The organism is Saccharopolyspora aridisoli, assembly GCF_004348445.1.
Classification (GTDB): domain Bacteria; phylum Actinomycetota; class Actinomycetes; order Mycobacteriales; family Pseudonocardiaceae; genus Saccharopolyspora; species Saccharopolyspora aridisoli.
This window is the reverse complement of the sequence record NZ_SMKV01000007.1, coordinates 1-57,007: the sequence shown is the minus strand read 5'-3', so window position 1 is coordinate 57,007 and position 57,007 is coordinate 1. Positions and strand designations below refer to the sequence as shown.

The window sequence follows — 57,007 nt, the reverse complement described above, 5'->3', positions numbered from 1 at the left end:
GAAGAGCCTATCGCGACCGGTTAAGCTGGGGCACGCAAGGTCACCAACGGACCGCGGCAACCCCGCGAGACCAGGTGGAACCGGCACGCGGGCGTAGCTCAATGGTAGAGCCCCAGTCTTCCAAACTGGCTACGCGGGTTCGATTCCCGTCGCCCGCTCCGAACAGGGCGGAGACCCCGGTGAGCCCACCGGGATCTCCGCCCTTCGTCTTTCCGGGCCCGCGTCTTGTCCGGGCCCGCACGCGTGAGGCGGTTGTGGGCCCTGATACCGCTGTGACCAGCAGGAAGAACACCTTGGGCGTTGGCCGCCGGGTGGGGGATGCTGGAAGCGATTCCGGATTCGAGCAGGGGGCCACGTGCGGCGGCTGGAGTACAAGTGGCTGGTCGGCACCACCTTCGTACTGGCGCTGATCATGCAGATCCTGGACGTCACGATCCTCAACGTGGCGCTGGCCACGCTGGGGCGTGAGTTCCAGGCCGAGCCTGCCCAGCTCCAGTGGGTGCTGACCGGTTACATGATCAGCCTCGCGGTCTTCATCCCCTCCTCCGGCTGGATCGCCGACCGCTTCGGCAGCAAGAAGACCTTCCAGGCCGCGGTGATCACCTTCACCCTCGCCTCGATGCTGTGCGGGATGGCGATCTCGATGCCGATGCTGGTCGGCTCCCGCATCCTCCAGGGCGTCGGCGGCGGCATGCTCGTCCCGGTCGGGCAGGCGATGATGTTCCGCGCCTTCCCGGCCCACGAGCGCGCGAAGGCCGGAGCGGTGCTGGCCATCCCGATCACCGTCGCGCCGATGCTCGGCCCGCTGCTCGGCGGCGTTCTCGTCGAGTACGCCAGCTGGCGGTGGATCTTCTTCATCAACCTGCCGGTCGGGGCGCTCGCACTGCTGTTCACGATCTTGTTCCTCCACGAGGAGTCGACCCGCGATCCAGGCCGCTTCGACGTGCCCGGTTTCGTGCTCGCCGGCGCGGGCCTGGCCACCCTGCTCGTCGGGCTGGACCAGGGTTCGCAGATCGGCTGGAGCTCGCCGGCGGTGTGGCTGAGCCTCGTCGTGTCGGTGCTGCTCATCGGCGGCCTCGTGTGGCGCGAGCTCACCGTCAGATCGCCGATGCTGGACCTTCGGCTGCTCGCCAACCGCCTGTTCGGCACCGGCAACCTGCTGCTGCTGTGCATGACAGGCGCGATGTTCGGCGTGCTGTTCCTCATCCCGCTCTACCTGCAGACGCTGCGCGGCGTGTCGCCGATGTTCACCGGGCTGACGCTGATGCCCCAGGCCATCGCGATGCTGGCCACGACGCAGGTGGTCAGCCGGGCCTACGGGCGCATCGGCCCGAAGCGGCTGGTGATCGCCGGGTTCGTCGTCCAGCTGTTCATCGGCGGGCTGCTGCAGCTGCAGGACCTGAGCACCCCGCTGTGGGTCCTGGCCTTGATGCTGGCCACCCAGGGCGTAGCGATGGGCCTGCTCATGACACCGGTGCAGACGGCCACGTTCGCCGCCATCTCCGGCCCGGCGATGGGCATGGCCAGCTCGATGTTCAACGTCACCCGCCAGGTCGCCACGGCGCTGGGCACCGCGGTCGTGGCGACCGTGCTCACCGCGCTCATGCAGCACGGCGAATCCACTGTGGACCGCACCGTGCCTGCGATGGTGGTCGACGCTCAGATGAGCGCTTTCCACGGCGCGTTCCTGGTCTCGGTGGTCTTCGCGGTGCTGGGTATCGTGCTGGCATTGCGGGTGCGCGACGCCGATGCCGCGGCCACTCTCGACCGCCCGAAAGCCGCAGCACGGCAGGGTGAACCCGAGCCGTTGGAACCGTGAGATAGGTCAAGCGCGCCCCACTTCCGGACACGTCCGGGCACTATGTGAGGGGTGACCGACATGCCACATGCCGATCAGGTTCGCAATCACACGCGCTGGCGCACCGACTGGCACGCGGGCCGCACCGGGTACGCCTGGGTGCTGCCGCTGGCCGACCAAGCCGGCCTGCGCAAACTGGTCAACGACTACCAGTACGCGCTGCGCGATCTGCCCGGTTTCGACCTGGTCCCGCTGGAATGGATGCACATCCTGGTGCAGGAGATCGGCTTCACCGACGAGGTGGACTCCTCCCGCATCGAACCGTTGCTGGAGGCGGCCCGCCCGAAGCTGGCCGAGGTCATGCCGCTGACGCTGGCGTTCCACCACGCGGTCGTGCTGCCCGAGTCGCTGTCGCTGCCCGCCGAGCCGCAATCCAGCGTGCTCGACCTGCGCGCAGCCGTCCGCGAGGCGACCTCCGAGGTGCTGGGCGCGGACGCGGTCCCGTCGGAACCCGAGGACATCGACAAGCACGTGAGCCTCGCCCACTCCACCACCGACGGCCCGGCGATCTTCGCCATCGCGACCCTGCAGGCCACGATCGTCGAGTCGGCCACCGCGAAGGTCTCGGCGTTGTCGCTGGTCAAGATGAGCCGCGACCACTCCAGCACGGAGTGGGAGACGATCGCCGAGGTCCCGCTCGGCGGCTGACTCTGCGATCGTCCGCGCTGCACCATGCTTCGCGAGGGAGCTGGACGAGCTCGCGGCGGTGTTCGCGGCCGCGTTCCTGGAGGACAGGACATGGCCCGGTTGCGGCCGGCGATGCCGTTCGTCACGGCGCTGGGGGCCTTCGACGGCTCGCAGGTGATCGGCGCCGCCGGTCACCACAGCACCGCGATCACCCTCCCCGGCGGGCGCACGGCGCCGTCGGCGGAGTCACGCTCGTGGGCGTCAAGCCGGGGCACCGCCGCCGCGGCGTGCTGACCTCGCTGATGCGCGAGCAGCTCGACGGCCCGCGCCGATCCGCACGCCGCCGAGCGGAGCATCGTCGACGGGCTGGGGCTGCGGCTGGGCGACGTGCCCGCCGCGCTGCCGCCCGCGAGACGGCGTCGTCGCCCAGGTCAGCGACTCGTTCTGCGAGTGGAACAACGGCCGCTGGCGGCTCGACGGCGGGTCCACCACGACCCCGGCGCAGCTGGCGCTGGACGTCGCCGACCTGGCCGCCGCGTACCTCGGCGGCAGCACGCTGCACCAGCTCGCCGCCGCCGGGCGGGTCCGCGAGCTGGAACCGGGTGCGCTGAGCGCCGCGTCGCGCGCTCTGGCGACCGACCACGCTCCGAGCTGCCCGGACGCCTTCTGGCGTCCCCCTCACGCGAGTACCGTCGGAGGTATCGGTGCCCCCGGGGAGGCAGGGATGACCAGTGCACTCGTAGTCCTGCTGATCGTGCTCGTCGTGCTGGGAGCCACCGTGTGGTGGTCCCGGCAGAAGATCTTGACCCGCCAGCGCAAGCAGCTGGAGGACGACACGGCCGAGGCCCGTCGCTGGGTGGAGCGGCTGGGCGGTCAGGTCCTCAACCTGATCGGCACCAACGAGGCCGCCAAGCAGGCCCTCGCCGACGCGGCCGAACGGCACGGCGCCGCGCTCTCCCAGCTCGACCAGACCACGACCTCCACCCAGGCCCGGCTGACCTCGGAATCGGCGATGGAGGGGCTGTACTACGTGCGCGCCGCGCGCGTGGCGATGGACATGGATCCGGGACCTGAGCTGCCGGCGCTGTCCGGTCAGCGCTACGCGGGTCGCGTCAGCGAGGACCGCGAGGTCGAGGTCGATGGCCAGGTGCAGGTGGCTTCACCGGCACCGAGCGAACGCACCCCGCACTACTACCCGGGCGGCACGGTGGCCGGGAAACCCGTCCCGCAGGGCTGGTACAGCGACCCGTGGTGGAAGCCGGCGATGGCCGCGGGCATGTGGACCGCGGGTTCGTACATGATGATGTCCGCGATGTTCGTGGGCATGACCAGCGTCCCAGCCGAGGCCGCGAACGCGGACGGTTTCGCCGACGGAACCGCAGGTGACGCCGGCGCCGGCGGAGACCCCGGAGCCGCCGACAGCGGAGGCATGGACGGGTTCGACTTCGGCGGCTTCGGCTTCTGAGTCCTCACCCATGACGGCTCAGCTTCTCTTTCGAGGATGTCGTTGCAGGTGACGCAGGTCGAGAGCAAATCGCGACCCGAGTTGAGCTGAGCCCTCAGAAGGGTTGTCGCTGTTCGGGGTCACCACGTCGTCCTCGCCATGCGTTGGCGTTCAGCGGGCGGCGAGCGTGGTGAGCATGCCTTGGAGGCTCTGGGGCGCGCGGAGCCCTCGCGCCGTGGTGGCGGCATCGCTCAACATGCTCGCTCGGGCTGAGGCGACTTCCAGCTTCGCGACCTGTTCTGCGGCACGTTCCGCTTCCGACCAGGAGCGGACCTCGACCAGCGCGGAGACCAGGCTCACCGCGCCCAGGTAGGACGCCCACCGAAACTCCGCGGGAATGAATCTCCGCCGACGTCCAACACCTCATCCAGGCGCTCGACCAGGTTCCGAGCAGGGACTGCGCGGTCGTTCTCCCGACGGGACACGGCCGACTGGTCGACGTGGACGCGCTCGGCCAGTTGCCGCTGCGTCAGTCCCGACGCCGCGCGGTGCCGCCGCAGAATCCGTCCGAACGACTCGTCGGTCATGGGGATCGCACCTCCCGCCGGAGAACTCGCCCGATGCGGGCGTGACCCAGATGAGCGCGTGGGGCCGACGTTTCGGTGAGCCGCTGGTCACTCGGGTTGGCAGGTGGGGCACCAGTAGAGCTTGCGGGCGGCGAGGTCGGTGGTGAGGACCTCGTCGCCGCAGATCAGGCAGGGCATTCCCGCGCGGCGGTAGACGTAGACCTCGCCGCCGTGTCGGTCCTGGCGCGGGGCCCGGCCGATGGCTTCGGGGAGGTGCTGCGGACGGACGGTGTCGATGCGGCCGACCTCGACACCGGCGGCCATCAGCTCCACCAGGTCTGCCCAGATGAGGTCCCAGCGCTGCTTGCCGAGGTCGCGGCCGGGGGTCATGGGCGGGATGCCGTGCCGGAACAGGACTTCGGCGCGGTAGACGTTGCCGACCCCGGCGATGATCTTCTGGTCCATCAGCAGGGCGGCGATGCTGGTGCGCGACTTCGAGATCCGCGCCCACGCCCGCTCCGGTTCCGCGTCGGTGCGCAGCGGGTCCGGGCCCAGCCGGTCGCGCACAGCGGCGGCCTCCTCGGGGGTGAGCAATTCGCACTTGGTGGGTCCGCGCAGATCGGTGAAGTGCGTGGGGCCGACGATGCGCATCCGCACCTGGCCGCGCGGTTCGACGACCGGCAGCTCGCTCTCGGTGAACGTCCCGTAGAGCCCGAGGTGGACGTGCACGACGAGGTCGCCGGCGTAGGAGTGGAACAGGTTCTTGCCGTGCGCCTCGGCCCGCTCGAACACGGCCCCGTCCAGCACCGACGCGCTGGAAGCGAAACGTCCCTGCGGACTGCTGACCCGAACAGCGGCGCCCGCGAACAGCTCGTGGTGCACCCCGGCGAGCCGGTGCAGCGTGTGGCCTTCCGGCAAAACCCGTCCTCCCGAACTCGTCGTGCGCGGGAGGAAAGTCAAGCACACGCCGCCGGAAGGCCCTGCCAGGGGAGCCTCAGATGAGGACCCAGACCACGATCGATTCCAGCAGGTAGATGACCGTGCACCACAGGGCGATCCACAGGCCCCGTCGGACCGGGCGCTCCACGTGCCGGAGGAATCCGGCGACGAACGCCACCAGCACCACCGCGACCGCCCCGGCGATGAGCCACAGCCCCGCGCCCAACCCGCAGTCCGGCTGGGGGCAGGTCGAACCCGGACCGCCGATCAGCACCGGGGACAGGGCGCTGTTGACGAAGAACAGCACGCCGGCACCGACGGCGGTCGCGAGGAGTGCTGTGAGGGCGACGTGGAGACGCATCGTCGAAGTCTCCCAGAGATCATCCGGCAGCCGCACTACGATCCACCCGTGAGCAACGGGTGGATCGAGGTGGCCGAGCGGGTTTTCGCCCGCCGCCACGCCGAACTCGACCTGACCACAGGTCTCGTCGTCGGAGACGATGCCGCGCTGGTGGTCGACACCCGGGGCGATCACCGCCAGGGCGCCGAACTGGCCGAGGCGGTCCGCCAGATCACTCGCGCACCCCTGCGAATCGCCCTCACCCACGGGCACTTCGACCACTGCTTCGGCACCTCGGCGTTCTTGCCCGCACCAGTCTGGGCCCACCACCGGTGCCCGGGCTTCCTCGACCGGACCGCCTCCACGCAGCGCGAGCGCTGGGTCGAGCACTACCGGGAGCAGGACGATCCCGACACGGCCGACGCCCTCGCCGCCTCCATCCCGGCACCCCCAGACCACCTGGTCGCGGACGCGGCGGAGCTGGACCTGGGCGGACGCGCGGTGCGCCTGCACCACCCCGGCCTCGGGCACACCGACCACGACCTGGTCGTCGAGGTCCCCGACGCCTCAGTCGTCTTCGCCGGAGACCTCGTCGAGCAAGGCGCTCCCCCGGACTTCGAAGACGCCCACCCCCAGCACTGGCCCGCCGCGGTGGACGCCCTGCTCGCCCTGAACCCAACAACCGTCGTCCCAGGCCACGGCACCCCGGTCACCCCGGACTTCGTGCGAGGCCAGCACGCGGAACTGGCCCTCCTCGCCGAGGTGTGCCGAGGGCGGCTTCCGGCCGCGAGATCGCCCTTCCCGGACGACACCACCGGCATCGCGCTAGGCCGTTCGACCCAGTGAAATGCATCGTTCGGCCGCATTGTGCTGCTCGGTGGCACCGAGGCGGCGAGGCACACGTCAAACTGACCGGAGCCATCAAATCCGCACTGCGCGTGCTGTTGAGCCGGGGGAAGGCTGGAGATGTCTGGACGGGACTTCGACGCGTCGAGCGACGAGAAGGTGGCGCGGAACGCCGCGTTGCGGAACCAGATCGACGACATGCTCGCTGACCTGCGCAAGCGCACCGCGGACGTCCAGGAGAAGCGGGACACCGCCGCGCAGCAGACCTTCGAGGTCACCTCCGACGACGGCATGGTCGGCGTGCGCGTGGACGCGACCGGGACCGTGCAGGAAGTTCGCCTGTCGGACAAGGCGTTCGAGCGCACCAACCCGGAGAAGCTGGCGCGGGCGATCACCAGCGTGATCCGCGAGGCCTCCGGGACGGCGCAGCGGCGGTTGCAGGCCGAGTTCGAGCCGATGGCCGACACGTCCAACGTGCCCGAGGTTCCCGGGATGCCCTCGCTGCAGGGTCTGCTCAACAGCGGCCCCCTCATCACACCGCCCGATCCCGATGCCGAGCGCGCTCAGCGCCGCAGTGAGGAGGCCCAGACCGGGCGGGCCGCGGCCGCGCCTCAGGTGCAGGCCGCGCCTGACGACTGGGACGACGACTGGGAGAGCAACCGCCGAGGGGGCCGCCGATGAGCGGCAAGATGCGGATGCAGCCCGAGGAGATCCGCTCGGGCGGCAAGAAGATCGGCGACTCCGGGGACGACCTGGATCAGGTCCTGAGCACCCTGAAGTCCTCTTTGGACGGTGAAGGCGAGTGCTGGGGAAACGATGAGGCCGGCCAGACGTTCGGCGGCGACTACACCAAGGGCCGCGACAGCGTGCTGGACAGCCTGAAGAAGGTCGTCAAAGCGCTCGGCGACATCGACGACAACCTCAAAGCCACCGCCGACGACACCGAGTCCGGCGACGCCCAGTCCGCAGGCGGCATCGGCAAGGCCGGCTCGGACATGCCCCGGTAGGGAGTTGACTTCACTTGAGCATCGAGATGCCCGACGAGGTCAAGTGGCTGCTGCCGATCGTCGTCGGACAATCCTGGCCCGAAGGTGACGAGGACGCCATGCGTCGGATGGCCGACGCATGGCGCACCGCCGCCGACGGCATCGACGGGGTCCAGAGCTCCGCCAACGGAGGCGCCCAGCAGGTCAAGTCCGCGATGGAGGGAAAGACCGGCGAGGCGTTCACCAAGCTGTGGAAGGACATCGGCGACGGCGGCGAATCAGCGCTGCCGAAGCTCAAGGAGGCGTGCGAGAAGCTCGCCAACTCGTGCGATGACGCAGCGCTGGACGTCGAGCACACCAAGCTGACCATCATCGCCTCGCTGATCGCGCTGGCGATCCAGATCGCCGCGATGCTCGCCGCCGCGCCGGCCACCTTCGGCGCCTCCACGGCCGGCATCGCCGCAGCTCAGGGCATCACCCGGGCGGTGGTGCTGCAGATCTTCAAGCAGTTGGTGTTCAGCATCCTCAAGAACGTCGCCATCGAGGTCGCCACCTCGGTCGCCATCGAGTTCGCGGTGCAGGGCACGCAGGTCGCCATGGGCAATCGCGACGGGCTCGACGGAGGCAAGTTCAAGGAGGCGGCGATCAGCGGCGCCATCGGCGGCGCCGTGGGTGGCGTCTTCGAGGGCGTCGGCAAGTCCGTCGGCAGGGGTGCCGGAGACGCCGTCGGCGACGCGGCCGGTGACGCTGCGGGCAACGCGGGCACCGCCGCCGGGCGCGCGGCGGGCGACGCCGCAGGTGACGCGGCTGGTGAGGCCGCCGAGAGCGCCGCGAAGTCCATCGGCAAGGAAGCCGTGAAGGAAGGCGCCCTCGGCGCCGCCGAAGGCGCGGTGGGCAGCGTCGCCGAGCAGGCGATCATGGAAGGCAAGATCGACTGGGGCGACGTCGGCACCGGTGCGATGTCCGGCGGCGCCACCGGCGCCGGCATGGGCGGCCTCGGCGCGGGCAAGGAGCACTTCGGCGGCAACGTCGACGTGCCCGACACCGACGGGGGTTCGTCGAGCACGGGTTCCTCGTCGGACTCCGGAGGATCGTCTTCTTCCGACTCCGGGTCGTCCTCGTCCGATTCCAGCAGCTCCGGCTCGGATTCGGGCGGTTCGTCCTCGGACTCCGGCGGTTCTTCGTCGGGTTCCAGCAGTTCTTCGTCGGATTCGGGTAGCTCGTCCTCGGACTCCGGCACGTCCGCGTCGTCCTCGGACAGCGGGTCGTCGAGTTCCGGCAGTTCCTCTTCCGACTCCGGCGGCTCGTCGGAGTCGGGTTCGCGCAGTTCGTCGTCGGATTCGGGTTCTGGCGGCTCGTCGGACTCCGGCGGGTCGTCCTCCGGTGCTTCGACCGCGAGCACGTCGGATTCCTCGGACGGATCCGGTGGCTCCGGCTCCTCGGACCGCTCGTCCGGTGGCGCTGACTCGTCGTCCGGCGGTTCCAGCGCGGCGGACAGCAGTTCGTCGTCCGGTGGCTCCTCAGCGCCGGAGGCGCGTTCCGCTTCGTCCGATTCGCCCTCGCCCACGTCCGACAGCGGTTCTTCGAGCTCCGAGGCCCGTTCCGGGCCGAGCGCTGACTCCCCGTCGTCCGGCGGCGACTCCGGTCGCTCGGCCGCACCCTCCACTTCGGATGCGAGCGGCTCGCCGTCCGGTGGCGACGGCGGCGGTCCCAGCCGATCCGGGGGTGGTGATTCGACGCCCTCGGCCGGGACCAGCGACTCGGGTTCGCGCGAATCCTCCGGCAGCGGAGGCACTTCCGGCGCGGGCATGGCGCATTCCGGTGGCGGTGGGACGTCGCCGAGCTCGCCTTCGGGTGGTTCCGGCGGCAGTTCGTTCAGCGGCACGCTGACCGGTGATCCCGACCGCTCGCCGAGCAGTCCGGCGAGCACGACCGCGTCGTCCAACGTGGACGCTCCCCCGGCGCCTGCGGCCTCGGGTGCCCCGGCTGCGGCAGGTCCTGCACCTCGTGCCGACCAGCCGGCGGCGGGTGGCCCGATGGGCGGCGTGGCCGGTGGCGCTCCAGGCGCGACCGGCGGCGGTTCCACGTCTTCGGCGGGTGGTGGTCGTCCCGGTGGCAGCGGTGGCTGGACCGGCACCGCGGGCACTCCAGGAGCCGCAGCACGACCGACGGGCGGCGACGCGGGTCCGCGCCCGGACACCTCCCGCCAAGGCCCCGCGTCCCGGGGCCCGGCAACCCCGGACGCGCCGTCGCGCCCGAACACCAGGCCGGACGGCGGTGTCCCGCAGCAGCGCACCCAGCAGGGCCCGAGCACGACTCCCCCACGCCCGGAGGCCACGACACCCCGCCCGGACGCGCCGACCCAGCGGCCCGACGGAACGGCACCACGACCGGAAGGACCAGGTCAGCGGCCCAACGGATCGACCCCGGAGGAAGCCGGCCGACCCAACGGGACGAGCCCGGAGACCCAGCGCCCCGACGACGGCTCGAACCCCTCGCGCCCTGACCACGACGGTCCCGATCCGCACGACACCGATGGCAAGCAGGACGGCCCGGACCGCCACGACGACTCCGACCAGCACCAGGACGCCGATCCGGGCACGCCGGAGCGCCAGGAGCAAATCGACGCCGCCGAGGCCAACCGGCAGGGGACCCCGGCCGGCTCGTCGTTCCACGACGACCCCAACATGCGGGACCTGGCGAGCCGGGTCCCGGACGACGGCGTCCACCACACCGTCGACGTCCACGCCTTACCCGACGGCCGCGTCCGCATCGGCGACAACACCTTCTCCGCGAAGGAATTCGCCGACATGCTCCGCCGCGACCCCAACTTCGACGGCAGCAAACCGGTCCGCCTCCTCTCCTGCGACGCGGGAACCAGCGGCCTGGCCCGAGACCTCGCCAACGAACTCGGCACCCCGGTCACCGCACCCCGCGGCCTCGCCTGGACCGACGGCAACGGCCGGGTCTTCGCCTCCGACATGGGCCCCGACGGCCGCCCGGGCTGGCCCCCGAACGGAGGCTGGGACACCCACAACCCCGACGGCACCACGACGTCAGCCAGCAACGACGGCTTCCACCCGCCCCGCGACGGGGAGGATCCAGGCGACGCTCCCGATGACGCCAAAGCCCGCGGAAAGAGCGGGGAGGGCGACTGGCGAGATCGACCGTATGAGGGCTCGGGAAGAACTCCCCGAGACAAGGTCAACGACCCTGACTACATCGACCGGCATTACTACCGACGCGAGAAAGATGGCAGGGTCGAACTCGTCTGGCGGTCGCAGCGCGAGGACGTGGACTCGAATGGAAATGCTCTTCCTGGACAACGCGACGACAACGGCGCGCTGACGCGCAAGCGCACCGACGAGTACGGAGAGCCAAAGCTCGACGTAAAACTCGTTGACGGCAAACCAGTCTTAGCCGACGACCTACCCGCCCCTGAGCCCTACTACCCGAAGGGCTCAGATTCCGCTCCATACCCGCGCGATGTCCAGCAACGCATCGAGCAGCAGATCGAAGCGAATATGGAGCGTCACCGCCGCGAAGGCGACGATCGTCCACTGAGCCACGAAAACCGTCCCTCGATCGCGGCTGATGCCGACCACGCACGAGCCCAATACGACCAAGCTAAGGCGGAGGCGGCAGAATCCGGGAAAATCCAACCTGACTCGTCGAAACGCGAGATCGAGCGAGCGCTGGACGACGACGTCGTCGCGGATAAGAAGTACCATGCAACAATCCGCACGAAACTGGGCGAGGAGACCGGTGAGGCGGTCGCCGACCGCTTCAGCCGCGACTTCATTTCGCGCACTTGGCGGGAGGACGCGAACACCGACCCCGTGCAGACCAATGTCGGATCAGCCGGCGGGCGCAGCGGTGCAGACGAATTCGACCAGATCCGAGAGCCAGTTGATGGAGAGTTCCTCGTCACCGAAGCGAAGGGCCCATACGCGTCGTACGACGATCGATGGGACATGACCGGCTCGCGCCGCGTCCAGCAAGGGCATCCAGCCTATTTCGACACGGTTCTTTCCAAGCTTTTCATCTCGGATCCGGAGCTCGCCACGCGGATTTCACTCGCTCGACAGCTCGACCTCGAAGACGGCCGCACCCCTCCGCGCGTTCAATACATCGGGGTTCAAGCAACCATCAAGGGTGATAGTATCGGCTACCAGGCCACTGAGTTCGATTTGGATCCACCCAAGTTGGACCCGTTGCGAAATCAAAACGACGATGCAGGTGAGCGATGATTACCATTGATAATCATCCTGCGGACACGCAGGAGGCAACCAAGAAGCTTCCCGCGCTCACCACCGGGTTCAACACGCTTGCTGCCGGAATCACCAAGGTTCCCAGCCAGCTGAACACGCTGGCGGACATCTCACTCATTCGCCTTGGGCACCAGTGTTCAGTGGATCGGACCGCCGACCTCCTGGAGACGTGGAAGGCCCTCACCACGGCCGACCAGACGATCTCCGCGATCTTCACCGCGGCGACCGCCGCCGAGGACTCGGTTGACTGCCTCATCGACGGCACGAGCTACGATGTCCCTTCTACCGGCCCGACGCACTACAGCAACGCAGATCGTTGGCAGAGCGCGTTGTGGCTGGCCATCATCAGTCGTGATTTCAAGCGAATTCGCCAGCTGTGCGAGGTTGAGGAATCCACACTGCGGGCCCAATCGGACGATTTCGACGAGTTCATCTACCACTGGATCAAGGCCCTGCAGGCGTACTTCATGAACGACAGCGAACAGCTGAAGGCCGAGATGGAAGAAACATCACGGCTCGTCGCACCCGAACATGTTTCCAAAACACCTCTCCCTTACCTAAGCGATATCTTCCACCCGCAGTTCATCGCCTTTCTCAGGCTTGGTGGCCGAGACAGCGACGGCTTCAGCCAGGCTCTCGCCGATGCTCTGCGTTCCCATCGGGACTTCTGGACGAGCTCCGAGTCTCAGGCGACGAACCCGGTTGGCCAGATTGCGCTCGCGCCACTGGCATTCGCGTGCCTCGCGAATGATTCCGGGCTCCCCGTAGAGGTTTCGTCCGGATACCTGCCGTCCGGTTTCGTCGTGGGGACGAGAAACACTGAGTACCAATTTTAAACACACCGCCGCAAGTTCGCCGTCCGACACCTCAGGGACCGACCGCCTGCGCGTGGCTATACCGTGGATTCCCGGCCATACCAACGGGTCCTGAACACGTTCAAGAACGCTTTCCCGAGACGCGGTCCGGAAACGAGAACGACAGCGGATTGCGACGGAAGACGAGGACTCCGGTGGAGAGCATTCGCGTCAATCGGGCGGAAACGTCGATGGACGATCGCATGATCACGACGTATCAGGAGCGTCCGTTCACCGGCGAAGTGGTCGACTTCGCCGAGGACGGGAGCACGGTCGAACTGACGAGTTTTGCGAACGGGATCGAGCACGGCCCCCAGTCAGAATGGTTCCCCGGCGGACAGAAGCGGCTGGAAGCCAGTGCGATCACGGAAAAGCGGTAGGCGAATGGCGTGAATGGTTCCAGACCGGCCAGCTCGCCAGGTACGAAGAGTTCAACGAGTTCGGTGACCTGGTGAAGCGGCAGCGCTGGAGCGAAGCGGGCGAGCTGACCGAGGACTACGTTGGCTCACCACCCCGCCGCTAGGAGCGGACGCCGAGGCGGCGCTGCGAAGCCGAAGTGGCCCCGAACCGGTGCTGGGTTTGGGGGCCACCGTTGTTGTGGTCAGTTGGTGAAGCGGTCGGACTTCACCGCGTTGAGGAAGATTGCCCACTGGGTGGGGTTGAAGGTGAAATAGCCGCCCTCGAGGTCCTTGATGTCACGGACAGCGGCGCAGTCTCCGAGGCGACCGACTTCGCCCAGATGATCCGTCTGAACGAGGACGAGCTCGACAGCGAGCCGCACGGCCCGCCCGCGGCCGACTTGTGCACTTCCCCTCCCGCACGACGACCGCCGTCCCACCTGGACCCTATTTCACCTGGTGAAACGTCGTGGTGATCGGATTTCAGTGGAGATCGGGTACCTGGTTTCAGTGGAAATCGGGACCCTGAGTTCCACTGAAATCCGGTCACTTCGTGTGCGGAGGCAGGGCCGTGCAGGGGTTGGGGGTGGACTCTTCTCGGCCGGGGGTCGGGCTTGGGGTCAGGTGGATTGGCGGCCGAGGCGGTCTGCGGTTCGGGTCGTTTCGGGGAGGCGGTAGTTCGGGGTCAGGCGGAGCACGAGGTCGCAGGCCGGCTGGAGCGCGTAGCGGTGGCCGATCGAGACGAAGACCGGTTTCACGCCTGTTCGGGTTCGCAGGGCTCTGCCCACCTCGTCGCCGTCCATGTCGAGCGGGGTCCAGTCACCTCGCTTCTCGCCCGGTGGGTCGTAGTGGCTCATGGGGGTCTTGCCGACGCCGATCGCGGGCAGGTCGGTGAGGACGCCGAGGTGGCAGGCGAGGCCGAAGCGGCGGGGGTGGGCCAGGCCTTGACCGTCGCAGACCAGGACGTCCGGGACGACCGCGAGCTCCTGCAGCGCCCTGATCAGCGCGGGGGCCTCGCGGAAGGCGAACAGGCCTGGAACGTAGGGGAAATCGGTGCGACCTCGGACGACTGCGCTGTCCACAACGGACGCGGTGGCCACGTCCAGGACAGTCACAGCGGCGACGAGTTCATCCGCGGATTCGCGGTAGTCCACGTCCAGCCCTGCGGCCGTGCGCACCTCGGCCGGCTCGCCGTCCGTGCGGACCAGCGGCCGCAGTCGCTCCTGGATGGCCACGGCTTCGGCCTCGGTCGTCGGCCAGTCATGGAGGTCGCGCACCTCGATCACAGCAGCGATCGTAGTCCTGAGCCGAGGGCGGCGAGGACTCCGAGGCCGGTGCGGATGTGGTCGAGGACCAGCGGGCGGTCGGCTTCGCGGGCGTTCCCGGCCCTCGGCCGGGACGTCGGACCAGCGCAGTTTCGGCCACCCCCTCGGTCATCCGGCCGACCGCGCCCCATGGACCGCGTCGTGCCGGGTTGCGGGCCCCACGGTCACGCGCCTGCGACGGCCGTCGTGGCTCGGGGGTGACAGCGCGTTCGCGCGGCACCAGCAGCATGAGCAGCGCACCGGCCACGGCCAGCCCTGCCATGACGACGAAACCGCTGGTGAAGCTACCCGTGCTGGACACGATGAAGCCCATCGCCGAAGGCGCCACGATCCCGGACGCCGCGAAGGCCGCGTCGGCGAAGCCGCCAAGTTCACCGGCAACGCCGAGCGGGCGGTGGGAGCGGACCGCGCCGCCGAGATCGTCGCATCGCTGTGGGACCTGCGCGACGACCGCCCGGTCGCCGAGGTCATGTCCGGCTTGCAGCGGACCTGAGCCGGCCCGGCGGCCGAAGCCGTCTCCGGATGGCTTCGGCCTCTGTGGACGGTCGAGAACTGTGATGACCGTTAAAAATTGGCCGCAGGGCATCGCCGCAGGTCGAGGCAGCCTTCCGGGAAAACATCGGGAATGATCTGAAATTTCCCGGAAGTGTGGATCAGTAGTCGAACTGAGGGCTTTCGGTGCGGCTGCGCTTGAGCTCGAAGAAGTACGGGTAGCTGGCCATCGCGACCGCGCCGTCGAAGATCTTCGCGGCTTCCTCGCCCTTGGGGACGCGGGTGATCACCGGCCCGAAGAAGGCGACGCCGTCGACGTGCAGGGTGGGCGTGCCCACCTCGTCACCGACCGGATCCATGCCCGCGTGGTGGCTGGCGCGCAGCTCTTCGTCGTACTCGGTGCTGGTGGCGGCCTCGGCGAGCTCGGCGGGCAGGCCGACCTCGGCCAGGGCGCCCTCGATGGCCTCGGTGAAGTCCTTGATCCCCCGGTCGTGGATCCGGGTGCCCAGGGCCGTGTACAGCGGCGCGAGGACCTCGTCGCCGTGGTGCTTGGCGGCGGCGATGCAGACGCGCACCGGTCCCCAGCCCCGCTCCATCAGGTCGAGGTACTGCTCGGGCAGGTCACGCCCCTCGTTGAGCACCGACAGGCTCATCACCCGGAAGTTCAAGTCGATGTCGCGAACCTTGTCGACCTCCAGGATCCAGCGCGAGGATACCCAGGCGAACGGGCACAGCGGGTCGAAGTAGAAGTCCACCCGGGGGCGGGCAGCGGCGGTCATCCGTGCCTCCATCAGTTGATCTAGTCCAGGTGCCTGCGCGCGGCACCACGTCTAGGAGTAGTAACCCCGGTACGGCCGTTTGTCTTCCCGATCAGGCCGACACGCCGTGATCGCGGAGGTGCCTGCCCGGCAGCGCGCCTCCGCCCGGACGTGATTTGATGCCTGCGCCGGGCATGCAACCGGCCATGACCCATCCCCTACGAGCTACGAGGTGATCCGTGGCACCGCCGAACCTCACCCGCGAACAGGCCGAGCAGCGCGCCGCGTTGCTGGAGGTCCAGTCCTATGTGATCGAACTGGACCTCTCCGCCGGCGCGGGCGGTGTGGAAGTGGAGGCTTTCGGCTCCACCACCACGGTTCGCTTCCGCAGCAACCAGACCGGCGCCGACACCTGGATCGACCTGGTGGCCGACGAGGTGCACGGCGCGGTGCTCAACGGTGTCGAGCTCGACATCTCCGACTACGACGAGTCCACCGGAATCCGCCTGCCCGGCCTGGCCGCCGAGAACGAACTCGTGGTGCGCGCCGACTGCGCCTACACCAACACCGGCGAAGGACTGCACCGCTTCATCGACCCGGTCGACGGCGCGGTCTACCTCTACAGCCAGTTCGAAACCGCCGACGCGAAGCGGATGTTCACCTGCTTCGACCAGCCCGACCTGAAGGCGACCTACCAGATCACGGTGGACGCCCCGGGCGACTGGAAGGTCATCTCCAACGCCGCCGCCCAGGTCACCGAGACCGGTTCCGGCAAGCGCCACACCTTCGACACCACCAAGCCGATGTCCACCTACCTGGTGGCGCTGGTGGCCGGCCCCTACGCCGAGTGGCGCGACACCTTCCCCGGCGAGGACGGGCAGGAGGCGATCCCGCTGGGGATCTACTGCCGCGCCTCGCTGGCCGAACACCTCGACGCCGAGCGCCTGTTCACCGAGACCAAGCAGGGATTCGGCTTCTACCACAAGGCTTTCGGAGTCCCTTACCCGTTCGGCAAGTACGACCAGTGCTTCGTGCCGGAGTTCAACGCGGGCGCGATGGAGAACGCCGGCTGCGTGACCTTCCTCGAGGACTACGTGTTCCGGTCGAAGGTCACCGGCTACCTCTACGAGCGCCGCGCCGAGACCGTCCTGCACGAGATGGCGCACATGTGGTTCGGCGACCTGGTCACCATGCGCTGGTGGAACGACCTCTGGCTCAACGAGTCCTTCGCGACCTGGGCCAGCGTCCTCGCCCAGGTCGGCGCGACCGAGTACGACGCCGCTTGGACGACCTTCGCCAGCGTCGAGAAGTCCTGGGCCTACCGCCAGGACCAGCTGCCCTCCACCCACCCGGTGGCCGCCGACATCCCGGACCTGCAGGCCGTGGAGGTCAACTTCGACGGCATCACCTACGCCAAGGGCGCCTCAGTGCTCAAGCAGCTGGTGGCCTACGTCGGTCTGGACAACTTCCTGGCCGGGCTGCGGGTCTACTTCGACCGGCACGCGTGGAGCAACGCCACCCTCGACGACCTGCTCAAGGCGTTGGAAGGCGCCTCCGGCCGCGACCTGTCCTGGTGGAGCGCGCAGTGGCTGGAGACCACCGGTCTGAACATGCTGCGCCCGCGCTTCAGCACTGACGACGAGGGCCGGTTCACCCACTTCTCGGTGGTGCAGAACGGCGCCCGGCCCGGTGCCGGTGAGCTGCGCACGCACCGCCTGGCGATCGGCGTCTACGACGACGAGGGCGGCAAGCTGGTGCGCGAGCACCGCGTCGAGCTCGACGTCACCGGCGAGGTCACCGAGGTCCCGGAGCTGGTCGGCGTGCACCGCGGAAAGCTCGTGCTGGTCAACGACGACGACCTGACCTACTGCTCGCTGCGCTTCGACCCCGAGTCGCTGGCCACCCTGGTGGACCGGATCGGCGACATCGACGAGTCTCTGCCGCGCGCGCTGTGCTGGTCAACGGCGTGGGAGATGACCCGCGAGGCCGAGCTGAAGGCCCGCGACTTCGTGACCCTGGTGCTGGGCGCCTCAGCGGAGGGCGGCATCGGCGCGGAGAGCCAGATCGGCGTGGTCCAGCGGGTCCTGCTGCAGACGCAGACAGCGCTGAACTCCTACGTCGACCCGTCGTGGCAGGCCGAGGGCTGGCGGCGGTTCAGCTCGCGGCTGTTCGAGCTGGCCCGCGCGGCCGAGCCGGGCTCGGACCACCAGCTGGCGTTCGTCAATTCGCTGGCCGGTTCGGTGCTGTCCGACGAGCAGGTCGGCGAGCTGCGCGGCTGGCTCGACGGTTCCGCTCCGCTGCAGGGCCTGACGGTCGACCTCGACCTGCGGTGGGGCCTGCTGCAGGCCCTGGTCGCGCACGGCGCTGCCGGTGAGGCGGAGATCGACGCGGAGCTGGAGTCCGACCAGACCGCGACCGGCCGCCGCCGCGCCGAGCGGGCCCGCGCCTTGATCCCCACCTCGAGTTCGAAGGAGAAGGCGTGGCAGCGCGCGGTGCACGACGACCAGCTGCCGAACGCGGTCAGCGACTCGATCATCGCCGGATTCCAGCACCCCGCCCAGCGCGAGTTGCTGGCGCCGTACGTGCAGCGGTACTTCGAGTCGATCGACGAGGTCTGGCAGCGCCGTTCCAGCGAGCGGGCGCAGCCGACGGTGATCGGGTTGTTCCCGTCCTGGGCGGTCACCGACGAGACCGTCACCGCTGCCGACCAGTGGTTGGCCGGTGAGCGCCCGGCCGCGCTGCGCAGGCTGGTCTCCGAGGGCCGCGCGGGCATCGTCCGCGCCCTCGCAGCCAGGGAGTTCGACCGCTCGTAACACCTGATCGCACGACGAAGCCGCCCGGACGATCTCGACCGGGGCGGCTTCGTCGTGCGATCCGCAACAGGCCCAGCCGCGAGCCGGCCCTCGCAGCTCGCACCGCCGCGGGGTGGTGGCACGTTCCTGGTGAGGACGCCGCGGCGCCGTGCATTGGCCGCCCGGAGTTCAGGAGACGTGCCCGGTTCCGCTACCCGCACCGCAGGCCACCGGAAGGAGTGTCAGTGGTGGTCGGGCTGCTTCCTGAAGGAGGTGCCCGCCGCGTCGGAGAGCATGCGGACGGCGCTGACGAGTCCGTCGATGAGCTCGTCCTCCTTGAAGGAGGCGACCATGCTCATCGCGGCCAGCTGGCAAGCGCGGTCCGGGATGCGCCGGTGGGCCTCTTCGCCGGTCACGATCTCGAACTTGCGCTGCCCCGGCGACACCGCGATCAGCACGCCCTCGGATGCCTGCGCACCGAGGTTGGCGTGCAGCTCCTCGGCCTGCTTGCGGGTGTCCTCACCGAGGTCACCGAGGTAGACGGCGAACTCCAGCCCGGTGCTGCGACTGGCCACCGCCATCGCTTCGTCGAGCCCGGCGAGCTCACGGGCGCTGAAGGGAAGTCGCGGACGCTCGGGCTCGACGCGTCGTGCCACGGACATGCGGCCGGTCGACATGCGCGCCTCACCAGTGCCGAGTTCGTCGGCACCCGCGGTCCGACCTGCGATCTCACCAGTTGCCACGTGCGCCTCCCCGAGCCGTGGCGGGCCGGGCGTCGTCCGGCACGACCACTCCTTCGCTGTCCGCCGACGCAGCGGTGTTCACGCCCTGGGGGTTGGCGGACCAGAACACCGGGTCGAAGTTCCAGTCCTGCCCGGCGCGGTAGCGCGCGCGGGACAGCTTGGGCCACATCGCGATGAGCACGATCAAGCCATAGATGGCCGCTGGGACCACCGCCAGGTACAGCACACTCTCCACGACAGTCACACCCAGCACGGTAGCCGATGACCAAGGTTTCGTGTGCGCATCATCGCGGGCGCCACGGCCTTGAGTCGCGACCTGCAGGATGATCACCTGGCATTTCGCCCGAAGCGGCGGGCTCGCGCTCACCGCCCGCGAAGCCCCGCTTCCGCGATCGTCGAAGCGCTCAGCCCCCGGATTTCCACCTGCTGCCCGACGCCGGGACTATCCTGTGACCGAAATCACTCGCCGTAACTCGTTCGGAGCAATGTTTGCGGCCGAACGGAGTCGGACCGGACGGGGGCAATGCGGGGCAGGTTGGCGGCTTGTTCTGAGCGGTTCCTGATCATAGCTTTTCACCTGTATGGGTCTTGCATATTTGATCGCATGCGCTCAAACCACCCTATGTATGCGGGAGGCACACAATGTCGACCATCGAAGCCGCCACTCAGACCAACGAACTCACCCTTCCGATGAGCGGCCGGCCATTCGCTGATCACGGAGTGCGCACCAGCAACAACCGCCGCGATGGGGTGCGCATCAGCGGCCTCGACGACGGAGTCCGGATCAGCGGGCAGCGCAACGGTGTCCGGATCAGCGGCCGCAAGGACGGAGTCCGCATCAGCGGCGTGCGCGACGGCGCCCGCATCAGCGGCCGCAAGGACGGAGTCCGCATCAGCGGCGTGCGCGACGGCGTCCGCATCAGCGGGCAGCGCGACGGCGTCCGCATCAGCGGCCGCGAGGACGGGCCCCGGATCAGCGGCCTCGACGACGGAGTCCGGATCAGCTGATTCGCGCCACCGCGGATGCGCCCGGTGCGAGGTTCACGCCGCCGACTCGCCCAGGTACGGCAACCACAGCGGGTCCGTCTCGGACAGGCCCGCCAGCAACCGCCAGTGGCGCCCTCGCGGAGCGTGCGGGGCCACCGGCAGCCGCCAGCCCAGCTCGCTCAGCGTCTTGTCGGCCTTGCGGTGGTTGCACTTGGTGCAGCAGGCGACGCAGTTCTCCCACGTGTGCGGCCCCCCGCGACTGCGCGGGAGAACATGATCTATCGTTTCAGCTCGTGCGCCGCAGTAGGCGCACCGGTGGTTGTCCCGGAGCATCAACGCGGCGCGGGTCAGCGGCACCCGGCCGCGGTGCGGCACGCGCACGAAGTTGCTCAACCTGATCACGGACGGGATCTCGACCTCGGCGCTCGCCGAGTTCAGGGTCATCCCGGCCGAGTCGCCGTGGACCACCTCGGCCTTGCCGCAGACGACCATCACGATGGCTCGGCGCAGCGGGAGCGCGGTGAGAGGTTCGAAGGTCGTGTTGAGCAGCAGGACCCGGCGCTTGCGCCACGAGGTGGAGTGACCAGGAGGCCGATCCGCCTGCGGCGGCCCGGAACCTCGGCTCATCGGGCACAACGGGGTCCGCGACGCGAGGCCGGTTGCCTTCAGCGCCGGTTGTCGGATCGGTTGTCGGTCTGGCACGCGACCACCTCCACCGGTGTCGGGCAAAGTTCAGCACAGAACCCGGCCCGAACGCACGTGTGATTCGACACGCCACGCCGACGAGCAAGATCCGCCGCGCGTTTTCGCAGGTGACCGCGCCGTTAAGCGATCACGGTCGGCTCGTCCTCCGTCTCCGGCGCTTCGCCCACCATTGTCGGCCAGCCGAGTGGGAAAACGGTTGATCATGTCGGGTGAATCGGCTCCGCGCCGCCGCCGGCCCCCCTTCCACGCCTCTCCGCAGCACGTATTGTCGCGATCGTGACCGACGTTCGAACCCCCTTGAGCTATCCCGCCACCGCTCGCGAAGAGATCGCGGAGACCCTGCACGGCCGCGAGGTCGCCGACCCGTACCGGTGGCTGGAGGACGCCTCCTCGCCGAGCACCGAGGCGTGGTCGGCGGCTCAGGACGAGCTCGCCCGCACCTGGCTGGACGCGCTTCCCGGTCGGGAGTCGGTCGCCGGGCGGATGCGGTCACTGCTGGCGGCGGGCGCGGTGGGCGCTCCCCTGTGGCGCGCGGGACGCGCGTTCTTCACGCGCCGCGAGCCCGGCCAGGAGTTCGGTGTGCTGCACGTGCGCGAGGCCGACGGCACCGAGCGAGTGCTGCTGGACGTCGCGGAGCTCGACCCGTCGGGGTTGACGACGCTGGACAGCTGGGTGCCGAGCCTGGAGGGCGACCGGCTGGCCTACCAGATCTCGGTGGGCGGCGACGAGGAGTCGCTGCTGCACGTCATGGACGTGGCCACCGGCGAGCTGGTCGAGGCGCCGATCGACCGCTGCCGCTACTCGACGATCTCGTGGATGCCCGGCGGTGAGGAGTTCTTCTACGTCCGCCGGTTGCCGCCGGAGCTGGTGCCCGACGGCGAGGAGCAGTTCCACCGCCGCGTGTGGCGGCACCGCGTGGGCACCGATCCCGAGCAGGACGTGCTGGTGCACGGCACGGGACTGGACCACACCTTCTACTACGGCACGCACGTCTCCCGGGACGGCCGCTGGCTGATCATCGAGGGCAGCATGGGCACCGCCCGCCGCGACTCGGTGTGGATCGCGGACCTCTCCGACGGCGCCCCGGCCCCGAGCCTGCGGCAGATCGTGGACACCACCGACGGCTACCGGGTCGGCGCATGGGTGGAGCGCGACGGCCGGCTGTACGTGATGACCACGAAGGACGCCCCGCGCTGGCGGCTGTGCGTCGCCGATCCCACGGCCCCGGAGCCGGAGAACTGGACCGAGCTGCTCGGCGAGGAGCCCGATTCGGTGCTCGACGCGGTGCGCTACTTCGACGGTGACCAGCCGCGCCTGGTCGTGCTGCGCACCCGGCATGCGGTCTCCGAGCTGACCTTGCACGACCCGGCCACGGGCGAGCGCACCGGCGAGGTCGCGCTGCCCGGAACGGGCCAGGTCACCGCCCTGTCCACGGTCGACTCGGCCACCGAGCAGCACCGCGACCGGCTGTGGATCGGCTGGACCGACTTCGCCACCCCGCCGTGCGTGCACGCCTACGACCGCAACACCGGCGAGGTGGCCCTGGAGACGAGCGCTCCGGGAGCGGTCGAGCTGCCCGAGGTGCACACCCGGCAGGTCACCTACCGGTCGGCCGACGGCACCGAGGTTCGGATGTTCGTGCTGGCACCGGTCGCCGCGCCGGACCGCCCGCGCCCGGTGTTCCTGACCGGCTACGGCGGGTTCTCGCTGTCCCGCGAACCCGGCTACATGCCCTCGGCGCTGACCTGGGTGGCGGCGGGTGGCGTGTGGGCGTTGCCGTCGCTGCGCGGTGGCGGTGAGGAGGGCGAGGAGTGGCACGTCGCCGGGATGCGCGAGCAGAAGCAGCACACCTTCGACGACTTCCACGCCGCCGCCGAGCACCTCATCGACCAGGGCTGGACGACCTCGGACCAGGTGGCGATCTCGGGCGGCTCCAACGGCGGTCTGCTGGTCGGCGCGGCGCTGACGCAGCGACCGGAGCTGTACCGGGCGGTGGTGTGCTCGGCTCCGCTGTTGGACATGGTGCGCTACGAGCGGTTCCTGCTCGGGCGGACCTGGAACGACGAGTACGGCACGGCCGAAGATCCGGAGGAGCTGGGCTGGCTGCTGTCCTACTCGCCGTACCACAACGTGACCGAGCACACGGCCTATCCGTCGGTGCTGTTCACGGTCTTCGAGTCCGACTCGCGCGTGGACCCCAACCACGCCCGCAAGATGTGCGCGGCGCTGCAGCACGCGACCAGCTCGGACCCGGGCGAGAGGCCCATCCTGATCCGCCGGGAAACCGAGGTTGGCCACGCTGCCCGTTCGGTGTCACGTACCGTGGGGCTGACGACTGACCAGCTCACCTTCCTCGCGGAGGCAACCGGTCTCGTGTTGGACTGAGCCCGAACTCGGTTCTGGCCGACCGGTTCTCGATCGTCGTGCGCGGCGGGGCGTGCACGACGCTCGGGCCGGTCAGCACCCGACGCCTCACGGCGCGACCCCCATGAACGACAGCCCATGGAGAAACCCCCGTACCCATGAACCTGCCGCTTTTGTCCCAGCCGCCGACGTGCGACCCGACCGAACGCTGGTGCCAGGCGGTCTTCGACTGGACCCAGAACGCGTGGCTGGCGTCCTACGCCGACCTGCTCATCGCCAAGCCCCTGCAGATCGTGCTGGTGCTGCTCATAGCCTTCACCGCGCGTTGGCTGCTGCACCGGACGATCAACCGCCTCACCCGCGGCAACGACAAGCCCCCGAAGCTGCTCTTGCCGCTGCGCGAGCGCCGCGGTGACAGCCTCACCTACGAGCTGCTCTCCGAGCGGCGCAGGCAGCGCGCCAAGACCATCGGATCGGTGCTGAAGTCGCTGACCTCGTTCCTGATCTTCGGCCTCGCCGTCATCTACGTCCTGCAGGTGCTGGGCGTGCAGATCGCCCCGGTGCTGGCCTCGGCTGGTGTGCTGGGCGTGGCCGTCGCCTTCGGTGCCCAGAACCTCGTGCGGGACTTCCTGTCCGGCATGTTCATGATGGTCGAGGACCAGTACGGCGTCGGCGACTTCGTCGACTTGGGCGAGGCCAGCGGTTCGGTCGAGGCGGTGGGCCTGCGGGTCACCACGCTGCGCGACATCAACGGAACCGTCTGGTACGTCCGCAACGGCGAAATCCTGCGCGTGGGCAACTCGTCGCAGGGCTTCGCGGTCGCGGTCGTGGACTTCCCGATCTCGCACAACTCCGACGTGCAGAAGGCCATCGAGGTCGCGGGCAAGGTCGCTGCGGAGGCGACGTCGAAGGAGCCGCTGTCCGCCGACGTCCTGGAGCCGCCGGAGATGCTGGGCGTCGACCAGATCACCTCGGACACGGTCACCCTGCGGCTGACGGTGAAGGTCCGCCCCGGCCGCCAGTGGGCCGTCCAGCGCAGGCTCCGGGTGGAGGTCAAGCGGGCCTACGACGACTCGGCCATCGAGCCGCCGTACCCCCACGGCCGTCCGCTGCCCCCCGACACCGTCTCCACGACGAGCTGACCAGCAGAACCTCTCCGTGCCGAACCAATCGGCCGCGGGATCCGCGTCCATCCAAGGCGTGCGGTTGCCGTCGCGCCGCAGCGACGGGTTGCCTCCGACCGACCACTGAAACCGGCGAAGCACCACCTGAGAGGATGGAAGTGTGACTTCCGTGGAGAGTTTCTACGAGCAGGTCGGCGGCGAGGCCACCTTCCACCGGATCGTGGCCCGCTTCTACGAAGAGGTGGCCAAGGACGAGCTGCTGCGCCCGCTCTACCCCGAGGAAGACCTCGGGCCCGCAGAGGAGCGGCTGCGGCTGTTCCTGATGCAGTACTGGGGCGGCCCGCACACCTACTCCGACCAGCGCGGACATCCCCGCCTGCGAATGCGGCACGGGCCGTTCAAGATCGGTCCGGCAGAACGCGACGCCTGGCTGCGCTGCATGCGCATCGCCGTGGACGAGGCCGAGTTGAAGCCCGAACACCGCGACCAGCTCTGGCAGTACCTGGAGATGGCCGCCAACAGCATGATCAACTCGTGGTTCTGACCGGCGGACCCGATCTAGGAGCGAAGGACCTGGTGATGCAGCAGGTGGGCACGCAGGATTACCTCGGTGAGCGACCGTGGTGGTTCGACGCGGTGTGCTACCAGATCGACGTCGGCGCGTTCGCCGACGCCGACGGTGACGGAGTCGGCGACCTCGACGGGATTCGCGGCAGGCTCGGTTACCTGGAGCTGCTGGGCGTGGACGTGATCGTGCTGGCGGGCATGGCCAGTTCGGATCCGGTTTCCCCCGCCCTGGCGCGGTTGCTGGGCGAAGCGCGCAGCAACGGGTTGCGGGTGCTGCTGGCGATCGACGTCGACCCCGCGCGCACCGACCCCGATCCGGTGCTGCACCCGTGGCTGGACAACGGGATCGACGGTTTCCACCTGGCACCCCGCAACGACCCGGCGGACGCGGTCGGCGCGGTGCTCGCGGACTACCCGGACCGGATCGTGATCGGCAGCGGCACCGGCAACTGGCACCTGCTGTTCGGCCTGGGCCTCGCGGTGGCGGGCTTCTCCGCGGGTCCGGTGCGCGAGGCGATCACCACGGTGCTGGAATCCCACGGCCCGCGTCCCGCGTGGGCGATGGCCAGCCGGGACAGCACGCGCATCCGCGACCACGCGGCGTTGACGCCGGTGCGCGCGATGGCGTTGGTGCAGCTGGCGCTGCCGGGCGCGGTGTGCCTGCGGCACGGCGAGGAGCTGGGTCTGCCGGGAACCGAGCGGATACGGATGCCCTGGGAGGGCCTGATGCGGCCCTTCGGGTTCTCGGCAGCGCGGGCCGACTGGTCGTCGATCCCGCACGACTGGGTCCACTTCACCGTCGAAGCGCAGTTGGAGGACGAGGAGTCCACGCTGTCGCTGTACCGGCACGCCTTGGAGATGCGGGCGACGCATCCGGCGTTCTCCGGAGACGAAGTGGAGTGGTTCGGCGCCCCGGAGGACTGCTTCGCGTTCCGCCGCGTCGGCAGCAGCCTGATCTGCGCGCTGAACACCTCGGCGGAACCGGTCCCGCTGCCTCCCGGCGAAGTGCTGCTGAGCTCCCGGCCGCTGGTCGCGGGCGAGTTGTCACCGGGCAGCGCCGCCTGGTTGGTGTGAGCGGGACCTCGCCAACGCGGGCAGGTTCCAGGGGGCGTCGAAGCGGTCGGTAGATTTTCCGATCAACGTCCCCGACCTCAAGTGGATGTCATGACTGCTGTTGCGCCCGAACGGACTTCACCTCGGGTGCGGCGAGCTACCGGGAAACCGGGCCGCCTGGTCGGCGTGGACGTCGCCCGCTTCGTAGCGGTGTTCGGCATGTTCTGCATCCACTTCGGCGTGCCGTTCGCAGGCGGCTGGCCCGAAGTGTGGCTGGCGCAGTTCTTCTCCGGCCGGTCGACCGCGCTGTTCACGTTCCTGGCCGGGGTGTCGCTGGCCCTGATGACCGGGCGGTCGACGCCGCCGACGGGCCAGGCGCTGCGCGACGCGAGCCGGCGGGTGGCGGTGCGCGCGGCCGTGCTGCTGGTGCTCGGCCTGGCGCTGGCGAAGGCGACCGAGGCGACCGGCTTCCTGCTGACCGTGATCATCCCGTTCTACGGCTTGTACTTCCTGCTGGCGGTGCCGTTCCTGCGGCTGCGGGCTCGCGGATTGATCATCGCGGCGTCGGTGAGCGCGGCGCTGGGACCGCAGCTGTCGTTCGTGCTGCGCGGCTGGAACGCCGCCGGCACAACCATGTCGGGTCTGGTGTCGCTGGTCAACAGCGTCGACCCCGGGCACCTGATCGCCGAGGAGGGGATCTTCGACCTGCTGCTGTTCGGTTTCTACCCGGCCGCGTCCTACCTGCCACTGGTGCTGGCGGGACTCGCGGTCGGGCGGATGGACCTGACCTCCGCGGGGGTCCGGCTGCGGATCGGCCTGTTCGGACTCGTGATGTCGCTGATCGGCTACCAGGTGTCGTTCCAGCTGGTGCCGGTCGGCCCGCCGAGCCCGGTGGAGGGGACGATCCCGGTCGGGCACCCGGAGTGGCTGCTGGCCGCCAACGCGCACAGCGGAACGACCTTCGAACTGCTGGGGTCGGGCGGGATCGCGATGGTCATCCTCACCGTCTGCCTGGAACTGGCGGACAGGACCGGGCGTGCGCTGACGCCGCTGGCCAAGGCCGGGTCGATGGCGCTGACGCTGTACGCGGCGCACGCGCTGGCGCTGGCCTGGCAGATCGTCACCGGAGGCTGGCCGCTGAGCGGCGTCCCGGAGAACCTGGCTCACCTCGCCAGCATGGGTCCCGCGCTACCGCTGGACGACCCGAACATGCCGTGGTTCCCGCGCGACGGTCAGCAGCCGACGGGGCTCGTCGCGTTCGTGAACACCGCCATGCCGGAAGTGTTCCTGGTCTTCACGTTCGCCTTCACCTACACCTGGCGCCACTTCTTCCGCCGAGGCCCCCTCGAAGCCCTCGTCAGCGACGTGGTCCGCTGGTCCACCAAACCCCACCACACCCCCTCGCCCTGACCCGAGAACCGCCGTGATCCGGTCCCGTCACCAGAACCGCCGTGATCGGGGATACGAGTACGGCGGTTCTCGCGTGACGGCGTCGTGGGGTTGGGGTTGCGGGAGGTGGAGCTAGAGGAGGAGGGGTAGGAGGGCGTGGCGGCGGCGGACTACTGCGCCGAAGCGGGAGTCGAGGCGGAGCCAGGAGTCGGTGGCGCTGACGCGGACGATCTCCTCCTCCGCCGGGGTGTTGACGAGGAACCCCATGCCGGAGAGGACGAACAGGCAGCGCAGCGGGATCTTCACGTCGAGGCCGGAGCCCTGGACGGTGAAGACCTCCTGGTCCAGCAGCGACGCCGGCGGCGTCCCCTTGGGACCGACGTTCTCCTTGGCGACGGCGATGCCGCGCTCGGCTACCTCGCCGACCAGGCGGGCCGGGAGGTCGTCGACGAGCTTCCAGCCGGCGGGCGGCGGCAGCTCCGAGCGCCACATGAGGTCCTTGGGCGCGCCAGGGTCCATCACGTCGCCGCCGGCGACGGTCAGCGTGGCCAGCAGCTCGTTCCCGGAGATCGTCAGGTCGGCCGGGTCGACCGAGCCCTCCACCGAGCGGGTGGACAGCGCGTCGAACGGGGTGGCCGCCCAGACGTCCATGCGGTCGGTTCCGGCACGGTTGCGCATCCGGACCATGGACTGGTCGTCCAGCCGGACGGCGCGGGCGACGAAAGCCCCCAGGTCTTCGCGCTCGACGCGGTCGGGCATGCGGAGTTCAGGCACGGCCGGTCTCCAACTGCTCGGCGCGCCACACCGACAGGAAGCCGCGCTCCTCGGTGGTCAGCCGGCGCGGCCGCCCGGCGCGGAGGTCGTAGGGCACCATCAGGGTCTCGGCGGTGCACACGGCTTCCTGCGCGTAAGCGGTGTAGTCGATGACGAACGAGGCCGTCTTGAGCTCCCGCACCGACATCCGGACCTGCAACGACTTGGCCGCGTACATCAGCGGCGCGTGGTAGTCGATGACGATGCGGGCGACCACCATGCCCTCTGCCATGCCCAGCAGGCCCTGCTTCTCCGCTTCGGTGAACAGCAGATCGGCTCGTGCCTCCTCCAGCAACGTGATCGTCCTGGCGTGGTTGACGTGGCCGAACGCGTCCATGTCAGACCAGCGCAGGGCTACCTCGGCTACGTACGCGCCCACTGGGCCATTCCTCTCTGCCGTGTTCGCGTGGTGGGCGGGGGCTGCGAACCCCCACCCACCACGATGGTCACCGGACCATGCTGCGGAGCTGACGCGCCGCCACCGACAGCGTGGCCAGGTCAAGCCGCCCGGAGCTCACGATCTGCTCCAGCGACGAGTTGGCCCGCGCCAGTCGCGCGGCGTTCGTCGACTCCCACCTGGCGATCTTCTCCTCCGAGCTCTCCTCCGGCTCCGAGGTCCGCAGGACGTCCACGGTGATCGCGCGCAGCGATGCGTAGAAATCATCCCGCAGCGCCAGCCTAGCCAGCGCGTGCCACCTGTTGCCGCGTTCCAGCTCGTTGACCGCGATCAGCATCCGCTCGACGTCCAGGTGCGCCCACAGCGCGTAGTACAGCTCGGCGCTCTCGCCCGGGCTGCGCTCCGCGGAGATCCCGGCGTCGCGTTCGCCGAGCTCGGCGACCTCCCGGATGTCCAGCAGCGCGTAGGCATCGAGCAGCACCGCGACCCGCTCGGCCAGCGCTTCCGGCACCCCGGCGGCCACCCAGCGCTCGATCTGCGCGGTCACGCCTTCGGCTGCGCGACCGCGCAGCAGTCCCCGCACGCTCGGCGTCAGCTCGGCGACGACCGGCCGGAACCGGGTGATCTCGGCGCCAATGGCCAGCGGCTGCGGCCGGTTGGTGAGGATCCACCGCGCCGCCCGGTCGAGCAGGCGCCGGCTCTCCAACACCATCTCGTCGGCGATGACGCTGGGCACCGAACCGCCCAAGGCGTCGATGTCGGCCCACAGCTGCCGCAGGTCGTACACGTTGGTGACGACCGCGAACGCCCGCACGACGTCGGTGGTCGACGCGCTGAGCTCCTCGGTCAGCCGGTAGGCGTAGGAGATGCCAGCACCGTCGACCATCTCGTTGACCAGCAGGGTCGTGATGATCTCGCGGCGCAGCGGGTGCGCGGAGATGGCGTCGCCGTAGCGCTCCCGCAGCGGCCGGGGGAAGTACTCCGGAAGCCGCTCGGCGAACGACTCGGTGTCGGGCAGGCCGCTGGCCAGCACGTCCCGCTTGAGCTGGAGCTTGACGTGCGCCATCAGCGTCGCCAGCTCCGGCGAGGACAGGCCCTCGCCCGCCTTCTCCAAGTCGCGGAAAGCCTTCTTCGTCGGCAGCGCCTCCAGCTCTCGGTCGAGGCCCGCGGACTCCTCCAGCGCGGCGACCTGCCGGGCGTGCACCGGCAGCATCGAACCGGCGTGCGCCCGCGAGATGCCCAGCACCGCGTTCTGCCGGTGGTTGTCGGTGAGCACCAGCTCGCCGACCTCGTCGGTCATCTCGCCGAGCAGCTCGTTGCGCTGCTGGCCGGTGAGCCTGCCTTCGGTGACCAGCTGGTCCAGCAGGATCTTGATGTTGACCTCGTGGTCGGAGCAGTCCACACCGGCGGAGTTGTCCAGCGCGTCGGTGTTGACCTTGCCGCCGTGGCGGGCGAACTCGATGCGCCCCAGCGAGGTCAGGCCGAGGTTGCCGCCCTCGCCGACGACCTTGACCCGCAGGTCACCGCCGTTGACGCGCACGGCGTCGTTGGCCTTGTCGCCGACCTCGGCGTGCGTCTCGGTGGCCGACTTGACGTAGGTGCCGATGCCGCCGTTCCACAGCAGGTCGGCCGGTGCCAGCAGAACTCGCTTGATCAGCTCGGCCGGTGCCAGCTTGCTCACCGACTCGTCGATGCCCAGCGCCGCCCGGATCTGCGGGTTCAGCGGGATCGACTTCAGCGACCGCGACCACACGCCACCGCCCTCGCTGATCTTGCTGCGGTCGTAGTCGTCCCAGGTCGAACGCGGCAGTTCGAAGAGCCTGCGCCGCTCGGCGTAGGAGACGGCGGCGTCGGGCTCCGGGTCGATGAAGATGTGCATGTGGTTGAAGGCGGCCACCAGCCGGATGTGCTCGGACAGCAGCATCCCGTTGCCGAACACGTCACCGGCCATGTCGCCGACGCCGACGACCGTGAACTCCTCGCTCTGGGTGTCGAGGTCGAGTTCGCGGAAGTGCCGCTTCACGCTCTCCCACGCGCCCTTGGCGGTGATGCCCATGGCCTTGTGGTCGTAGCCGACCGAGCCGCCTGAGGCGAAGGCGTCGCCGAGCCAGAAGCCGTAGGACTCGGCCACGTCGTTGGCGATGTCGGAGAACGTCGCCGTTCCCTTGTCGGCCGCGACGACCAGGTAGGTGTCGTCGCCGTCGTGGCGCACCACGTCCGACGCCGGGGCCACTTCCCCGCCGACCAGGTTGTCGGTGAGGTCGAGCAGGCCGGAGATGAACATCCGGTAGCAGGCCACGCCCTCGTCGAGCGATGCCTTGCGGTCCACCGCCGGGTCGCCGGTGGACAGCGGCGGGCGCTTGACGACGAAGCCGCCCTTGGCACCGACCGGCACGATCACCGCGTTCTTCACCGCCTGCGCCTTGACCAGGCCCAAGATCTCGGTGCGGAAGTCCTGCGGGCGGTCCGACCAGCGCAGACCACCGCGCGCCACGGAACCGAACCGCAGGTGCACGCCCTCCACCCACGGCGAGTACACGAAGATCTCGAACTGCGGCCGCGGCTCGGGCAGACCGGGGATCTCGCGCGGTTCCAGCTTGAACGCCAGGAACGGGCGCTCCCGCCCACTGGTGTCGACGAAGTAGTTGGTGCGCAGGGTCGCCCGGATCAGGCTCAGGTAGTTGCGCAGGATCCGGTCCACGTCGAGGCTGGTGACCTCGTCGATCAGGCCGATGACCGCCTCGGTGAGCTCGGTCTCGCGCGCCTTGCGGTCGGCGTCGCTGAGCTCCGGGTCGAAGCGGGTCTCGAACAGCCGCACCAGCGCGGTCGTGGTGGTGCGGTGCGCGAGGATCGAGTCCTCGATGTAGTCCTGCGTGTAGGCGATGCCGACCTGGCGGAGGTACTTGGCGTAGGCGCGCAGTATCGCGGCCTGCCGCCAGTTCAACCCGGCCCGCAGCACCAGTGCGTTGAACCGGTCGACCTCGGCGTCACCGAGCCAGACCGCGCGGAACGCGTCCTCGAAGCGCTGCCGCAGCGAGTCCAGCAGCTGCGCATCGGTGTTGTCGAGCAGGCCGGGGTCCAGCCGCAGCCCGAAGTCGTAGATGTAGAACCGGTCGCCGGAGTTCTCCAGGGCCAGCTCGTAGGGACGCTCGTCGACGACCTCCACGCCCATGCTCTGCAGCACCGGCAGCACCCGGGACAGCGTGACCCGGCCGCCGACGTAGAGCTTGAACCGGCGCTGACCGGCCCTGGCATCGCGCGGCACGTAGAACGACATGCGCAGGTCGTCGGGGCCGGTCAGCGACTCCAGCCGGCGCAGGTCCTGCAGGCCCTCGGCGGCGCTGAAGTCCTCCTTGTATGCCTCCGGGAACCCGGAGGCGTAGTCCTGGCCGGCCTGGCTGATGGCCTCCGACAACGCGCGGGCCGGCCGACCGCCCGCTCCTCGTCCGGAGCGCTCGGCGTCGACCTCGGCGACCATCTGGTCGTCCCAGGTGTGGATGGCCTCGTCGAGCCGCTGCTGGATGCGCGCGAGGTTCGGCTCTATCCGGTCCTCCGGGTCGGTGTGGACCACGAAGTGCACTCGCGCCAGCGTGGATTCGCCCACGCGCGTGCTGTACTCCAGCCCGGTGCCGCTGAGCTCGTCGAGCAGCACTTCCTGCATGGCCAGCCGCGAGCGCGTCGTGTAGCGGTCGCGCGGCAGGTAGACCAGGCAGGAGAAGAACCGGCCGTAGGGGTCGCGCCGCAGGAACGGCTTGAGCTTGCGGCGCTCGGCGAGCGCCAGCACACCGGTGAGGGTTTCCTGCAGGGTCTCGAAGTCGGTGGAGAACAGCTCGGTGCGCGGGTAGCTCTGGATCTCCTCCAGCATGCGCTGGCCCGAGTAGGACTCCAGCGGGAAACCGGCGCGGTGGATCACTTCGCGCACGCGGCGTTCCACGAACGGGATGTCGAGGACGTCCTCGTGCAGCGCGGTCGTGGTGAACAGTCCGAGGAAGCGGTGCTCACCGCTGACCCGGCCGGACTCGTCGTAGGTCTTGACGCCCACGTAGAACGGGTGGACCGGACGGTGCACTGTGGACGGTGCGCCGGCCTGGGTGAGCACCAGCAGCTCCTCGGACAGCGCCTTGGAGTCCGGACCGGTGGTCAGGCTTCGCGAAGCGATGCTGTCGCTGCGCAGCACACCCAGCCCGGAGGCCAGGACCGCCTGCAGCGCCTCGCCGTCGTCCTCGACCAGCTCGTAGTGCCGGTAGCCGAGGAAGGTGAAGTGCCCGTCGGCGAGCCAGCGCAGCAGGCCGGCGCCGTCGGTGACCTCCTCGGTCGGCAGCGGCGGCGGGTTCTTCTCCAGCTCGTCGGCCAGCGCGCGGACGCAGGAGTGCATCCGCTCGGTGTCCTCGACGACCTCGCGCACGTCGTTGAGGACGCCGTCGAGGTTCTGCTCCAGCGCCGCGATGCGTTCGAGGTCGACGACCTGCCCGATCTCGACGAACATCCAGCTCTCCGCCATGGCACCGGCGGGCGGGTCGGACGGGTCGGCCTCCGGGAGCACCTCCAGGAGCTCACCGGCGAGGTCGCGTCTGACCACGACGATGGGGTGGATCACGCGCAGCACGTCGGCGTTGTCGCGGCCGAGCTCGGCGATCAGCGAGTCCACCAGGTACGGCATGTCGTCGGTGACCGTCTGCACGACCGTGGCCTGGTTCTGCCAGCCGTGGTCGTCGAGGCTCGGGTTGAAGACCTGCACCAGGGGACGCCCGGCGGCGCGGCACGCGGCCAGCCGGTGGTGCGATCTGAGGGCTCCGACCAGGTCGTTCGGGTCGTCGTCGACGAGCTCTTCGGCCGGGACGTGGCGGTAGTAGGTGCGCAGCAGCTCGCCGAGTTCGGGAGCGAACTCGACGGCTCGGTCCAGCAACCGCCGCTTGGCCACTTCGGGGTTCTCGGACTGCTCGCCGGTCGTTCCGGTCTGCACGTGTCCGGGATTCGAGGTCATGTCAGGCAGCTCCACGCTTAACGGCACCTCGTTGTGCCAACAGGTTCCACTCTAAGACTGCCAGCCCCCGCTCACGGGGCCGGGATCTGACTGCGGACCGCGGGTGAAAACAGGCGCAACGATCGATGTCCACGAGGTTTCTCAGAGCAACGGATCCACTGCCGCACTGCCGATTCCGGGTGCGCGGTGCCGGGCGCCGAAGCCCCTCCGTCGATCATCCTCTGTGGACTGGTAGCGGTTGTGCCCGGCCTCATCGCCGGTGTCTTGATCGGCGTGCTTCGAATGGCTGCGGCGGTCGCCGTAGCCCGGCTCACCACGACCGGCATTGTGATCATCGCCATACCCGATGGCGGCGATACCCTCGCTGACCTGCTGCTTCGCCTCGTCGGTGCGGCCGGCGTTGTAGGCCATGAGCGCGTCGGCGAGCAGGTCCGCCAGGCTCGCGTCCGGGCTCGGCTCCGGCGGTGCGGGATCGGGCTCCGGGGCCCTGGACCGGGAGCTGTAGTCGGCGCCCGCCGCCGTCGTCGTCGACGACGGCGCGGAAGCCGGAGGCTCGGGTTCCGCATTGATCTGCTCCGGGCGGAACACGGCGAGCGGATCGGGATCGGCGTGCCGGGCGCGACGCCGGGAGGGCTGGTGATCAGCGGGCAGCTGGAGCTCGGCGCGGATCTCGGCCAGCGACTTGCCCCGGGACCGGCGCCCGCCCTGCGGCACGTCGTCAACGACCCGCTCCGGGACCTCCTCCGGAGACTCCTGGGCCGGAAAGCCGTGCGGCGGCGTCGCGGGCTTGGGTCCGCGGGTGTGCTCGCGGCGGTCGTGGGCCTCGGTGATGCGGCGCAGGCTGTCGACCGCCGCCGCCAGCGGATCACCGCTCCAGCGCTGCGAGGGGTCGTCGTCGCCGTAGTGGTCCTCGTAGCCACCGGACTCGTGGTCGGCGTCGAACTCGTGGGCTTCGGCGTAGCCGGCGGTGGTGCGGGAGTGCTCGGACTCGCTGGAAGGCCACCAGGAGCCGTTGGAGCTCTGCGATGCCGGTCCGCCCAGGCCGGAGCCGAACATCTCGCTCGGCGACACCGCGTCGAACGCCACCCGCGGCTCGGGCATGATCCGCTGCTCAGCGGCGGTGGCGGGCTCGGCGTCCTCGGCCTCCTTGGCCCCGCGGCTGGTCAGCGCCTCCAGCAGCAGCCGAGCCGAGTCTGGGGCTCCGGCGTAACCGCCGCGCTTGGGCGCCGACGGTTCGGCAACGACAGGTTCGGGCCGGAGCGGTTCGGAGGCGGTCTCGTCATGGCTGGTCACGGCGGGTTCAGGAGGAGCCGGCTCGGGTTCAGGGACGACGGGCTCGGCGACGACGGGTGCAACCGGTGCGGCCGCGACGGGATCGGGCACCGCCGCGGCGACGTGTGTCCGCCGACCGCTCGGCGCATCGGTCTCCGGCGGATACGCGCTGAGCAAGCTGACCCGCGCGTTGTGCACGGCCGCCCGCCACCGCCGGTCGGCGGAATAAGCACCGCGCAGCGCCTGCAACGCCTCGGCGACCTCCTCCACGCTCTCGTGCGCGCGGGAGAGCGCGTTGAGCGCCTCGGCGAGCAAACCGTCCAGCTTGTGCCGCTTGGAGATCGCGGCGGTCTCGGCCAGCACCCGCAGGGCGGCCTCGTGATCCCCGGTGGGCAGGTGCACGCGGGTGGCCAGGGCCAGCCCGAGCCACCCGGTGGGTCCGGCGGCGGCCGCGCGCACGGGTTCGGCGAGCACGGCCTGGCTGGTCTCGACGGCTTCGACGCGATGGCCCTGGTCGAGCAGGGCGTGCACGCGTTCCAGCAGCAACCGGGTCTGGATCTCGCCGGCTTCGGCCTCCGGGTCGCTGAGCCGCCGCAGCAGCTCCATCCCCGCGTCGGTGGCCGCGACGGCGTCGCCGAACTCGCCGAGCCTGCGGCAGTGCGCGGCGCGGACCACCCACACCCGCGCTTTGAGCACGCGGGTGAGGTCCTCGTCGGCGTCGCAGCTGGCGTAGAGGCGCTCGGCCTCGTCAAGGGCCTGGCTGCGCTCGTCGAGATCTTGATGGGCGGGCAGCGCCGAGGCCAGTGCCAGCAGGGCGTGCGCCCGGACAGCGGGTTCGACCCGTTCGTGCGCCAACTCGCGGCGCAGGATGCGGACGGCCACCTCGTGGCTGCCCGCGCTGACCGCGCACCAGCCGAGCTCGATGCGCAGCCGGGTCAGGACGTCACCGCCCGACGCCTCGGCGTCGCGGATGGCGGCGAGTGCCCGGCCGGTGGCCGGGACACCGCGTCCCAGCCGGTTGGCCGCGAACAGGGCCAGCGCCTCGGCGCGCAACCGCGCGCCCTGGTCGCCGGTGCGCCTGGCGAACGTGACCGCTCCGTCGCTGAGCACCAATGCCAGTTCCGGGACTCTCCACCGCATCTGCCACGCGGTTTCGAGCAACCCCTCCACCGAGCTGGGCTCTGCCACAGCGGCCACGCTCGCCAAGGCGCCTCCGTTCAGCCGCGGGTCAACTTGCGATGGGTAACGCGGTGCGGCCGGGCTGCGTCGGCGCCCAGCCGCTCGATCTTGTTCTGCTCGTACCCCTCGAAGTTACCTTCGAACCAGAACCACTTGGCCGGGTTCTCGTCATCTCCCTCCCACGCGAGGATGTGCGTGGCGACGCGGTCCAGGAACCAGCGATCGTGGGAGATGACCACAGCGCAGCCGGGGAACTGCTCGAGCGCGTTCTCCAGCGAACCCAGGGTTTCGACGTCCAAGTCGTTCGTCGGCTCGTCCAGCAGGATCAGGTTGCCGCCGGCCTTGAGCGTCAGGGCGAGGTTCAGCCGGTTGCGCTCACCACCGGAGAGCACACCCGCGGGCTTCTGCTGGTCCGGGCCCTTGAAGCCGAACGCGCTGACGTAGGCGCGCGAGGGCATCTCGACCTGGCCGACCTGGATGTAGTCCAGCCCGTCGGACACGACCTCCCACACGTTCTTGTCGGGGTCGATGTGCGCGCGGTTCTGGTCCACGTAGGAGAGCTTGACGGTGTCGCCGACCTTGACCGTGCCGCTGTCGGGCTCTTCGAGCCCCACGATGGTCTTGAACAGCGTGGTCTTGCCGACACCGTTCGGGCCGATGACGCCGACGATGCCGTTGCGCGGCAGGCTGAACGACAGGTCGTCGATCAGCAGCTCGTCGAAGCCCTTCTTGAGGTGTTCGACCTCGACCACCGTGTTGCCCAGGCGCGGGCCCGGCGGGATCTGGATCTCCTCGAAGTCGAGCTTGCGGGTCTTCTCCGCCTCGTTGGCCATCTCCTCGTAGCGCGAGAGGCGGGCGCGCGACTTGGTCTGCTTGGCCTTGGCGTTGGAGCGGACCCACTCCAGCTCGTCCTTGAGGCGCTTCTGCAGTTTGGCGTCCCGCTTGCCCTGGACCGCGAGGCGTTCCTGCTTCTTCTCCAGGTAGGTGGAGTAGTTGCCCTCGTAGGGGTAGGTGCGACCGCGGTCGAGCTCCAGGATCCAGCCGGCGACGTTGTCCAGGAAGTACCTGTCGTGCGTCACGGCGAGGACTGCGCCCGCGTAGTTGGCCAGGAACTGCTCCAACCAGAGCACGCTCTCGGCGTCGAGGTGGTTCGTGGGCTCGTCGAGCAGCAACAGGTCGGGCTTGCTCAGCAGCAGCTTGCACAGGGCGACTCGCCGTCGCTCACCACCGGAGAGGTGCGTCACCTCGGCGTCCGGCGGCGGGCAGCGCAGGGCGTCCATCGCCTGCTCCAGCTGGGAGTCCAGTTCCCACGCGTCGGCGTGGTCCAGGTCCTCCTGGAGCTTGCCCATCTCCTCCATCAACTCGTCGGAGTAGTCGGTCGCGAGCTGCTCGGCGATCTCGTTGAAGCGGTTGAGCTTCACCTTGATCTCGCCGACGCCCTCCTCGACGTTGCCGAGGACCGTCTTCTCCTCGTTCAACGGGGGTTCCTGCTGCATGATGCCCACGGTGTAACCCGGCGACAGGAACGCTTCACCGTTGTTCGGCTGGTCGAGTCCCGCCATGATGCGCAGCACGGTCGACTTGCCAGCCCCGTTCGGCCCGACGACGCCGATCTTGGCGCCCGGGTAGAACTGGATGGTCGCGTTGTCGAGGATGACCTTGTCACCATGCGTCTTGCGCACGTTTTTCATGGTGTAGATGAACTCGGCCATGCCTTGGATCGTAGTTGCGTCCCACCCGGCACCGCGCATGTGGGCCCCCGGAACCCGAACGGGCGATGGCCGGGTGTTCAGCCGCGCGGCGAGTCCTGATCGGCCAGGCGTTTGAGCATCTCGTTGTAGGCGGTGAGATCGGCATCACCGTCCTTGTCGGCCTTGCGATCGATCCGCCGCGCCTGCCGGTCGTCCGCTCGGGACCACTGGATCAGCAGCGACAGCATCACCACGACCAGCGGCACCTCACCGGACGCCCACGCCAGGCCGCCGCCGAGCCGCTGGTCGGCGAGCAGGTCGACCAGCCACGGCAGGTCGAGGCTGCGGTAGAAGTCACCGCCGATGGGCTTGGCGGACATCATCAGCGCGATGCCGAAGAAGGCGTGGAAGGGCATCGAGGCGAAGACCATGCCGACCTTGCCGATGGGCGGCAGCTGGCGCGGCGACGGGTCGATGCCGATGACCGGCCAGTAGAAGACGTAGCCGACCAGCAGGAAGTGCGCGTTCATCGCCAGGTGCGCCCAGTGCTGGCTCAACGCCAGGTCGAACAGACCGGTGAAGTACAGCGCGTAGAACGAGCCCACGAACAGCACGAGCGCGACGATCGGGTGGGTGAGCGCGCGGGTCAGCGGTGAGTTGACGAACGCCACCAGCCACTCGCGGGGCCCGGCGGGCATCCCCTTCCCGGCGGGCTTGAGCACGCGCAGCGCCAGCGAGGTCGGTCCGCCCAGCACGAGGAAGACAGGGGCGAGCATGGACAGCAGCATGTGCTGCCCCATGTGCACGCTGAACACGGCGGGCGCGTAGCGGCCGACACCGGCGGAGGTTGCGACGAGGATCGTCAGGCAGCCGCACAGCCAGGCGATCGTGCGGCCGACGGGCCACTCGTCGCCCCGGGCCTTGAGCCGCAGCACTCCCCACAGGTAGAGGCCGGCCAAGACCAGCGCCAGCGTGCCGTAGACGAGGTCGAAGCGGAAGTCGAACAGCAGCCGCAGGGTGTCCGGCGGCGCGTCGAGCGCATAGCCGATGATCAGCTCGGTGCGGCTGGGCACGGTGGTGTAGCCGCCGGGCGGCGGGGTGCGGCCGAGCGCGACCGCGACGCCGAGCGTGGCGAACATGATCAGCACCTCGACGGCGCCGAGCCGCAGCAACCCGGAAGAACCCTCTTCCAGCCGGGCGACGACCTTGTTGCGCTGCACGTATCCGAACGCGCCGAGCACCAGCAGGCCGGCGACCTTGAGCAGCACGAGCAGGCCGTAGGTGGAGCCGAACAGCTGCTCCGGCGCGACCCGCACCAGCGCGTTGATCACCCCGGACAGTGCCATGGCGATCCAGCTGACCAGGGCGATCACCGAGAACCGGCGGGCGACCAGCGGGAGGTGCGCCCCGCCTCGGGCTGCGTGGGCGATCAGGGCGATCAGCCCGCCCACCCACAGCACGGCTCCGACCAGGTGGAACAGCAGGCTGTTGGTGGCGATGTCGTGCGCCCCGCCGCTGGCGGAGTGGCCGGTGGCGATGACCGGCAGCAGCCCGGCCAGGCCGAGCGCGAAGGTCACCACGGTCCAGCCCCACGACAGCACGATCCGGCACGCCAGCGCGACGAGGAACGCGATCACCGCGGTCAGCGCCCAGGCCTTGGCCTCCTCGAGCGCGTCGATCAGGCCGAGCAGGACGTCGGCGCTGAGCACCTCGTCCACCGGGCGCCCGGTGGCGTCCGCGCAGATGAACGGCACCATCAGGGCGGCACCGACGAACCACGCCGAAGCGGCCCAGCCCGCCGTGCGCACCGCCGCGTAGCCGTCGGCGAGCAGTGCGCCGGCGCGGTTGGCGGGGATGCCGAAGGACGCCAGCAGCAGCGAACCGATGGCCACCACGGACCCGGTCTCGGCGATGACCCGCACCACCGGCAGCCCGTACTGGGTCACGGGGCCCGGGTCGGGCAACCCGAGCAGGGCGTAGTTGGCTCCGGCGGACAGCGTGGTCAGGGCGGCGGCGATCAACGCCGCGAGCACCCCGGCGGTGAAGACCAGGACGCCGACCGTGCCGGAAGCACTGCGCCTGGATCTCGGTTCGGCGACGGACTCTGATGGCACACACCGAGCGTAACGGCCTTCGTGTCGGCTTCACCGGTCAGGAGGGCGCACCTGGGCGTGGTCTCGCGCACTCGGCGCCGCTACGGTTACCACGTGCCGAATGTCCGTCACCGCCTACCGCGGGTGCTCGCGCTGTGCGTCCTGATCGGCGGATCGGCGTTGAGCGGCTGTTCGACCGCCGTGGTGGGCAGCCCCATCCCCGCCGCGGGGTTCCAGGACCATCCCGAGACGCCGCGGACCCGGTCGGCGATCGCGCAACCACCCCGCATCCCGGCCCCGCGCGGCGAGGTGGACCCGTGCACCCTGCTCTCCCCCGACGACCTGGTCGCCGTCGGGGGCGTGGCGGGACCCCCGCACCCGGGCAACCCGGTGCGGGACGCGTGCGCGCACCTGCTCGGCGGCCACCCGGACAACACGGCGGCCGCCGGCTTCCACGACCCGTTCCCGTCGATCGCCCAGCGCCAGCCGCGCGGCGTCGAAGTGGACGTGCGGGGTTACTCCAGCTGGCTGTACTGCGAACCGGTGACGGGTTACCAAACGTGCACGGCCGCGACTGCGATCCGATCGGACAGATCACTGCTGACGATGCTGTCGCTCAAGGACGCCTCAGCAGCGGACACGGCCGACCGGCTCTTCGGCCTGACCACCGCGGCCCTGCGGAAACTGCCCCCGGCATAACCCGCATGCCGGTTGTCGAAGAGCTTGCCGTTAGGTACCGGCTCGGCAACGTTGCCGCGTAGGTTCCCACAAGCGATGCGGCCGACCGCTACCCTGCTTGCTGCACAACGTCGGGCATACCGCCCACCGAACGGCCCCCATAGCTCAGCCGGATAGAGCAAAGGACTTCTAATCCTTAGGTCGCAGGTTCGAGTCCTGCTGGGGGCGCAAACCCCCTGGTAAAGCAAGCGGGGGCTGATCTAGTTCAAGATCAACCCCCACTTTTTCCCCACAGTTGGATCAGCTCCCCGGATCGAGCTCGTCCAACGCTTCGGCCGCCGAGCCGCCTGTGGACTTGCGGTCCATCCAATGCAGACGTCCTGGGTCATGCTGACCTTCTCGTGACCCAGGTAGTCGGCGATCTCCCGAGCCGACTTGCCAGCGTTGTCCATCTCGGTCGCGACCAGGTGCCGGAAGGCGTGCGGGTGCAGCCCCTCCCACGAAGTGCCGACCACCGCGCTCCTGATGTCGGCTCGTGTGCTGTCTCGCCTGCGCCAACAAGCCGGGCAAGCGCGACCGGTTCACCCCGCACAAACCGCGATCATCGAGCACATGACCGACCTGCTCGGCGACGGATCTGCACTGACCTGGGTCAGGAGTCGGACCGACGGCGCATCTTCCTCAGCTGCAGAACTACGCCCAGAAGGTTGGATCACACCAGCCCTGATCACCCCTGGCGGCCAAAACCGCTGGCGCTACGACGACGTGTCGCCGAGTTGCGCAAGCTCGCCGAGGAGCGCCGCCAGGAATGGGACTGACCTACCGCACCAGCCCCGAACGGCACCAAACTTCATTGACGCTTTGGCACGGTGTTGACCACGAAAACACCTCCGCCACCGTTCCGCCCATCACCGACGGGAGGTGTGAGGTCTGCCGTGGGCGGGTACGCCGATGCGATGTTCGAGCGCTGACCAGGCTACCCACGTGATGGGAGAGGAGAAGCTTGCCATGACTCACCCTCGCGGTGCCGACGACGCCGACCACACGACCGAAGAAGCCACGACGAGCGCGGACCGGAGCTCCTGGACCACGGGCGCGCCGTCGGCTGTGACTCGGGCCAAGACCAGCCCCGTAGCGGTGTTCGCCCTGGTGTTCGGGCTCGCCGCGTTCATCTTCGCGCTGACCGGCGTGCTGTCACCGCTGGCGATCCTGTTCGCCATTGTCGGCATCGTGCTGGGCGTTATGGGCCGGAAGAAGGGCCTGCAGCCGCAGCTGACCGGCAAGGGCGTCGCGACCGGCGGACTTGTCCTTGCCGTTATTGCTCTGCTGCTGGGCATCATCGTCATCGTTGGCGCGGTGATGGGGCTGATCGGCCCGAGCCTGCTCGGTCCTGTGCAACAGCAGTTCAGCAACCTGATCGGCTAACTTTCCACCCGGCCAGAGTCCACTACCCGCACGGATCGATGAACGGGCCACTCGTAGTGCGGCAGGATGGTTTACCAGGTAGATCGACAAGTGGTATGTGGCACGCCCTTCGCATTCGGGTACCCCGTTCGCATGGGCAAGAGCAAGAAGGACTACGAGCGCGACTACACCGATCCGGAGCTTCGAGAGCGGTTGAAGGAGGGCTTGAAGGCTTCGGACAAGGGCGGGGCGGCCGGCCAGTGGTCGGCCCGCAAGAGCCAGCTGCTCGCGCAGGAGTACGAGAAGCATGGCGGCGGCTACCGGCATCCGCAGCAGCCAACCGCGGAGCAGGCGGACCTCGTGGAGTGGACCGAGCAGCGCTGGGTGACCGAGTCGGGCTCTGCCCGGGCCCGCCACGATGGTGAGACCGAGAGGTACTTGCCTGAGCGCGCTTGGGAGGAACTGTCGCCGCGCGAGCGGCGCGAGACCCAGCGGGCGAAGCGGACCGAATCGCGCCGGGGCAAGCAGCATGCGGCGAACCCGCCCGCGGCCAAATCCGCGCGCAAGTTCGCCGAACTCGACGCGCTCACCGCCCGGCAGGCGGCGAAACGCGCTCGCGATCTGACTCCACGTGAAGCCGAAGGAGCCCTGCGGTACGAGCGCGAGCACAAGGCCCGCAAGACGGTGCTGCAGCAGCTGGAAAAGGCGAGACACCGTTGACCTGCGCAGGAGGCGTGTCGCTGATGACCGAGGACGACCGAGATCTGATCGCCGACTTCGAGCGGCTGGTCAACATGACGCCGAAGGAACTCGAACGGTGGCTTGCCAGTGACGAGTCGAAGAATGCCGGGCAGTCCGACGAAGGAGGCGAGACCAAGGGCCACGAATCCGGCCGGCGCATCCTGGCGCTGCTGCGCAAGAACCGCTCCGAGTACAGCAACGACGACTTGGCCCACATGCGTCGGGTTCGCGGCTACGTCAAACGCCATCTCGCCCAGCGCCCGTCCGGGGACCCCGTTGATACGACTTGGCGCTACTCGCTCATGAACTGGGGCCACGACCCGACCCGATGAGCCTGCGTTGCCGCAGCTGAGCCCGATGGGCAGCCCGTTCGTCGTGGGTCTCGATGCCGGGACGAGTGCAGGACTTCGCCGGTGGGATCTCGAACGAGCCGATCCGGAAATCGCCGCCCGGTGCCGCGAGGGCATCAGCGCTCCGGAGCACCTGCACCAAGCGGTATACCTCTTGGTGTTTCTTGCCGAGACTGGTCGTCAGGAACTTCGCCTTCGCTCGGTCCGTGACACCGTTCATCGCTCCTCCCGCTGCTCGATCGTGAGCTTGGCCATGTGCTCCTTCGTCGGGTTCTCGGGTGCGGGCTTCGGTGCAGGGCCGTTCTGCCGTCCACTTCCAGCCGCGACGCCGCCCCAACAACTCGCCGCTGACCTTGCTCGCGTTGGCCGCGTTCTTGGTCAACAGTCCCGTCAGCTTGCTGACCAAGTCCATGTTCTTCGCCAGCGCATCCAAGGCGGTGCCGACGCCGAGGCAGCGAACACAGCGATCGAGGTGCCGAACGTGAAAGGCATCATGGCGTCCGCAGCGATCGCACCACCGATCACGCGCCCAGCGCTGGTGATGTCGCGGACCGCAGACCTGAACGCGGTCACGCAGGCGTTCGTGGTCCCACGATGTTCGACAGCCCCCTTTGAGCGCTCGAGCCCGGGACAGCCAGGATTCGACCGCGGCCACATGGTCGTCCACTGTGGAGCAAATCGCCCTCGCCCGCGTCGGGGTCCAGCTTCAGGTCCGGCTATTCCACGGCATCGCGCATGGCCGCCACGGATTTCGTTGATTCGGCGAGTGACTGCGACGCCTGCTCATCTGACTCGGCCCCCGCCACGCAGGGCAGGGGCCGAGCGAACTCACCCGTCCAGTCGGCCGGCCTTCACCGCGACGAGGAAGTCCGCGAACCGCTCCTTGGAGAAGGCTAATGCGGCCCGGTCAGGCGCCTTCGAGTCACGAAAACCGCTGACGTGCGGCAGGTTCTGCGCCAACTCGACGCACTGCCCCTGATCGGTGCTCCGACTCGACTTCCGCCACACGGCGCCCGCCAGCTCGTTCATGTTCGCGTCCTCCCCTTCGCAGGTGTGTCACAGGGACGACGCAAGGCTATCCATGAACTCCACGGATTCGGCAGGCGTGAGTGCTTCGGCACGCATCTGCTCGAAGACCTCGGTGTAGTGCTTGATGTCGTTCGGGCGCTCCAACCAGACACCACCGCGGAGGTTCTCGACGTACACGGCGTCCATGTCGTCGAACCCCTCGGGGAACCGGAGCATCGAGAACGGCGTCTGCAGACCGAGATGCGCTCCTGTTGCGAAGGGCATGACCTGGATCGTCATGTTCGGCTTCGCGGCCGTTGTGACGAGGTAGCGCAGTTGGTTCCGGAGAACCTCCTCGCCGCCGACTGCTCTCCGCAGCGCCGCCTCATCGAGCACGACGTGCAGCCGAGTCGGGTTCTTCTCGCAGTTGACCCGGTCCTGCCTTGCCTTGCGGAGGCCGATGGAGCGCTGAAGCGTCTGCTCGTCGACAGCTGACGCCCTGACCCCGAACATCGCCTGCGCGTACTCGGGTGTCTGCAGAAGTCCGTCCACGACGATCGGCGAGTAGTTCCACAGCTCGTCGGCGTCGGATTCCAGGCCGACGAACTTCTCGAACCACTCCGGCATGGTGTCGGAGTACATCGCCCACCAGCCGCGCTCGTTGGACTCCTCGGCCTGGCGGACGAGGTTGTCCGACAGCGGTGCCTCCACGCCGTAGAACTGGCAGAGCAGGCGCACGTTGCGCGGCAGGATGACCTGCTTGCCGCCTTCGATCCTGTTGATCGTGGTGACGGTCAGGCCCGCGTACTTGGAGGTCTCGGCGACCTTCTTGCCCGCCTGCTCGCGCAGTTGGCGGAGCTCCCGCCCGAGTTCGCGGCGTCGCAGGTTGGGGCCCGGCCCGTCCTCGTGCTCTTCGACCATCTCTCGCACTCCCTGGCTGCGCATCTGACTGCCGATCATCCTGCAACAAGAGTGCCCACATTGCGTTCACCCATATCGGTAATTGGCGCATGTGCACACATGCAATACATTCGCTCATGTGGAGCTGATCTTGTGGCCCACGCCGCTACCAGCAGAGATCACCTCAGATGGAGGCGTCGCACATGGGCGAACCGCGCTACCGGCCGCACCCGTTCAGCTGGGTCCCCGGGGACGGCCGGCGACACGCGATAGGCGAAGCGCGGCCTCCCGGCGGCTGGCCGGACGAAGCCGAGATCACCGCCCTCTGCGGCGACGACATCCACGCGAACGACTCGACCTTCGCCTGGTTCTGGCCGACCTGCCCCGACTGCAACGTCGCGGCCCACCGCCTCGCCGACGTCCCGATGCCGGGGAACTCGGAACGCTCCTGATCCCGGGAAGACCAGGCTCGACGTCGAGGCCCCCCGACACGACGCCGAGCCCGCCGGACCGGGCGGTGCGCCACCTCCCCGCGCACCGCCCGGTCCTCTCCCCGCCGGTTGTCGGGGGCCGGGGTAACACTGACTTCGATCGGACCACAGCGGCTGGATCGAGGGGGAGCAGCGATGCCGACGGAGACCACCGAAATCGCTGATGGCGTGCACCGGATTTCGACCTACGTGGAGCCGCCCGGCCTGGTGTTCAACCAGTTCCTGCTGAACGCGGACGAACCACTGCTGTTCCACACCGGGATGCGCGGCTTGTTCCCCGAGGTGTCGGCCGCGGTGCAGCGCATCGTGCCGCTGTCCCGGCTGCGGTGGGTGGCCTCCGGCCACCTGGAGGCCGACGAGTGCGGATCGATGAACGAGTGGCTGCACGCCGCCCCCTCGTCGCAGATCGCGCACGGGGTCCTCGGCTGCCGACTGTCGATCAACGACATGGCCGACCGACCGCCGCGGCAGCTCTCGCACGACGAGGTGGTGGACCTCGGCGGCAAACGCGTCCGGCGCATCGAGACACCGCACGTCCCGCACGGGTGGGACGCCGGCCTGCTGTTCGAGGAGGTGACCGGGACGCTGTTCTGCGGCGATCTGTTCACCGCGCTCGGCCGCACCTCCGCGCTCACCGAGGCCGACATCGTCGGCCCGGCGCTGAGCGCGGAGGACAACTTCGGCGCCACCTGCCTCACCCCCTCCACCGCACCGACCATCCGCTCCCTCGCGGACCTGCACCCCACCACGCTCGGCCTGATGCACGGACCCGCCCACACCGGCGACTGCGGACGAGCGCTCAACGACCTCGCCGACGCCTTCGACGAACGCCTCAGAACCGCAGGCGTGCGCATGGCCGAACCACGCCTGCCCGGCGAGTGACGTCGGCGCACCCCGCTGACGCCGCGGACCCTCCCCGCCAGGTGACCGAGCCCTGTCGTGCCGGTCGCGCGGACTCGGGGAAACTGGGGTGATGACTCAGGAGTCGCCCGCGTTGCAGGATGCTCGGCAGATCGCCGAGGACGTGTTCTTCCCCGCCGCGCTGGAGGTCGACGCCGCCGAGCGGGTCCCCGACAGCCACCTGGACCTGCTCGCCGAGCGCGGCTTCTACGGACTCGCGGCATCTCAGGAGCTGGCCACGCTCGACGTCGGCGACCTCGCGTCGGCGCTGCGGCTCATCGAAGTTCTCGCGAGCGGCTGCCTGACCACGACGTTCGTGTGGATCCAGCACCACGGCGTGCTCAACGCCGCCGAGAACACCAAGAACCGCAACCTGCGGGACAACTACCTGTCCGACCTGCTCGCGGGCAAGCGCCGGGGCGGGATCGCGCTGGCGTCGGCGCTGCGGACGGGCCCGGCGCCGCTGCGAGCCTCGCCGGTCGTCGGCGGATACCTGCTGGAAGGCACCGCGCCCTGGTTCACCGGCTGGGGCATGGTCGACTCGCTGCTGGTCGCCGGCCGCAAACCCGAGGACACGCTGATCTTCGCGATGCTCGACGTCGCGGAGACCGACACGCTGCACGCCGAACCTCTCGACCTGATGGCGGTGCAGGCCAGCGGCACCGTGACGCTGCGGTTCAACAGGCACTTCGTGCCGCGCGACCGGATCGCCTCGACCGTGCCGCAAGCCGAGTTCCTCAAGGGAGATCCCAGTTCCGTGCGTCTCAACGGCGCCCTCGCGCTCGGCGTGGCCGGGCGCGCGATCTCGCTGCTCGGCGACGACGCGGGCGGGCTGCCCGGCGAGCTCGACGCCACGCGATCGAAGCTGGTCACGGCCGCCGCCGAGGAGCTCTCCGAGGTGCGGGCGCAGGCGTCAGAGCTCGCGATGCGGGCGGCCTCAGCCGCCGCCGTGCACCACGGCAGCCGATCGGTGCTACCGGGCAGTCACACGCAGCGGCTGGTCCGGGAGGCCACGTTCCTGCTGCTGTTCGGTTCGCGGCCGTCGATCAAGACGGCGCTGCTGAACCGGCTCACCGCTCCGCGAGAACCCGCTTGAGGATTTTGCCGGAGGCGTTGCGCGGGAGTGCACCGACGAACTCCACCGAGCGCGGCAGCTTGAAGTTCGCCAGCCGCTGCTTGCAGAAGGCCAGCACCGATTCCTCGGTGAGTGAATCGTCACCGACCACGTACGCCTTGCCGACCTCGCCGAGGCGTTCGTGCGGCACCCCGATCACCGCCACGTCCCGCACCCCCTCCAGGTAGGCCAAGGCCTGTTCCACCTCGGCGGGGTAGACGTTGAAACCGCCGCAGACGTACATGTCCTTGAGCCGATCGGTGATCCGCAGGTAGCCGCGTTCGTCCAGCACCCCGATGTCACCGGTGTGCAGCCTGCCGTCGTGGTCGATGGCGTGCGCCGTGGCGCTCGGGTCGTCGAGGTAGCCGCGCATCACGTTCGGGCCGCGCAGCACCACCTCTCCCGCCTGCCCCGGGGCCATGTCGTTGCCGTCGGCGTCGACCACCGCCACCTCGAAATCGGCGGCGGCACGACCGCAGGTGTGAGCGACGGTTCCCGCGTCGTCCCCCGGACGGCACATGGTGGCCACGACCGCCTCGGTCAGCCCGTAGGCGGTGAGCACCGTGTCGAAGCCCAGGTCGGACCGCATGCGCTCGACCAGCGCGACCGGGACCGTCGCGGCACCGGTGACCGCCAAGCGCAGTCCCGGCAACCGTCGGCCGCCGCGTTCCGGCGCGTGCAGCAAGGTCTGGAAGACCGTGGGGGCGGCGGCCAGGATCGAGATCCGCTCGGTGTCGATGACCTCGAGCATCGAGGCCGCGTCGAAGATCGCCTGCGGGACCATCGTCGTGCCCGTCAGCAGGGACACCAGGATTCCGGCCTTGTAGCCGAAGCTGTGCGAGAACGGGTTGACCAGCAGGTACCGGTCGCCCTTGCGGACGTTGCCGCACTCGGCCCAGGCCCTGGCGACGCCGAGCGTCTGGCGGTGCAACGACATCACGCCCTTGGCGCGACCGGTGGTTCCGGATGTGAACAGCACGTCGGCGAGATCGTCAGCGGAGACCGCGTGGGCGCGGCGCTCGACCTCCGATTCCGGCACCTTCGCGGCCAGTTCGCCGATCTCGTCCCACTCGTGCACGCCGGGTTCCGCCGGGGACGCGGCGCCGACCGGGACGCGCAGGACCGCCCGCAGCTCCGGCAATCCGGCGACCACCTCGCCGGGGCCCTCGCCGGCGGCCTCGTGGATGCCCGCGAGCCGGTCCACTCCCAGGAACTCGTCGGCCACCACCAGGGCACGAGCCTTGCTGCGGTGCAACAGGTCCGCCGATTCCACGCCCGTGAAGCGGGTGTTGACCGGCACCAGCGTCGCTCCCGCGCAGGAGGCGCCGAGGGCGGCCAGCACCCAGTGGTGGGTGTTCGGCGAGTTCAGGGCAACCCGGTCGCCTGGGCGAACGCCGACGGCGGCGAACATCCGCGCCAGTTCCCGGACTCGCTCGGCGAGCTGGCCGAAGGTCAGCCGGACCGGGCCGTCCACCAGCGCTTCCACCTCGCCGAAGCGTTCCGCCGCGTTCCGGACCGCAGCCGGAATCGACTGCACGCCCTGCGCACGAGCCATCTCGTCCTCCCGGGTCAGACACCGACGTCGCGAACCCGCGACGGAGCCTACCCAAGCAAGCACCCGCTTGGTAGCCCCTCAGCCCGCGGCGGTTCTGGCCCGAACCGGCCCGGGCGAACGGCAGTTCTGGACCAGAACTGCTCACCGGCAACGGACGTCGACGACATGACCACACCGGGCTCCGAGGCGGCCAGCCCAGCGAGCGCCCGCCGTTCGGAGCAGGCCGGGCACGGGGTGGTCACGAAGGGGCCACGGGTCAAGCGGAGGGTTTTCCTTCCGAATTCGCCGTGGCACGATCATCGCCAATGACCCGGACAGGGCGGTTGCGGGCATGCCTCACCAACTGGTTCCATCGCGGAACCCGTTGCTCGCAGGGGTATTTCACGCCCTGGTGCCTCGAGGAGTGACGATGAGCAGCGCCGCCATCGGTTCGGAGCAGATCCCGCCCACTCAGCCGCGAGAACTCCGGCGCGTGGTCACCTCCTCCGTCGTCGGCACCGCCCTGGAGTGGTACGACTTCTTCATCTACGGCTTCGCGGTCACGCTGGTGTTCAACAAGCTGTTCTTCCCCACCAGCGACCCCGCGGTCGGCACCATCGCCGGCTTCGCGACCTTCGGAGTCGGCTTCGCCATCCGGCCGCTGGGCGGTTTCCTGTTCGGGCACCTCGGCGACCGCGTCGGCCGCCGGGCGACGCTGGTGCTCACCACGCTCGTCATGGGCGTGTCGACCGGCCTCATCGGCCTGCTGCCGACCTACGAGACGATCGGGGTCTGGGCTCCGGTCCTGCTCACGCTGCTGCGGGTCCTCCAGGGCCTGGGCGCGGGCGCGGAGTTCGGCGGCGCCTCGACGCTGCTGTGCGAGCACGCCCCGCCCCACCGGCGCGGCTACCTCAGCTCCTACGCCCAGACCGGCGTGCAGATCGGGCTCTTGCTGGGAACCGTGTCGTTCCTGCTGGTGGAGAGCCTAGGCGACGAGGCCGTGCAGGCATGGGCGTGGCGAGTGCCGTTCCTGCTCAGCTTCGTGATGATCGCGCTCTCGCTGTACGTGCGGCTGCGGGTCGCCGAATCGCCGGTGTTCGAGCGCATGTCGGCCGATCGCCGCACCACCAAGCTGCCGGTGTTCGAGGCGATGCGCCGCTACCCGCGCAACTTCTTGATCGGCATCGGCGCGCACATCTGCGACACCGCCGTGGTCTACATCTACGCCACCTTCAGCGTCGCCTACGTCCAGGAGACCCTGGACCTGCCGCGCTGGGTCGGCCTCACCGGCGTGATCGCCTCGACGTTCGTGGTGATCGTGCTGCAACCGCTCTACGGCGCGCTGTCGGACCGGGTGGGCCGCAAACCGCTGAACCTGTTCAGCGTGATCTTCACCGGCCTGTTCGCGTTCCCGTTCTTCGCCCTGCTCGACACCCAGCAGCCCGCGCTGATCTGGATCGCGCTGGTGGTCGCCGCCGGACTGGGCCTAGCACCGATGATCGCGGTGCAGCCCGCGTTCTACGCCGAGCTCTTCGGCGCCCGCGTGCGCTACACCGGGTTCGCCTCGTCCCGCGAGATCGGCGCGGCGCTCGGCGGGTTCTCCCCGCTGGTCGCCTCCGCGCTGGTCCTCCAGGCCGGAGGAACCGGCTGGCTGGTGGCGGTGTGGATGGTCATCACCGCGCTCATCTCGCTGGTGGCGTTCGCGTTCTCCCGCGAGACCAAGAACCTGGACATCACGGCGCCGGAGACCCTCCAGCGGTGAGCGGTCAGCTCGCCACCGCGGCCTCGTCGCCTTCGAGCGCTTCGGCCAGCTCCTCGGCGAAGGACGGCACGGGCGAGAACTGCCACGTGGTGCCGGCCGGATCGCACAGCTCGCTGGCCAGTTCCTCGTAGATCGGCACGCTGTCCGCCGTCTCGGTCGACTGCTGCTCCCCCATTGCCGCATCCCCTCTTGATCGTCAGCGGGCGAGTGTCCTCGTCCCTACGATGACGTGCCGGTCTCGGCACCACCGGCCCGTCAGAGGTGTTACTCCGCTGTGGAGATCCACGCGGGTACCCAAACACAGCGCCGGGTCCCACTGACAAGCTCGGCGGCCACATTTAACCCGACCGGGTGAAGGGTGCGAACGCTGGCGTCGCCATCGATAACGTTGCCGCACGAGTTCACGGCGACGAAGCGTGACCGGACAGCGGCTGCGCGCGCCGACGAAGACGGACGGTCAGCGCTGCGACCAGGTCCCCCCGCGCTGGACGTGATCCCACTCGCGGGCCCACGCGTTCATGGCGATCCGGCGGGCGCCGGCCTGCACCGCGCCGATCAGGGCGAAGCTCCCGATCTCCAGGACGACCAGCAGGAGCAGGGCGGCGAACACGGCCGAAGCCCCGATCGAGCCCTCGTCGGGCGGCGGCGGAACGCGGTGACCCTGCTGGTCGACCCACACCTCGACCTTGTCCCCGACCTTCGCCGAGGACTGCACCTGCACGCGGGAACGCTGCTCGTGCAGACCCGCCCGCCACGCCACCTCCGCCGTGGAGCTGACCGCGTCCTGGGTGTAGACCTCGGAGGCCGGGATGCTCAGCGAGGGCGGGGCGGTGACCACCGCGGTCACCGGACGACTGGTGAGGGACGCCTGCTCGGCGCGTTCGGAGAGGTCCCGATGCGTGGATTCGGCGAACATGCCCGCCACCGGAACCGCGATCATCGCGACCATCAGCAGCATTAACGTGAGTCCGGCGGCGAGCCGGTCGATCGGCCGGCGCAACGGGTTCCGCCCGATGCCCAGCGCGTTGACCAGCCATGCCGCGTGCGCTTTGAGCGCCGCCCCCATGAGCGAACCTCCCGTGGAATCCATTGGCGCGGGCACACCGACGGTGATGCTGTGGTGGCCCTGCGCGATGACTACCCACGAGCAGTATCCCGCTCGGGACATCGATCGTTATCTTACCGTGACCGGTCATACACTATCGATGCACCGATTTGTCCAATATTCACCCTCGGTGTCACGCGTTCAGCCTTACGGCAATCCTTTCCAGTGAGCCTGCTGAACGGCTCCAGACACTCAGCGGCGTCGCTGCCACCACTTGCGAGGGGCGCGGTCGGGTTCCGCCGGAGTCTTGACGATCTCCTGCAACCACTCGTGCCAACCGGCGACGTGATCCGCGGCCGAGACGCGCAGCAGCTTGCTGATCCGCCGGTGATCGGCACGCCTGCCACCGCGCGCCCAGCGCTCCAGCTCTCGGTCGTAGGCCGTGCGCACGTCAGCGGTCGCGGTGTCCGACCAGGCCAGCACGAAGGCCAGCGCGACGGCGCGGTCCCGACGGGACTCCTCGGCCCGCTCGTCGTTCCACACCGAGGGCAGCTCGCGCATCAGCAGCCGCTGCAGGAGCTCACCAGCCGAAACGCTCGCGCGCACCGCCGCGCGGGGGTCGGCGGCCAGCAAGGCGGTCACCACCTCGGACAGCCGCGCGCGCAGCACCCGCTCGGAGACGTCCTCCAACGAGCCGACCTCACCGCCTCGGGAGAACGCGGCCACCCAGGAGCGAACCCGGCCGTCCTCGGACCACAGTTCGCGCTGGTCAGCGCACAAGTGGTGGCTCAGCACTCGCAGCAGGTCGAGGTGGCGTGCGGTCACCTTGGCCTTGCTCAGCACCGAGAACGCGCGCTGTGCGATCGACTCGGTGACGGCCGTGGCCGGCAGCGCGCCGATCAGCCGGTGCAGTTCGTCCACAGTGGGCGGTGCCGCGCTGAACAGCGCGGCCAGCACCGCCTCCGGCGTGTCCGGGAGATCGGGATCGCGCAGCCGGTCTGCGAACAGGTCCACGATCTCGCGGCGGGCGTCGCCCTGGGCGCGCACCGCCGCCGAGATGACCGCGGCGTCCAGCGGCTCGAACGGGTCGGTGGCGATGGGCCGCAGCAGCGGCCACCAGTGCTCGTTCACGGCGGAGAGGACGACGTCGGAGTGCTCGAGCCGCTCCCCGAGGACCTCCCGCAACAACGCGACGAGCTCGTCGCCGCAGGGCCACGCCGCCGGGTCCAGCGAGGCTTCGGGGTGCGAGGCCCACCAGCCCACGAACCGCTCGGCGGCGAAGCGGTCCGGCGGCAGGTCGACGCCGAACCGGGTGGCCGTGCGCAACAGCAGGTCGAGGCGTTCCGGGGCGATTTCCGCGGCGGCCGCCGCCAGCAGCGACCGGGCTTCCTCGGCCTCGTCCGCGCCCCACGGACGCGACGCCAGCGGCACCGGTTCGGGCACCTGCGCTCCGCTGACCAGGTCGGCGGTCTCGCAGCGCAGCAGGGCTATCCGAGCGCGACCGGCGTGCTCGGCGGCCAGCCCGGTGAGCACCTCGCGCGGCGGCTCGGCGGCCAGCACGGCAGACAGCACCGGCCCGCGCACGTCGGCGGGCGCAGAGTGCAGCCAAGCCGCGACCAGCGCGCAGTCCTCGGACGCCAGCGCCTCGCCGAGCACGATGACACCCGCGGCCAGCCGGTCGGCCGGGCCGGCGTGCGGCTCGCCCCGGGCGCGGGCGAACTCGTCGGCCAGCTCGACGACGTTGACCGCCTCGACCGAATCCGGCGTCAGGACGCGCGGCACCCAGCGCCTGGCCGGGGCCTCAGACGGTTCGCCGGTACTCGGTGGCTCCGGCGACTGCTCCGCCGGACTACCTCCGCTCATCGCACGCTCCCGCGCTTCGTCATCGATCAACACCGGAACACCCGGAAAGGTTATCCGCGCCACCCGACATCTCGTGAGTGAATGGGTATCTCAGGCCGAAGAAAGAGTCCTTCCAGCCGATCGGAGACGCATGATCATCGACGCCCTGGACCAGACTTGGCAAGTGTGGGCGCGACTAGGCGGAGAGCTGAGCGACGACGAGTGGAGCCGTCCCACGCGGCTGCCGAGCTGGACGGTCAAGGACGTCTACACCCATTGCAGCGCGTTCCCGTCGGCGACCCTGGCGGGTGTCGAGGCTCCCTCCCCCGACGCCCCGGTCAGCCACGACGACGCCGCCGATCTGCTGGCGTTCATGCAGCGCCCGGGAGGCGTGGCCGAGCAGAGCGCCGAACTGCTGAAGGAGTCGGCGACCACCCGGTCGCAGTCGATGTCCACCGACGAGCTGGTCTCCCAGTTCGCGACCGTCGCCCCGCAGTCCATCGACCGGCTCCGCGAGGCCGACCTGGAGCAGACCGTGCACTACGGCGGCTTCGCGGTGGTGCCCGCGCGCGAGGCCCTGCGGATCTTCGTGATGGAGGGAGTCGTGCACTACTTCGACATCGCCGCCGCCCTGGACCGCGAGCTGCCCGGTCCGATGGCCGGTGAGGCGTTGAGGGTGACGATCCGGCTGCTGGCCGAGACCGCCGATCCGGTCGCCCTCATCGACGCGGCGACCGGACGCGGCGACGCCCCGGTGTTCCCCGTGATGCGCTGAGTCAGCCGATCACGGGCGTCAGCGCCGCGTCGACCGCGATCGCCACGAACACCAGCGTCAGGTACGAGTTCGACAGGTGGAACAGCTTCATCGGGTTCAGCGCCAGGCCCTTGCGGGCGTTGTTGTGCAGGCGCTGCGCGACGACCAGGAAGACCACGCCCGAGATCCCGGCCAGCGCGATGTAGACCCAGCTGGTGATCGGGAACAGCAGCAGCGTGCAACCGACTGTCGCCCAGCTGTAGGCGAGGATGCGCGCCGAGACCTGCTTGGTGGTGGCCACCACCGGCAGCATCGGCACGCCCGCGCGGGCGTAGTCGTCCTTGTACTTCATCGCCAGCGACCAGAAGTGCGGCGGCGTCCACAGGAACACCACGCCGAACATCACGATCGCGGGCCACTCGACCTTGCCGGTCACCGCGGCCCAGCCGACCACGACGGGCATGCAACCAGCCGCGCCGCCCCACACGATGTTCTGCGAGGTGCGGCGCTTGAGCACCAGCGTGTAGACGAAGACGTAGAACAGGATCGCGGCCGTCGACAACGAGGCGGCCAGCAGGTTCGCCCCGAGCCACAGCACCAGGAACGACGCGACGCCCAGCACGATGCCGAAGATCAGCGCGCTGCGGCGCGGCACCTCGTAGCGCACCAGCGGGCGCTTCTTGGTGCGGTCCATGACGGCGTCGATGTCGGAGTCCGCGACGCAGTTGAGCGCGTTGGCGCTCCCGGCGGACATGGCGCCGCCGAGCAGCGTGACGACGACCAGCCACGGCGACGGGATGCCGCGCTGGGCGAGGAACATCGCGGGGATGGTCGTGACCAGCAGCAGCTCGATGACGCGCGGCTTGGTCAGCGCGAAGTACGCGCCGAGCACCGTGCGGCGGCGCACCGGCTTCTCCGGCGCGGGCTGCTCGGACCGGTTCACTGACTCGGGGATGGCTGTCATGAGGCGGTTGTTTCCTCCGCGGTCTGCGGCTGCACGATCGGCTTGCCCGCCAACCGCAGCTCGTGCCAGCGCACGACCTTGCGCTCGGCGAAGAACGCGCCGAACGGGATGGTCCCGGCCAGCAGCACCAGCAACATCCGGCCCACCGGGACCCGCAGCTGCGTCGTGGCAACGAGGGCGACCAGCAGGTAGACCATGTAGAGCCAGCCGTGCGCGATGCCGATCATGGTGACCCACGTCGTACCGGTCTGCTGCGTCGCCGAACCTTCGGGCCACATGCCGAGGAAGTGCCCGTACTTGAGCACCATGGCGGCGCACAAGAGGATCAGCAGCACGGCAGTGACGTACGCCATGATCCGGTAGAAGATCAGCACACCAGGCTTCACGCCAATCCCTCAATCCCGCGTCGTGCCCACACACCGGGCACCTAGCAACACCGGTGTCAATAGACCGTACGACACGCGCAACGCGCGCCCGCCCGCGACCTCGGCATAGAGTGGCCAGGCACACTCCCTCCCGACCGGAACCACCTCCGACCTGGGAATACCCGAATCAGATCATCCGGTAGGACTTCGCGATCAGCTCGAACGAGCGCAGCTTGGTCTCCGCGTCCGGGAGGTTGGCGGTGATCATGAGCTCGTCAGCGCCGGTGCGCTCGCGCAACTCCTCCAGCCCCGCCCGAACCGCGTCCGGGGTGCCGTGGACGGCGTCGGCCAACCAGTGGTCGACGAACGCCCGGTCGAGCTCGGTGTAGGGGTAGTCGCGCGCCTGCTGCCGGGTGGGCAGCTTGCCGGGCACGCCCTGGCGCAGCTTGAGCATGCTCAGCGCGATCGGCCGGACGATGTCCAGCGCCTCCTCCTCGGTGTCGGCGGCCACGGCCTGCACGCCGATCATCGAGTACGGCTCGTCGAGCACCTCGGACGGCTGGAAGGACTCGCGGTAGAGCTCCAGCGCGGGCAGCGTGTTCTGCGCGCTGAAGTGGTGGGCGAAGGCGAACGGCAGCCCCAGCGCCCCGGCCAGCTGCGCGCTGAACCCGCTGGAGCCAAGCAGCCACACCGGCGGCAGCGGGCCGTGCGGCACCGACTGCACCTCGGCGTAGGGGTGGTCCAGCGGGAAGTCGTCGTCGAGGAAGGCGATCAGCTCGCCGAGCTGCTGCGGGAAGTCCTCCGCCGACAGCGGCCCCTCGGTGCGCCGCAGCGCCCGCGCCGTGGCCTGGTCGGTGCCGGGCGCACGGCCGACGCCGAGGTCGATGCGGCCGGGGTGCAGCGCCTGCAGGGTCCCGAACTGCTCGGCGACCACCAGCGGCGCGTGGTTGGGCAGCATCACGCCGCCGGAGCCGAGCCGCAGGGTCCGCGTGTTCGCGGCCAGGTGCGCGATCACCACCGCGGGCGAGGAGCTGGCGATCCCGGGCATCCCGTGGTGCTCCGCCACCCACATCCGGTGGTAGCCGAGCTCCTCGACCCGCTTGGCAAGCTCCGTGGTCCCCGCCAAGGCGTCCGACGGCGAACCCTCGACTCCCACGGTCGCCAGATCCAGCACCGACAACGGCACCGAGGCCTCACCACGCACCAACCCCCGCACGGGGTCACCACCACTCACGACTCCACTCATCCCCACCTGCAACCACCCAACCCACAACGGTGCTGTCTCTTATAACCATCTC

At 69.5% G+C, this 57,007-nt stretch carries 52 protein-coding genes, 2 tRNA genes and 2 pseudogenes; 29 read left to right on the top strand and 27 right to left on the bottom strand.

Annotation, left to right across the window (positions count from 1 at the left end):
• Positions 1–87 precede the first annotated feature (87 nt).
• The 6 genes and pseudogenes from E1161_RS07530 to E1161_RS07505 all read left to right on the top strand — a co-directional run bounded on the left by E1161_RS07530 (position 88) and on the right by E1161_RS07505 (position 3,950).
• Positions 88–158, top strand: a tRNA-Gly gene (locus E1161_RS07530).
• Between the two features lie 197 nt (positions 159–355).
• Positions 356–1,819: an MDR family MFS transporter gene (locus E1161_RS07525; RefSeq protein ID WP_132620999.1), complete on the top strand. Its 1,464-nt coding sequence runs from the start codon at positions 356–358 to the stop codon at positions 1,817–1,819.
• A 60-nt stretch (positions 1,820–1,879) separates the two neighbouring features.
• Positions 1,880–2,506: a 2'-5' RNA ligase family protein gene (locus E1161_RS07520; RefSeq protein WP_132620997.1), complete on the top strand. Its 627-nt coding sequence runs from the start codon at positions 1,880–1,882 to the stop codon at positions 2,504–2,506.
• Positions 2,470–2,766 (top strand): annotated as a pseudogene (locus tag E1161_RS28640) (hypothetical protein); the annotation flags it as partial. The gene E1161_RS07520 and the pseudogene E1161_RS28640, both read left to right, overlap by 37 nt.
• A gap of 50 nt (positions 2,767–2,816) precedes the next feature.
• Positions 2,817–3,131: pseudogene (locus tag E1161_RS07510) on the top strand (sterol carrier protein domain-containing protein); the annotation flags it as partial.
• Between the two features lie 78 nt (positions 3,132–3,209).
• Positions 3,210–3,950, top strand: a complete 741-nt coding sequence (locus tag E1161_RS07505; RefSeq protein ID WP_132620993.1) for a hypothetical protein — start codon at positions 3,210–3,212, stop codon at positions 3,948–3,950.
• Between the two features lie 150 nt (positions 3,951–4,100).
• On the opposite strand, the gene E1161_RS07500 is transcribed toward E1161_RS07505, so the two are convergent.
• The 4 genes from E1161_RS07500 to E1161_RS07485 form a co-directional block, all read right to left on the bottom strand.
• Positions 4,101–4,289: a hypothetical protein gene (locus E1161_RS07500; protein WP_132620991.1), complete on the bottom strand. Its 189-nt coding sequence runs from the start codon at positions 4,287–4,289 to the stop codon at positions 4,101–4,103.
• The gene (locus tag E1161_RS07495; protein WP_132620989.1) at positions 4,286–4,516 is read right to left on the bottom strand and encodes a helix-turn-helix domain-containing protein; all 231 of its coding nucleotides are present in this window, start codon (positions 4,514–4,516) and stop codon (positions 4,286–4,288) included. The genes E1161_RS07500 and E1161_RS07495 overlap by 4 nt, the downstream gene beginning before the upstream one ends.
• 87 nt (positions 4,517–4,603) lie before the next feature.
• Positions 4,604–5,413, bottom strand: coding sequence for an Fpg/Nei family DNA glycosylase (locus E1161_RS07490; protein ID WP_132620987.1), 810 nt, complete (start codon positions 5,411–5,413; stop codon positions 4,604–4,606).
• Between the two features lie 76 nt (positions 5,414–5,489).
• The gene (locus E1161_RS07485) at positions 5,490–5,795 is read right to left on the bottom strand and encodes a hypothetical protein (protein ID WP_132620985.1); all 306 of its coding nucleotides are present in this window, start codon (positions 5,793–5,795) and stop codon (positions 5,490–5,492) included.
• 48 nt (positions 5,796–5,843) lie between these two features.
• Here E1161_RS07485 and E1161_RS07480 point away from each other — a divergent pair, with 48 nt between their 5' ends.
• The 6 genes from E1161_RS07480 to E1161_RS07445 all read left to right on the top strand — a co-directional run bounded on the left by E1161_RS07480 (position 5,844) and on the right by E1161_RS07445 (position 13,111).
• Positions 5,844–6,620: an MBL fold metallo-hydrolase gene (locus E1161_RS07480; protein ID WP_132620983.1), complete on the top strand. Its 777-nt coding sequence runs from the start codon at positions 5,844–5,846 to the stop codon at positions 6,618–6,620.
• A 120-nt stretch (positions 6,621–6,740) separates the two neighbouring features.
• Positions 6,741–7,301, top strand: a complete 561-nt coding sequence (locus E1161_RS07475; RefSeq protein WP_132620981.1) for a YbaB/EbfC family nucleoid-associated protein — start codon at positions 6,741–6,743, stop codon at positions 7,299–7,301.
• The gene (locus E1161_RS07470; RefSeq protein ID WP_235874860.1) at positions 7,298–7,627 is read left to right on the top strand and encodes a WXG100 family type VII secretion target; all 330 of its coding nucleotides are present in this window, start codon (positions 7,298–7,300) and stop codon (positions 7,625–7,627) included. The genes E1161_RS07475 and E1161_RS07470 overlap by 4 nt, the downstream gene beginning before the upstream one ends.
• 14 nt (positions 7,628–7,641) lie before the next feature.
• A complete protein-coding gene (locus E1161_RS27060) occupies positions 7,642–11,856 on the top strand; it encodes a WXG100-like domain-containing protein (RefSeq protein ID WP_165939719.1) in 4,215 nt (1,404 codons plus the stop codon).
• A complete protein-coding gene (locus E1161_RS07450; RefSeq protein WP_132620973.1) occupies positions 11,853–12,713 on the top strand; it encodes an immunity 49 family protein in 861 nt (286 codons plus the stop codon). Before E1161_RS27060 ends, E1161_RS07450 begins: the two co-directional genes overlap by 4 nt.
• A 173-nt stretch (positions 12,714–12,886) precedes the next feature.
• The gene (locus E1161_RS07445; protein ID WP_132620971.1) at positions 12,887–13,111 is read left to right on the top strand and encodes a toxin-antitoxin system YwqK family antitoxin; all 225 of its coding nucleotides are present in this window, start codon (positions 12,887–12,889) and stop codon (positions 13,109–13,111) included.
• A 221-nt stretch (positions 13,112–13,332) separates the two neighbouring features.
• Here E1161_RS07445 and E1161_RS07440 read toward each other — a convergent pair whose 3' ends face one another.
• The 3 genes from E1161_RS07440 to E1161_RS07430 all read right to left on the bottom strand — a co-directional run bounded on the left by E1161_RS07440 (position 13,333) and on the right by E1161_RS07430 (position 15,725).
• The gene (locus tag E1161_RS07440) at positions 13,333–13,512 is read right to left on the bottom strand and encodes a DUF397 domain-containing protein (protein ID WP_132620969.1); all 180 of its coding nucleotides are present in this window, start codon (positions 13,510–13,512) and stop codon (positions 13,333–13,335) included.
• Between the two features lie 237 nt (positions 13,513–13,749).
• On the bottom strand, positions 13,750–14,412 hold the full coding sequence (locus tag E1161_RS07435; RefSeq protein ID WP_207920145.1) for an endonuclease V: 663 nt from the start codon (positions 14,410–14,412) through the stop codon (positions 13,750–13,752).
• Between the two features lie 695 nt (positions 14,413–15,107).
• Positions 15,108–15,725: a mycothiol-dependent nitroreductase Rv2466c family protein gene (locus E1161_RS07430; protein ID WP_132620965.1), complete on the bottom strand. Its 618-nt coding sequence runs from the start codon at positions 15,723–15,725 to the stop codon at positions 15,108–15,110.
• Positions 15,726–15,943: 218 nt separating this feature from the next.
• Here E1161_RS07430 and pepN point away from each other — a divergent pair, with 218 nt between their 5' ends.
• Entirely contained in the window at positions 15,944–18,517 is a 2,574-nt protein-coding gene (gene pepN, locus E1161_RS07425; RefSeq protein ID WP_132620963.1) for an aminopeptidase N, read from the top strand.
• Between the two features lie 221 nt (positions 18,518–18,738).
• Here pepN and E1161_RS07420 read toward each other — a convergent pair whose 3' ends face one another.
• Both E1161_RS07420 and ctaJ read right to left on the bottom strand, forming a co-directional pair.
• Positions 18,739–19,239, bottom strand: a complete 501-nt coding sequence (locus E1161_RS07420; RefSeq protein ID WP_132620961.1) for a DUF5130 family protein — start codon at positions 19,237–19,239, stop codon at positions 18,739–18,741.
• On the bottom strand, positions 19,226–19,483 hold the full coding sequence (gene ctaJ, locus E1161_RS07415; protein WP_132620959.1) for an aa3-type cytochrome oxidase subunit CtaJ: 258 nt from the start codon (positions 19,481–19,483) through the stop codon (positions 19,226–19,228). Before ctaJ ends, E1161_RS07420 begins: the two co-directional genes overlap by 14 nt.
• Positions 19,484–19,881: 398 nt before the next feature.
• Between ctaJ and E1161_RS07410 the strand changes: the two genes are divergently transcribed.
• On the top strand, positions 19,882–20,247 hold the full coding sequence (locus E1161_RS07410) for a hypothetical protein (RefSeq protein ID WP_132620957.1): 366 nt from the start codon (positions 19,882–19,884) through the stop codon (positions 20,245–20,247).
• A 33-nt stretch (positions 20,248–20,280) separates the two neighbouring features.
• Here E1161_RS07410 and E1161_RS07405 read toward each other — a convergent pair whose 3' ends face one another.
• Positions 20,281–20,928 carry an HNH endonuclease gene (locus E1161_RS07405; protein WP_235874859.1) on the bottom strand — a complete coding sequence of 216 codons (648 nt, stop codon included), beginning with the start codon at positions 20,926–20,928 and terminating at the stop codon, positions 20,281–20,283.
• A gap of 279 nt (positions 20,929–21,207) precedes the next feature.
• Here E1161_RS07405 and E1161_RS07400 point away from each other — a divergent pair, with 279 nt between their 5' ends.
• The 5 genes from E1161_RS07400 to E1161_RS07380 all read left to right on the top strand — a co-directional run bounded on the left by E1161_RS07400 (position 21,208) and on the right by E1161_RS07380 (position 27,449).
• Entirely contained in the window at positions 21,208–23,316 is a 2,109-nt protein-coding gene (locus E1161_RS07400) for a prolyl oligopeptidase family serine peptidase (RefSeq protein WP_132620955.1), read from the top strand.
• Positions 23,317–23,453: 137 nt separating this feature from the next.
• Complete coding sequence (locus E1161_RS07395) at positions 23,454–24,437, top strand: mechanosensitive ion channel family protein (RefSeq protein ID WP_132620953.1); 984 nt, start codon at positions 23,454–23,456, stop codon at positions 24,435–24,437.
• Positions 24,438–24,579: 142 nt separating this feature from the next.
• A complete protein-coding gene (locus E1161_RS07390; protein WP_132620951.1) occupies positions 24,580–24,963 on the top strand; it encodes a globin in 384 nt (127 codons plus the stop codon).
• On the top strand, positions 24,954–26,060 hold the full coding sequence (locus tag E1161_RS07385) for an alpha-amylase family glycosyl hydrolase (protein ID WP_328591226.1): 1,107 nt from the start codon (positions 24,954–24,956) through the stop codon (positions 26,058–26,060). The genes E1161_RS07390 and E1161_RS07385 overlap by 10 nt, the downstream gene beginning before the upstream one ends.
• Before the next feature lie 90 nt (positions 26,061–26,150).
• The gene (locus E1161_RS07380) at positions 26,151–27,449 is read left to right on the top strand and encodes a heparan-alpha-glucosaminide N-acetyltransferase domain-containing protein (protein ID WP_132620949.1); all 1,299 of its coding nucleotides are present in this window, start codon (positions 26,151–26,153) and stop codon (positions 27,447–27,449) included.
• A gap of 111 nt (positions 27,450–27,560) precedes the next feature.
• Here E1161_RS07380 and E1161_RS07375 read toward each other — a convergent pair whose 3' ends face one another.
• The 6 genes from E1161_RS07375 to E1161_RS07350 form a co-directional block, all read right to left on the bottom strand.
• Complete coding sequence (locus E1161_RS07375; protein ID WP_132620947.1) at positions 27,561–28,202, bottom strand: hypothetical protein; 642 nt, start codon at positions 28,200–28,202, stop codon at positions 27,561–27,563.
• Positions 28,195–28,620 carry an acyl-CoA thioesterase gene (locus tag E1161_RS07370; RefSeq protein WP_132620945.1) on the bottom strand — a complete coding sequence of 142 codons (426 nt, stop codon included), beginning with the start codon at positions 28,618–28,620 and terminating at the stop codon, positions 28,195–28,197. The genes E1161_RS07375 and E1161_RS07370 overlap by 8 nt, the downstream gene beginning before the upstream one ends.
• Positions 28,621–28,687: 67 nt before the next feature.
• The gene (locus E1161_RS07365; protein WP_132621225.1) at positions 28,688–33,622 is read right to left on the bottom strand and encodes an NAD-glutamate dehydrogenase; all 4,935 of its coding nucleotides are present in this window, start codon (positions 33,620–33,622) and stop codon (positions 28,688–28,690) included.
• A gap of 141 nt (positions 33,623–33,763) precedes the next feature.
• Positions 33,764–36,082 (bottom strand): ATP-binding protein, encoded by a 2,319-nt coding sequence (locus E1161_RS07360; protein ID WP_132620943.1) that lies wholly within the window; start codon positions 36,080–36,082, stop codon positions 33,764–33,766.
• A gap of 29 nt (positions 36,083–36,111) precedes the next feature.
• The gene (gene ettA / locus E1161_RS07355; protein WP_132620941.1) at positions 36,112–37,785 is read right to left on the bottom strand and encodes an energy-dependent translational throttle protein EttA; all 1,674 of its coding nucleotides are present in this window, start codon (positions 37,783–37,785) and stop codon (positions 36,112–36,114) included.
• Positions 37,786–37,862: 77 nt separating this feature from the next.
• Positions 37,863–39,878 (bottom strand): cytochrome c oxidase assembly protein, encoded by a 2,016-nt coding sequence (locus E1161_RS07350; RefSeq protein ID WP_132620939.1) that lies wholly within the window; start codon positions 39,876–39,878, stop codon positions 37,863–37,865.
• Positions 39,879–39,971: 93 nt separating this feature from the next.
• Here E1161_RS07350 and E1161_RS07345 point away from each other — a divergent pair, with 93 nt between their 5' ends.
• Together E1161_RS07345 and E1161_RS07340 are read left to right on the top strand one after the other, a co-directional pair.
• Positions 39,972–40,556, top strand: a complete 585-nt coding sequence (locus E1161_RS07345; RefSeq protein WP_235874858.1) for a DUF3558 domain-containing protein — start codon at positions 39,972–39,974, stop codon at positions 40,554–40,556.
• Between the two features lie 133 nt (positions 40,557–40,689).
• Positions 40,690–40,763: transfer RNA gene (locus tag E1161_RS07340), tRNA-Arg, on the top strand.
• Between the two features lie 32 nt (positions 40,764–40,795).
• Here the strand turns inward: E1161_RS07340 and E1161_RS07335 are convergent.
• Positions 40,796–41,062, bottom strand: coding sequence for a tyrosine-type recombinase/integrase (locus tag E1161_RS07335; protein ID WP_132621221.1), 267 nt, complete (start codon positions 41,060–41,062; stop codon positions 40,796–40,798).
• Positions 41,063–41,519: 457 nt separating this feature from the next.
• Here E1161_RS07335 and E1161_RS07325 point away from each other — a divergent pair, with 457 nt between their 5' ends.
• The 3 genes from E1161_RS07325 to E1161_RS07315 all read left to right on the top strand — a co-directional run bounded on the left by E1161_RS07325 (position 41,520) and on the right by E1161_RS07315 (position 43,012).
• On the top strand, positions 41,520–41,960 hold the full coding sequence (locus E1161_RS07325; protein ID WP_132620937.1) for a hypothetical protein: 441 nt from the start codon (positions 41,520–41,522) through the stop codon (positions 41,958–41,960).
• Between the two features lie 132 nt (positions 41,961–42,092).
• On the top strand, positions 42,093–42,659 hold the full coding sequence (locus E1161_RS07320) for a hypothetical protein (protein ID WP_132620935.1): 567 nt from the start codon (positions 42,093–42,095) through the stop codon (positions 42,657–42,659).
• Positions 42,660–42,682: 23 nt separating this feature from the next.
• Entirely contained in the window at positions 42,683–43,012 is a 330-nt protein-coding gene (locus E1161_RS07315; protein ID WP_132620933.1) for a DUF3140 domain-containing protein, read from the top strand.
• On the opposite strand, the gene E1161_RS07310 is transcribed toward E1161_RS07315, so the two are convergent.
• The 3 genes from E1161_RS07310 to E1161_RS07300 form a co-directional block, all read right to left on the bottom strand.
• Positions 42,981–43,697: a hypothetical protein gene (locus tag E1161_RS07310; RefSeq protein WP_165939718.1), complete on the bottom strand. Its 717-nt coding sequence runs from the start codon at positions 43,695–43,697 to the stop codon at positions 42,981–42,983. The genes E1161_RS07315 and E1161_RS07310 overlap by 32 nt on opposite strands.
• A 161-nt stretch (positions 43,698–43,858) precedes the next feature.
• Positions 43,859–44,059, bottom strand: coding sequence for a DUF397 domain-containing protein (locus E1161_RS07305; RefSeq protein WP_132620929.1), 201 nt, complete (start codon positions 44,057–44,059; stop codon positions 43,859–43,861).
• Positions 44,060–44,086: 27 nt separating this feature from the next.
• Complete coding sequence (locus E1161_RS07300) at positions 44,087–44,959, bottom strand: helix-turn-helix domain-containing protein (RefSeq protein ID WP_235874856.1); 873 nt, start codon at positions 44,957–44,959, stop codon at positions 44,087–44,089.
• A 182-nt stretch (positions 44,960–45,141) separates the two neighbouring features.
• On the opposite strand from E1161_RS07300, the gene E1161_RS07295 reads away from it, so the two are divergent.
• From E1161_RS07295 to E1161_RS07285, 3 genes are all read left to right on the top strand, one after another.
• On the top strand, positions 45,142–45,390 hold the full coding sequence (locus E1161_RS07295) for a zinc finger protein (RefSeq protein WP_132620927.1): 249 nt from the start codon (positions 45,142–45,144) through the stop codon (positions 45,388–45,390).
• 174 nt (positions 45,391–45,564) lie between these two features.
• Entirely contained in the window at positions 45,565–46,311 is a 747-nt protein-coding gene (locus tag E1161_RS07290; RefSeq protein WP_132620925.1) for an oxygen-binding di-iron domain-containing protein, read from the top strand.
• A 91-nt stretch (positions 46,312–46,402) separates the two neighbouring features.
• Positions 46,403–47,425, top strand: a complete 1,023-nt coding sequence (locus tag E1161_RS07285) for an acyl-CoA dehydrogenase family protein (RefSeq protein WP_132620923.1) — start codon at positions 46,403–46,405, stop codon at positions 47,423–47,425.
• Here the strand turns inward: E1161_RS07285 and E1161_RS07280 are convergent.
• Positions 47,400–48,998, bottom strand: a complete 1,599-nt coding sequence (locus tag E1161_RS07280; protein ID WP_132620921.1) for a FadD3 family acyl-CoA ligase — start codon at positions 48,996–48,998, stop codon at positions 47,400–47,402. The genes E1161_RS07285 and E1161_RS07280 overlap by 26 nt on opposite strands.
• A gap of 409 nt (positions 48,999–49,407) precedes the next feature.
• On the opposite strand from E1161_RS07280, the gene E1161_RS07275 reads away from it, so the two are divergent.
• Positions 49,408–50,739, top strand: a complete 1,332-nt coding sequence (locus tag E1161_RS07275) for an MFS transporter (RefSeq protein WP_132620919.1) — start codon at positions 49,408–49,410, stop codon at positions 50,737–50,739.
• A 4-nt stretch (positions 50,740–50,743) separates the two neighbouring features.
• On the opposite strand, the gene E1161_RS27055 is transcribed toward E1161_RS07275, so the two are convergent.
• From E1161_RS27055 to E1161_RS07265, 3 genes are all read right to left on the bottom strand, one after another.
• A complete protein-coding gene (locus E1161_RS27055) occupies positions 50,744–50,914 on the bottom strand; it encodes a hypothetical protein (protein ID WP_165939717.1) in 171 nt (56 codons plus the stop codon).
• A 282-nt stretch (positions 50,915–51,196) separates the two neighbouring features.
• Entirely contained in the window at positions 51,197–51,907 is a 711-nt protein-coding gene (locus E1161_RS07270) for an Rv1733c family protein (protein ID WP_132620917.1), read from the bottom strand.
• 129 nt (positions 51,908–52,036) lie between these two features.
• Complete coding sequence (locus E1161_RS07265) at positions 52,037–53,647, bottom strand: GTPase-associated protein 1-related protein (RefSeq protein ID WP_132620915.1); 1,611 nt, start codon at positions 53,645–53,647, stop codon at positions 52,037–52,039.
• Between the two features lie 130 nt (positions 53,648–53,777).
• Between E1161_RS07265 and E1161_RS07260 the strand changes: the two genes are divergently transcribed.
• Positions 53,778–54,401, top strand: a complete 624-nt coding sequence (locus E1161_RS07260) for a maleylpyruvate isomerase N-terminal domain-containing protein (RefSeq protein WP_132620913.1) — start codon at positions 53,778–53,780, stop codon at positions 54,399–54,401.
• Between the two features lies 1 nt (position 54,402).
• On the opposite strand, the gene E1161_RS07255 is transcribed toward E1161_RS07260, so the two are convergent.
• The 3 genes from E1161_RS07255 to E1161_RS07245 form a co-directional block, all read right to left on the bottom strand.
• Positions 54,403–55,344 carry a heme o synthase gene (locus E1161_RS07255; protein WP_132620911.1) on the bottom strand — a complete coding sequence of 314 codons (942 nt, stop codon included), beginning with the start codon at positions 55,342–55,344 and terminating at the stop codon, positions 54,403–54,405.
• Complete coding sequence (locus E1161_RS07250) at positions 55,341–55,730, bottom strand: DUF3817 domain-containing protein (protein WP_132620909.1); 390 nt, start codon at positions 55,728–55,730, stop codon at positions 55,341–55,343. The genes E1161_RS07255 and E1161_RS07250 overlap by 4 nt, the downstream gene beginning before the upstream one ends.
• A gap of 166 nt (positions 55,731–55,896) precedes the next feature.
• A complete protein-coding gene (locus E1161_RS07245; RefSeq protein ID WP_132620907.1) occupies positions 55,897–56,955 on the bottom strand; it encodes an LLM class flavin-dependent oxidoreductase in 1,059 nt (352 codons plus the stop codon).
• Between the last annotated feature and the right edge of the window lie 52 nt (positions 56,956–57,007).

Coding starts and splice junctions, on each gene's coding strand:
- E1161_RS07280 (WP_132620921.1), bottom strand. CDS start 48,998: ATGGCTCGTGCGCAGGGCGTGCAGTCGATTCCGGCTGCGGTCCGGAAC.
- E1161_RS07320 (WP_132620935.1), top strand. CDS start 42,093: ATGGGCAAGAGCAAGAAGGACTACGAGCGCGACTACACCGATCCGGAG.
- E1161_RS07315 (WP_132620933.1), top strand. CDS start 42,683: ATGACCGAGGACGACCGAGATCTGATCGCCGACTTCGAGCGGCTGGTC.
- E1161_RS07260 (WP_132620913.1), top strand. CDS start 53,778: ATGATCATCGACGCCCTGGACCAGACTTGGCAAGTGTGGGCGCGACTA.
- E1161_RS07295 (WP_132620927.1), top strand. CDS start 45,142: ATGGGCGAACCGCGCTACCGGCCGCACCCGTTCAGCTGGGTCCCCGGG.
- ettA (WP_132620941.1), bottom strand. CDS start 37,785: ATGGCCGAGTTCATCTACACCATGAAAAACGTGCGCAAGACGCATGGT.
- E1161_RS07380 (WP_132620949.1), top strand. CDS start 26,151: ATGACTGCTGTTGCGCCCGAACGGACTTCACCTCGGGTGCGGCGAGCT.
- E1161_RS07290 (WP_132620925.1), top strand. CDS start 45,565: ATGCCGACGGAGACCACCGAAATCGCTGATGGCGTGCACCGGATTTCG.
- E1161_RS07270 (WP_132620917.1), bottom strand. CDS start 51,907: ATGTCCCGAGCGGGATACTGCTCGTGGGTAGTCATCGCGCAGGGCCAC.
- E1161_RS27055 (WP_165939717.1), bottom strand. CDS start 50,914: ATGGGGGAGCAGCAGTCGACCGAGACGGCGGACAGCGTGCCGATCTAC.
- E1161_RS07245 (WP_132620907.1), bottom strand. CDS start 56,955: ATGAGTGGAGTCGTGAGTGGTGGTGACCCCGTGCGGGGGTTGGTGCGT.
- E1161_RS07305 (WP_132620929.1), bottom strand. CDS start 44,059: ATGAACGAGCTGGCGGGCGCCGTGTGGCGGAAGTCGAGTCGGAGCACC.
- E1161_RS07275 (WP_132620919.1), top strand. CDS start 49,408: ATGAGCAGCGCCGCCATCGGTTCGGAGCAGATCCCGCCCACTCAGCCG.
- E1161_RS07265 (WP_132620915.1), bottom strand. CDS start 53,647: ATGAGCGGAGGTAGTCCGGCGGAGCAGTCGCCGGAGCCACCGAGTACC.
- E1161_RS07470 (WP_235874860.1), top strand. CDS start 7,298: ATGAGCGGCAAGATGCGGATGCAGCCCGAGGAGATCCGCTCGGGCGGC.
- E1161_RS07255 (WP_132620911.1), bottom strand. CDS start 55,344: ATGACAGCCATCCCCGAGTCAGTGAACCGGTCCGAGCAGCCCGCGCCG.
- E1161_RS07475 (WP_132620981.1), top strand. CDS start 6,741: ATGTCTGGACGGGACTTCGACGCGTCGAGCGACGAGAAGGTGGCGCGG.
- E1161_RS07450 (WP_132620973.1), top strand. CDS start 11,853: ATGATTACCATTGATAATCATCCTGCGGACACGCAGGAGGCAACCAAG.
- E1161_RS07495 (WP_132620989.1), bottom strand. CDS start 4,516: ATGACCGACGAGTCGTTCGGACGGATTCTGCGGCGGCACCGCGCGGCG.
- E1161_RS07520 (WP_132620997.1), top strand. CDS start 1,880: ATGCCACATGCCGATCAGGTTCGCAATCACACGCGCTGGCGCACCGAC.
- E1161_RS07410 (WP_132620957.1), top strand. CDS start 19,882: ATGTCGACCATCGAAGCCGCCACTCAGACCAACGAACTCACCCTTCCG.
- E1161_RS07485 (WP_132620985.1), bottom strand. CDS start 5,795: ATGCGTCTCCACGTCGCCCTCACAGCACTCCTCGCGACCGCCGTCGGT.
- E1161_RS07430 (WP_132620965.1), bottom strand. CDS start 15,725: ATGACCGCCGCTGCCCGCCCCCGGGTGGACTTCTACTTCGACCCGCTG.
- E1161_RS07300 (WP_235874856.1), bottom strand. CDS start 44,959: ATGGTCGAAGAGCACGAGGACGGGCCGGGCCCCAACCTGCGACGCCGC.
- E1161_RS07395 (WP_132620953.1), top strand. CDS start 23,454: ATGAACCTGCCGCTTTTGTCCCAGCCGCCGACGTGCGACCCGACCGAA.
- E1161_RS07365 (WP_132621225.1), bottom strand. CDS start 33,622: ATGACCTCGAATCCCGGACACGTGCAGACCGGAACGACCGGCGAGCAG.
- E1161_RS07285 (WP_132620923.1), top strand. CDS start 46,403: ATGACTCAGGAGTCGCCCGCGTTGCAGGATGCTCGGCAGATCGCCGAG.
- E1161_RS07505 (WP_132620993.1), top strand. CDS start 3,210: ATGACCAGTGCACTCGTAGTCCTGCTGATCGTGCTCGTCGTGCTGGGA.